The organism is Methylobacterium sp. J-030 (genome assembly GCF_022829545.1).
Lineage (GTDB): Bacteria > Pseudomonadota > Alphaproteobacteria > Rhizobiales > Beijerinckiaceae > Methylobacterium.
The window spans coordinates 111,523-158,977 of the sequence record NZ_JAKSYM010000369.1; the positions used below are offsets into that span (position 1 = coordinate 111,523).

The 47,455-nt window shown below is 71.4% G+C and carries 48 protein-coding genes, 1 tRNA gene and 2 pseudogenes (1 of these 51 cut by a window edge); 30 read left to right on the forward strand and 21 right to left on the reverse strand.

The genetic code is table 11. The features are described 5' to 3' along the window. On the reverse strand, positions 1-1,918 hold the 5' portion of the coding sequence (locus tag MKK75_RS29470; RefSeq protein ID WP_244046033.1) for a glycosyltransferase family 2 protein. 245 nt of this gene lie to the left of the window's left edge; 1,918 of the gene's 2,163 nt are visible here — the first part of the coding sequence; it begins with the start codon at positions 1,916-1,918; the stop codon falls past the left edge of the window. Positions 1,919-2,366: 448 nt separating this feature from the next. Between MKK75_RS29470 and MKK75_RS29475 the strand changes: the two genes are divergently transcribed. The 4 genes from MKK75_RS29475 to MKK75_RS29490 all read left to right on the forward strand — a co-directional run bounded on the left by MKK75_RS29475 (position 2,367) and on the right by MKK75_RS29490 (position 4,131). Further along, positions 2,367-2,441, forward strand: a tRNA-Val gene (locus tag MKK75_RS29475). 98 nt (positions 2,442-2,539) lie between these two features. Further along, entirely contained in the window at positions 2,540-2,809 is a 270-nt protein-coding gene (locus MKK75_RS29480) for a hypothetical protein (RefSeq protein WP_244046034.1), read from the forward strand. 354 nt (positions 2,810-3,163) lie between these two features. Beyond that, positions 3,164-3,673, forward strand: a complete 510-nt coding sequence (locus MKK75_RS29485) for a hypothetical protein (protein WP_244046035.1) — start codon at positions 3,164-3,166, stop codon at positions 3,671-3,673. After that, positions 3,670-4,131, forward strand: a complete 462-nt coding sequence (locus MKK75_RS29490) for a hypothetical protein (protein WP_244046036.1) — start codon at positions 3,670-3,672, stop codon at positions 4,129-4,131. Before MKK75_RS29485 ends, MKK75_RS29490 begins: the two co-directional genes overlap by 4 nt. A gap of 180 nt (positions 4,132-4,311) precedes the next feature. On the opposite strand, the gene MKK75_RS29495 is transcribed toward MKK75_RS29490, so the two are convergent. Continuing rightward, on the reverse strand, positions 4,312-4,566 hold the full coding sequence (locus tag MKK75_RS29495) for a hypothetical protein (RefSeq protein ID WP_244046037.1): 255 nt from the start codon (positions 4,564-4,566) through the stop codon (positions 4,312-4,314). Between the two features lie 220 nt (positions 4,567-4,786). Between MKK75_RS29495 and MKK75_RS29500 the strand changes: the two genes are divergently transcribed. From MKK75_RS29500 to MKK75_RS29530, 7 genes are all read left to right on the forward strand, one after another. Beyond that, positions 4,787-4,942 (forward strand): hypothetical protein, encoded by a 156-nt coding sequence (locus MKK75_RS29500; protein WP_244046038.1) that lies wholly within the window; start codon positions 4,787-4,789, stop codon positions 4,940-4,942. A 72-nt stretch (positions 4,943-5,014) separates the two neighbouring features. Beyond that, on the forward strand, positions 5,015-5,362 hold the full coding sequence (locus MKK75_RS29505) for a hypothetical protein (protein WP_244046039.1): 348 nt from the start codon (positions 5,015-5,017) through the stop codon (positions 5,360-5,362). Positions 5,363-5,449: 87 nt separating this feature from the next. After that, positions 5,450-6,229, forward strand: coding sequence for an SDR family oxidoreductase (locus tag MKK75_RS29510; protein ID WP_244046040.1), 780 nt, complete (start codon positions 5,450-5,452; stop codon positions 6,227-6,229). A gap of 174 nt (positions 6,230-6,403) precedes the next feature. Then, the gene (locus MKK75_RS29515; RefSeq protein WP_244046041.1) at positions 6,404-7,687 is read left to right on the forward strand and encodes an amidase; all 1,284 of its coding nucleotides are present in this window, start codon (positions 6,404-6,406) and stop codon (positions 7,685-7,687) included. A 1,080-nt stretch (positions 7,688-8,767) separates the two neighbouring features. Next, positions 8,768-9,307, forward strand: coding sequence for a hypothetical protein (locus MKK75_RS29520; RefSeq protein ID WP_244046042.1), 540 nt, complete (start codon positions 8,768-8,770; stop codon positions 9,305-9,307). After that, on the forward strand, positions 9,295-10,734 hold the full coding sequence (locus MKK75_RS29525) for an ImmA/IrrE family metallo-endopeptidase (RefSeq protein ID WP_244046043.1): 1,440 nt from the start codon (positions 9,295-9,297) through the stop codon (positions 10,732-10,734). The genes MKK75_RS29520 and MKK75_RS29525 overlap by 13 nt, the downstream gene beginning before the upstream one ends. A gap of 315 nt (positions 10,735-11,049) precedes the next feature. Next, positions 11,050-11,853, forward strand: coding sequence for a class II aldolase/adducin family protein (locus tag MKK75_RS29530; protein WP_244046044.1), 804 nt, complete (start codon positions 11,050-11,052; stop codon positions 11,851-11,853). Positions 11,854-11,974: 121 nt separating this feature from the next. Here MKK75_RS29530 and MKK75_RS29535 read toward each other — a convergent pair whose 3' ends face one another. Then, positions 11,975-12,265, reverse strand: a complete 291-nt coding sequence (locus MKK75_RS29535; protein ID WP_244046045.1) for a hypothetical protein — start codon at positions 12,263-12,265, stop codon at positions 11,975-11,977. Between the two features lie 202 nt (positions 12,266-12,467). Between MKK75_RS29535 and MKK75_RS29540 the strand changes: the two genes are divergently transcribed. Continuing rightward, entirely contained in the window at positions 12,468-12,731 is a 264-nt protein-coding gene (locus MKK75_RS29540) for a hypothetical protein (protein ID WP_244046046.1), read from the forward strand. A gap of 108 nt (positions 12,732-12,839) precedes the next feature. Here MKK75_RS29540 and MKK75_RS29545 read toward each other — a convergent pair whose 3' ends face one another. Then, positions 12,840-13,067 carry a hypothetical protein gene (locus tag MKK75_RS29545; protein WP_244046047.1) on the reverse strand — a complete coding sequence of 76 codons (228 nt, stop codon included), beginning with the start codon at positions 13,065-13,067 and terminating at the stop codon, positions 12,840-12,842. A gap of 257 nt (positions 13,068-13,324) precedes the next feature. Here MKK75_RS29545 and MKK75_RS29550 point away from each other — a divergent pair, with 257 nt between their 5' ends. Continuing rightward, a complete protein-coding gene (locus MKK75_RS29550; RefSeq protein ID WP_244046048.1) occupies positions 13,325-14,869 on the forward strand; it encodes a sensor domain-containing diguanylate cyclase in 1,545 nt (514 codons plus the stop codon). A 14-nt stretch (positions 14,870-14,883) separates the two neighbouring features. Here MKK75_RS29550 and MKK75_RS29555 read toward each other — a convergent pair whose 3' ends face one another. The 4 genes from MKK75_RS29555 to tauA all read right to left on the reverse strand — a co-directional run bounded on the left by MKK75_RS29555 (position 14,884) and on the right by tauA (position 18,250). Beyond that, the gene (locus MKK75_RS29555) at positions 14,884-15,129 is read right to left on the reverse strand and encodes a hypothetical protein (RefSeq protein WP_244046049.1); all 246 of its coding nucleotides are present in this window, start codon (positions 15,127-15,129) and stop codon (positions 14,884-14,886) included. Between the two features lie 404 nt (positions 15,130-15,533). Continuing rightward, positions 15,534-16,379 carry an ABC transporter permease subunit gene (locus MKK75_RS36220; protein ID WP_244046050.1) on the reverse strand — a complete coding sequence of 282 codons (846 nt, stop codon included), beginning with the start codon at positions 16,377-16,379 and terminating at the stop codon, positions 15,534-15,536. Then, on the reverse strand, positions 16,376-17,182 hold the full coding sequence (locus MKK75_RS29565; RefSeq protein ID WP_244046051.1) for a taurine ABC transporter ATP-binding protein: 807 nt from the start codon (positions 17,180-17,182) through the stop codon (positions 16,376-16,378). The genes MKK75_RS36220 and MKK75_RS29565 overlap by 4 nt, the downstream gene beginning before the upstream one ends. A 21-nt stretch (positions 17,183-17,203) precedes the next feature. Then, complete coding sequence (gene tauA / locus MKK75_RS29570) at positions 17,204-18,250, reverse strand: taurine ABC transporter substrate-binding protein (RefSeq protein ID WP_244046052.1); 1,047 nt, start codon at positions 18,248-18,250, stop codon at positions 17,204-17,206. 521 nt (positions 18,251-18,771) lie between these two features. Between tauA and chrA the strand changes: the two genes are divergently transcribed. The 5 genes from chrA (at position 18,772) to MKK75_RS29595 (ending at position 23,376) form a co-directional block, all read left to right on the forward strand. After that, positions 18,772-20,004, forward strand: a complete 1,233-nt coding sequence (gene chrA, locus MKK75_RS29575) for a chromate efflux transporter (RefSeq protein ID WP_244046053.1) — start codon at positions 18,772-18,774, stop codon at positions 20,002-20,004. 199 nt (positions 20,005-20,203) lie between these two features. Next, positions 20,204-20,446: a hypothetical protein gene (locus MKK75_RS29580; RefSeq protein ID WP_244046054.1), complete on the forward strand. Its 243-nt coding sequence runs from the start codon at positions 20,204-20,206 to the stop codon at positions 20,444-20,446. Beyond that, the gene (locus MKK75_RS29585; protein WP_244046055.1) at positions 20,443-20,583 is read left to right on the forward strand and encodes a hypothetical protein; all 141 of its coding nucleotides are present in this window, start codon (positions 20,443-20,445) and stop codon (positions 20,581-20,583) included. The genes MKK75_RS29580 and MKK75_RS29585 overlap by 4 nt, the downstream gene beginning before the upstream one ends. Positions 20,584-20,673: 90 nt before the next feature. Further along, positions 20,674-21,870, forward strand: coding sequence for an FAD-dependent monooxygenase (locus MKK75_RS29590; protein WP_244046056.1), 1,197 nt, complete (start codon positions 20,674-20,676; stop codon positions 21,868-21,870). Between the two features lie 126 nt (positions 21,871-21,996). Continuing rightward, the gene (locus MKK75_RS29595) at positions 21,997-23,376 is read left to right on the forward strand and encodes an MFS transporter (protein WP_244046057.1); all 1,380 of its coding nucleotides are present in this window, start codon (positions 21,997-21,999) and stop codon (positions 23,374-23,376) included. Positions 23,377-23,709: 333 nt separating this feature from the next. Here MKK75_RS29595 and MKK75_RS29600 read toward each other — a convergent pair. Continuing rightward, a pseudogene (locus tag MKK75_RS29600) lies at positions 23,710-23,937 on the reverse strand (FAD-dependent oxidoreductase); the annotation flags it as partial. Positions 23,938-24,246: 309 nt separating this feature from the next. On the opposite strand from MKK75_RS29600, the gene MKK75_RS29605 reads away from it, so the two are divergent. Continuing rightward, on the forward strand, positions 24,247-24,981 hold the full coding sequence (locus MKK75_RS29605) for an aspartate/glutamate racemase family protein (protein WP_244046058.1): 735 nt from the start codon (positions 24,247-24,249) through the stop codon (positions 24,979-24,981). Positions 24,982-25,042: 61 nt separating this feature from the next. On the opposite strand, the gene MKK75_RS29610 is transcribed toward MKK75_RS29605, so the two are convergent. From MKK75_RS29610 to MKK75_RS29630, 5 genes are read right to left on the reverse strand one after another with little or no spacing between them, the layout of a single operon-like run. Next, on the reverse strand, positions 25,043-25,801 hold the full coding sequence (locus MKK75_RS29610) for an aspartate/glutamate racemase family protein (RefSeq protein WP_244046059.1): 759 nt from the start codon (positions 25,799-25,801) through the stop codon (positions 25,043-25,045). Positions 25,802-25,805: 4 nt separating this feature from the next. Continuing rightward, positions 25,806-27,347 carry an amidohydrolase family protein gene (locus MKK75_RS29615; protein ID WP_244046060.1) on the reverse strand — a complete coding sequence of 514 codons (1,542 nt, stop codon included), beginning with the start codon at positions 27,345-27,347 and terminating at the stop codon, positions 25,806-25,808. Between the two features lie 25 nt (positions 27,348-27,372). Then, positions 27,373-28,179, reverse strand: a complete 807-nt coding sequence (locus MKK75_RS29620; protein WP_244046061.1) for an ABC transporter ATP-binding protein — start codon at positions 28,177-28,179, stop codon at positions 27,373-27,375. After that, positions 28,169-29,098: an ABC transporter permease gene (locus MKK75_RS29625; RefSeq protein ID WP_244046062.1), complete on the reverse strand. Its 930-nt coding sequence runs from the start codon at positions 29,096-29,098 to the stop codon at positions 28,169-28,171. Before MKK75_RS29625 ends, MKK75_RS29620 begins: the two co-directional genes overlap by 11 nt. A gap of 5 nt (positions 29,099-29,103) precedes the next feature. After that, entirely contained in the window at positions 29,104-30,168 is a 1,065-nt protein-coding gene (locus MKK75_RS29630; RefSeq protein WP_244046063.1) for an ABC transporter substrate-binding protein, read from the reverse strand. Positions 30,169-30,666: 498 nt separating this feature from the next. On the opposite strand from MKK75_RS29630, the gene MKK75_RS29635 reads away from it, so the two are divergent. From MKK75_RS29635 to MKK75_RS29660, 6 genes are read left to right on the forward strand one after another with little or no spacing between them, the layout of a single operon-like run. Continuing rightward, a complete protein-coding gene (locus tag MKK75_RS29635; RefSeq protein WP_244046064.1) occupies positions 30,667-31,893 on the forward strand; it encodes a transporter substrate-binding protein in 1,227 nt (408 codons plus the stop codon). Then, positions 31,886-33,505, forward strand: coding sequence for an urea ABC transporter permease subunit UrtB (gene urtB, locus MKK75_RS29640; protein WP_244046065.1), 1,620 nt, complete (start codon positions 31,886-31,888; stop codon positions 33,503-33,505). The genes MKK75_RS29635 and urtB overlap by 8 nt, the downstream gene beginning before the upstream one ends. Beyond that, the gene (urtC, locus tag MKK75_RS29645; RefSeq protein WP_244046066.1) at positions 33,502-34,602 is read left to right on the forward strand and encodes an urea ABC transporter permease subunit UrtC; all 1,101 of its coding nucleotides are present in this window, start codon (positions 33,502-33,504) and stop codon (positions 34,600-34,602) included. Before urtB ends, urtC begins: the two co-directional genes overlap by 4 nt. Continuing rightward, a complete protein-coding gene (locus MKK75_RS29650; protein WP_244046067.1) occupies positions 34,599-35,309 on the forward strand; it encodes an ATP-binding cassette domain-containing protein in 711 nt (236 codons plus the stop codon). The genes urtC and MKK75_RS29650 overlap by 4 nt, the downstream gene beginning before the upstream one ends. Continuing rightward, positions 35,306-36,013, forward strand: a complete 708-nt coding sequence (urtE, locus tag MKK75_RS29655) for an urea ABC transporter ATP-binding subunit UrtE (RefSeq protein WP_244046068.1) — start codon at positions 35,306-35,308, stop codon at positions 36,011-36,013. Before MKK75_RS29650 ends, urtE begins: the two co-directional genes overlap by 4 nt. 18 nt (positions 36,014-36,031) lie before the next feature. Then, positions 36,032-36,994, forward strand: coding sequence for an acetamidase/formamidase family protein (locus tag MKK75_RS29660; RefSeq protein WP_244046069.1), 963 nt, complete (start codon positions 36,032-36,034; stop codon positions 36,992-36,994). 49 nt (positions 36,995-37,043) lie between these two features. On the opposite strand, the gene MKK75_RS29665 is transcribed toward MKK75_RS29660, so the two are convergent. Together MKK75_RS29665 and MKK75_RS29675 are read right to left on the reverse strand one after the other, a co-directional pair. Further along, complete coding sequence (locus MKK75_RS29665) at positions 37,044-37,406, reverse strand: transposase (RefSeq protein ID WP_244046070.1); 363 nt, start codon at positions 37,404-37,406, stop codon at positions 37,044-37,046. Between the two features lie 517 nt (positions 37,407-37,923). Beyond that, the gene (locus tag MKK75_RS29675) at positions 37,924-38,595 is read right to left on the reverse strand and encodes a FadR/GntR family transcriptional regulator (RefSeq protein WP_244046071.1); all 672 of its coding nucleotides are present in this window, start codon (positions 38,593-38,595) and stop codon (positions 37,924-37,926) included. A 205-nt stretch (positions 38,596-38,800) separates the two neighbouring features. Here MKK75_RS29675 and MKK75_RS29680 point away from each other — a divergent pair, with 205 nt between their 5' ends. Then, positions 38,801-39,493: a fumarylacetoacetate hydrolase family protein gene (locus tag MKK75_RS29680; protein ID WP_244046072.1), complete on the forward strand. Its 693-nt coding sequence runs from the start codon at positions 38,801-38,803 to the stop codon at positions 39,491-39,493. Between the two features lie 68 nt (positions 39,494-39,561). Further along, a complete protein-coding gene (locus MKK75_RS29685) occupies positions 39,562-40,707 on the forward strand; it encodes an alpha/beta fold hydrolase (protein ID WP_244046073.1) in 1,146 nt (381 codons plus the stop codon). A 99-nt stretch (positions 40,708-40,806) separates the two neighbouring features. On the opposite strand, the gene MKK75_RS29690 is transcribed toward MKK75_RS29685, so the two are convergent. The 3 genes from MKK75_RS29690 to MKK75_RS29700 form a co-directional block, all read right to left on the reverse strand. Beyond that, positions 40,807-42,183 (reverse strand): cytochrome P450, encoded by a 1,377-nt coding sequence (locus MKK75_RS29690; RefSeq protein WP_244046074.1) that lies wholly within the window; start codon positions 42,181-42,183, stop codon positions 40,807-40,809. A gap of 67 nt (positions 42,184-42,250) precedes the next feature. Beyond that, entirely contained in the window at positions 42,251-43,648 is a 1,398-nt protein-coding gene (locus MKK75_RS29695; RefSeq protein WP_244046075.1) for an L-serine ammonia-lyase, read from the reverse strand. 370 nt (positions 43,649-44,018) lie between these two features. Beyond that, positions 44,019-44,216: a hypothetical protein gene (locus tag MKK75_RS29700; protein ID WP_244046076.1), complete on the reverse strand. Its 198-nt coding sequence runs from the start codon at positions 44,214-44,216 to the stop codon at positions 44,019-44,021. 387 nt (positions 44,217-44,603) lie between these two features. On the opposite strand from MKK75_RS29700, the gene MKK75_RS29705 reads away from it, so the two are divergent. Together MKK75_RS29705 and MKK75_RS29710 are read left to right on the forward strand one after the other, a co-directional pair. Then, positions 44,604-45,008 (forward strand): helix-turn-helix domain-containing protein, encoded by a 405-nt coding sequence (locus tag MKK75_RS29705; protein ID WP_244046077.1) that lies wholly within the window; start codon positions 44,604-44,606, stop codon positions 45,006-45,008. Between the two features lie 178 nt (positions 45,009-45,186). Continuing rightward, positions 45,187-45,414, forward strand: coding sequence for a hypothetical protein (locus MKK75_RS29710; protein ID WP_244046078.1), 228 nt, complete (start codon positions 45,187-45,189; stop codon positions 45,412-45,414). A gap of 327 nt (positions 45,415-45,741) precedes the next feature. Here the strand turns inward: MKK75_RS29710 and MKK75_RS29715 are convergent, their stop codons facing one another. Further along, positions 45,742-46,044 (reverse strand): hypothetical protein, encoded by a 303-nt coding sequence (locus MKK75_RS29715; protein WP_244046079.1) that lies wholly within the window; start codon positions 46,042-46,044, stop codon positions 45,742-45,744. Positions 46,045-46,170: 126 nt separating this feature from the next. Beyond that, positions 46,171-46,650, reverse strand: a complete 480-nt coding sequence (locus tag MKK75_RS29720; protein ID WP_244046080.1) for a hypothetical protein — start codon at positions 46,648-46,650, stop codon at positions 46,171-46,173. 617 nt (positions 46,651-47,267) lie between these two features. On the opposite strand from MKK75_RS29720, the pseudogene MKK75_RS29725 reads away from it, so the two are divergent. Further along, a pseudogene (locus MKK75_RS29725) lies at positions 47,268-47,455 on the forward strand (porin family protein); the annotation flags it as partial.

The window sequence follows — 47,455 nt, forward strand, 5'->3', positions numbered from 1 at the left end:
CCTTCAGGGCGGTCGCGTCGAAGCCGCCGACCTCGGCGAAGACGTCGGCCCGCATGGCGAGGCACGCACCCGTCACCGCCGAGACCTCGTGGGCGATCACCATGCGGCAGAAGTAACCCGGGTCTGCGTCCGGCACGCCGAGATGGCCGTGGCCGGCGACGCCGCCGATCCCCAGCACGATGCCGCCGTGCTGGATGGTCCGGTCCGGATAGAGGAGTTTGGCCCCGACGGCGCCGATCTCCGGCCGGACCGCGTGGCGGACCAACTCGGTGAGCCAGCCCGGCTCCAGCACCTCGATGTCGTTGTTGAGGAACAGGAGGATCGGCCCGGTGGCCGCCGCCGCCCCCCGGTTGGAGAGATCGGAGAAATTGAAGGCCCCCGGCACCGGCATGACGCGGACCCGCGGATCGTCCCGGTAGCGGGCGAACAGGGCGGCGGTCGCGGGCTCGCGGCTGTCGTTGTCGAGGATGACGACCTCGATGTCGGGGTAGTCGGTCGCGGTCAGCAACCCGTCGAGGGTCACCGACAGGATCTCGGCGCGGTCCCGGGTCGGGATGATCGCCGAGACCCGGGGCGGCGGCTCCGGCAGGGGCCGGATCAGGCGGTTGAAGCCGTTGGGGCCGGCCTCGGCCCGCCCGCCCCAGGGGGCGACGACCTCCTCCAGGGCGCGCAGGCGCGCGGCCTCCGCCCGGGCGAGCGCCCGGTCCGAGAAGGTGCCGGAGCCCTGCCCGGCGCGCCAGTGATAGAGCACCCGCGGGATGTGGCGGATGCGGGCGGGATCGAGGCCGGCGGTCAGCCGGAGCAGCAGATCGTGGTCCTGGCTGCCCTCGAAGCCCGGGCGCAGGCCGCCGAGGGCGCGTAAGGATTCGGTCCGCACCACCGTGAGATGGTTGATGTAGTTCTGCGCGTAGAGCAGCTCCCGGTCGAAGCCCGCCTTGAAATGCGGGTCGAAGCGGCGGCCGCGCCCATCGATCTTGTCCTCGTCGCTGTAGATCAGCACGAGGTCGGGGTCGCGGCGCAAAGCCCGGGCGACCTCGTAGAGCGCGTCCACGGTCAGCGCGTCGTCGTGGTCCATGAAGGCGCAGGCGACGCCCCGGGCGAGGCCCAGCGCGTCGTTGGTCGCCCGGGCGATGTGGCCGTTTTCGGGCCGGGTCAGCACGCGGATGCGCGGATCGGCCTTGGCCGCCTTCGCCAGGATCCGCGGGATCGCGGGCCGGGTGGAGGCGTCGTCGACGACGCAGAGTTCCCAATGGGGGTAGAGCTGCGCGCCGAGCGAGGCGAGGGCGGCCCTGAGCACCTTCGGGTCGGGGTCGTGAACCGGCATCAGCACGGAGATCAGGGGTGGGTCGGCCCAGGCGGCGATCTCGGCGGCGATCCCGTCCCGCTCGGGCCGGCGCAGGGTGTGGGTGCCGAGCCACGCCTCGTAGCCGCTCACCCGCCGATGGCGCAGGGCCCGGCCGAGGAAGCCCCGGGCCCGGACCTTCTTGCCGAGGACGCGCCAGTACAGGGCCTGCACGGTCAGGCCCGGCTCGCGCAGGAGGCCGCGCCCGGCCAGGACCGGCCGGGCGAGGGGGCGCAGGGCGATCCGGCGCAGCCGGGCCGGCGCCCGGCCGGACGGGTCGGCGACGCGGAGTTCGCTCGCGTCCTCAGGCAGGCGGCCGACCCACGCGAAGGCGCCGCCGCCCCGCGCCTCCTGCGGCAGGAGCGAGCCCGGGCGCCCGTCGGCCCCGACGAAGCTGATATCCGGGACGGTGTCGCGACCCTCGGCCGGATCGTTCGCCAGGACGATCTCGACCCAGCGGCCCGCGAGCCCCGGCAGGCCCACGCGCAAGCCGTCCGCCGCCGCCCGCGCCGGCAGGGGGCGCGGGCCGCGACCGAATCCGGTGACCTGCGCCGGCGGAAGATGTCGGTCGGACATCGCCGTCCCGGGAACGGACGCCATCAGCGCCGGCCCTCGCCGGCTGCGGGGGCGACGCTCCGCGTGCCCGCGGATCCGGGGTCGCGGGTCGAATCACCCGGATCGTGGTCGATGATGCAGCGCATGTCTCGAAGCATGGGGCGGCGGGCCGGCGCCCTGCGGCGCGGCCGGAGGCCGGGCGGCAGGCCCATAGCGCATTTTGCCGGGCCCGTGCACCTCGCCCGGACCGGCCGTGCGCGGGCCCCTCGGGAAACAGGTTCCGCTTGCGCCCCGGCCGGGCAGGGGCTATAGGCCCCGCCCACCGGAGCCCGCACGGCTCCGGCCCGGGCGCGTCGCTCAGCGGGGGAGCCCTGCCTTGACAGGGTCGGGGGCTCTCTTCATAGGTCGCCGAGGTGTCTGGGCTAGTTCGATGGCGTCCAGGTTCGGCGAACCTGATCGCGGTCGATGAGGAGACGTAGCACAGCGGTAGTGCATTCCCTTGACATGGGAAAGGTCACAGGTTCGATCCCTGTCGTCTCCACCACTCGCCGGACGGTCAAGCCGATTGCGGCGCGGTGGTCTCCGGTTCGTCGAACCTGATGCGGGTTCCGCGGACCGCAGCCGAAGGTTCGTAGCGCCGCCATGACCGCCGAACGCAGGCACTGGTTCTACGACAGCCGGATCCTGGTCTGCGCCTTCTGCCTGGTCCTGTTCGTCGCGATCTTCTGGCAGGTCAGCCGGTTCGAAGGCTTCCAGCCGATCTTCACCTGCGAATCCAAGAACGACATCGACCGCCTGTTGCTCACCTCCGGGATGGATGCCTGCATGGGCAACGCCCATTCGCAGGACGAGAAGGAGCGCTGCATGCGCACCGTCTATCTCCTGGCCTGCATGAAGGAGCGCTGGCGCTGACGGGCGTCGGGGCCGGCGGCAGAAAGGTCTGAGATCAGGGACCAGCCGGGACTGGAATGGCCCTACGGCCCCATCGAGAACGCACACGCGCCGCGGGCGCGCACGACCGCGCCGTGAGCGACGGGGCGTGCGGCGCGCTCAACGGCCTGATCGACACGGAGCGCGGAGATCGTGATCGACCTCCGGCCGTCGAGGAACAACATCTTCCGGAGACGAGCGCGCGGGGCCCGCGAAAGCCCGCGAGGATCGTGCACGCGCCCGCATTCCTGCAGGATCGGCGCTGTTTTAACCGTCCGTTAACCATTTTTACCAGTTTAGTTGGATCAGAGTCCGGCCGTAGGGAGCAGAAGGTCCGTGAGCGAGCTGCAGAGGCTTCTGAACGACCCGCGCTTCCGGCCCGCGGAGAGGATCAAGCAGGAACTCGGTGCCGTGCCCGAAGCCGGCATCGGCAACGTCCTCCGGGTCGTCTCCTCGATGCAGGAGCCGGCCGAACTCCCCGCGCCGAACGCGCCGCCGCAGGATTGGGACGCGCTGATCCACCGGGTCCAGACCGCCGCCCGTCAGGCGCGCGTGGTCGAGGCGCAGGCCCGGGAGCGGGAAGAGCGGATCGAGCACGTGCTGGAGCGGGTCCGGGAGGACATCAACGCCTCCAACGAGCGGGCCCGCATCGCGGAGATGCAGGCCCGGGACGTCCAGGCCCGCGCCGAGGCGCAGGTCATCGCCGCCGAGGAACGCGTCAAGGCCTCCGAGGCCCGCGCCCGCGCCGCCGAGGAGCGGGCGCGGCACGCCGAGGAATGGCTCGGGCGCGTTCAGGAGGCGATCCTCGCCGAATTCTCCGACATGACCGATCAGGCCGCGGCGTGAGCGGGTCCGCCGGCGCGGCGTTCGCGGCACGCGCGGATACCCCCGACCATCGGGGCGACCCGATCGACCGGGTCGTGGCGTTGTTCGCGGGTCCTGCGCCGGCCGCGGCTCCGGAGCCCGACGACTGGTCGGCCTCCCTGACCGCGGTGCGCGGCCTCGCGACCCGGGTGCGCACCCTTCAGACGCGGGCCCGGGATTCGATGCGGGAGGCCCAGCGCTCCGTGCGGGAGGCGGAATCGGCCGCGCGCGCCGCCGAGGATCGGGCGCTGCACGCCGAATCCCTGCTGCGCGAGGCGGTGGCCCGGGCGGAGCGCGCCGAGGATCAGGTCCGCGCGGCGGCCGAGCGGATCGAGCGGGCGGAGGCCCAGACCGCCGAGGCGCGGGCGTGGCTGCGGCGCATGCACGAATGCATGGTCAGCGAGTTCGGCGCCCTCACCCAGGAACCGGCCCTGGCCTGAACCCGCCGGGCCGAAACTCAAGCAGGTTTCGCAAAGGTGGCCGCCGGTTTTGCGAAGAAACCCTGCGACCGACCGAGGACCCGAGCGGACGACGCGTTGGCCTGCCAAGGCAAGGCTCTCAGCCTGTGTCGTGATGCGCGCTCTTGAGCCGAACCGGTGTCCGCTTCGGCGGAGGGCGCCCTAGGCCAGCGCCGGGGCGGCCACGACGTCGACGGCGTGCAGCGCCCAGGCGAACGGATCGCCGGGGCCGTAATACACCGCGATCTCGAGCTGAAGGATCCGGATGCAGGCCTCGGACAGGTCCGGCAGCAGGTCGCGGCCCTGGCGGTCGAGGACGGTGGTGAGCGCGGGCAATGGCCGCCCCTCCCGGTAGGTGACGAGCACCTGCGCCTCGGCACGGGGATCGAGCGGATCGATGCAGTAACGCGCCGTCATCCGAACCTCCTCCGCACCAGCCGCGGTGGCCGCCGGTAATCCGGCTCTGTAACAGTCCGATGAAGCCGACCGCCCGGGGCGGGGGACGGACGGTGCGAGCGGGCGTTTTCCCGCGCCGCGTGGCCCGGCCGACGCAATGCGAGCGACCGCCTTAAGCCGGTGCATACGCCCGTCGCGGCAGGGTTCCCGGATCCGTTCGACATCCTCCGGCAGGGTCGCCGTGACGCTCAGCATCGTCCTCAGCACGGCGCTTCCGCTCCTCACGGGGGTGGTGGCCCTGCTGTGGGCCGGATGGGTCGCGCCGGAGCAGGAAACGCGCCCCGACCCGCCGAGCCCGCGCGCCCCGCAGACGTGGTGGCGCGGGCGGAGCCGTTAAGAGAGTCTTCACCCTGCCGCGACCCCGCCGCGGAGGCGCGAAACCCTCCGGGGCCGCTGCCGGTTTCGAGGGATGACCCAGTTCACGCTCGTGGCTCCGGCTCAGCCGCTGCCCGCCGGAAGCGCGCGGAAGCGCGGCTCGGCACATCGGTCGGCCAACCTGCCGGGGAGCCGGAGCGCCATGCTCGAGCGGCTCGCCCGGGAACTCGATCTGCCGGTCGAGGCCTTCCTCACCGAGGCGGACCCGGACACGGACTCCCCGGGCGCGGCACCGGTCGCGGAGGCCGGCGACCTCCTGGCCCTGGAACTCGTGGCCCTGGTGCGCCACTGGCTGGCGATCGGCGACGGCCAGGCGCGCCGCCGCGTCCTGAGCCTCGCCCGCCAGGAGGCCGAACGGTCGGGGCTGCGCGTCTGCGCCTGAGCGCGGGACGGGTTCCGGCGGCGGCCCGCGCCGGGCTATGACGGTCCGGCAGCCCCCGTGGCGGGGGCCGGTTCTGGGAGGCCGTACATGGATCTCGGCTTGAGCGGGCGCCGGGCGCTCGTCTGCGCGGCGAGCAAGGGGCTGGGCCGCGGCTGCGCCCTGGCGCTCGCCCGGGAGGGCGTGGCGGTGACGATCACCGCCCGCAATGCGGAGACGCTGGAGCGGACCGCGGAGGAGATCCGCCGGGCGACCGGCGCCACCGTCACCACGGTCGCGGGCGACATCGCCACCGAGGCCGGCCGCGCCGCAGCGCTGGCCGCCTGCCCGGAGCCCGACATCCTGGTCACCAACGCGGGCGGCCCGCCCCCGGGCGACTTCCGCGCGTGGGACCGGGACGCCTGGATCCGGGCGCTCGACGCCAACATGCTGGCGCCGATCGCGCTCATCCAGGCGACCGTCGACGGGATGATCGACCGCACATTCGGCCGGATCGTCAACATCACCTCCGGGTCGGTGAAGGCGCCGATCCCGCATCTCGGCCTGTCGAACGGCGCCCGCGGGGGGCTGACCGGCTTCGTGGCGGGCCTCGCCCGGCAGACGGTGCGGCACGGGGTGACGATCAACAACCTGCTGCCCGGCCCGTTCGACACCGACCGGATCCGCGGCAATGCCGGGGCGCTCGCCGCCAAGGCCGGCCTCAGCGTGGACGCCTTCCTCGAAGCCCGCGCCCGGGAGAACCCCGCGGGCCGCTTCGGCACCCCCGACGAGTTCGGGGCGGCCTGCGCCTTCCTGTGCAGCCAGCACGCCGGCTTCATCACCGGCCAGAACCTGCTGATGGACGGCGGCGCCTATCCCGGCACGCTCTGAGCCGCCCCGGGATCCCGGGTTTCCCAGGGGCGAGCCCTTGGGCGGATGCTCAGGGCGGAGCCCTGAGATTCTCGGCCCTGAGGTAGTCTCCAGGGCTCCGCCCTGGACCCGCGAAAGGTCTCGGCCTTTCGAAACCAGAACGCGCGCCGTTCGGAGCAACACGCGGTGAGGACCATGAGCGTACGCGACACCGTCGAGGCGCGCCTGGCGCGGATCGGGGCGGGGGACCCGGCGGTGTTCACCCGCCTCTACCCGGAGGCGGCCCGGGCGGCGGCGGACGCCGCCGATGCCCGCCGCCGGGACGGGCTCTCCCTCGGGCCGCTCGACGGCGCGATCGTCTCGATCAAGGACCTGTTCGACGTGGCGGGCGAGACCACCACGGCCGGCTCGGTCCTGCTGGCGGGGGCGCCCCCGGCCGCGGCCGACGCCCCGGTGGTCGCCCGCCTGCGCCGGGCCGGGGCGGTGATCCTGGGCAAGACCAACATGTCGGAATTCGCCTTCTCCGGCCTCGGGCTCAACCCGCATTACGGCACCCCCGGCAACGCCGCCGATCCGGCCCGCATCCCCGGGGGCTCGTCCGCCGGGGCCGGGGTCTCGGTGGGGCAGGGGACGAGCGACGTCTCGATCGGCTCCGACACCGGCGGCTCGGTGCGGATCCCGGCCTCGCTCAACGGCGTGGTCGGGTTCAAGCCGACCGCCCGGCGGGTGCCCCTGGCCGGCGCCTTCCCGCTCTCCTACGCCCTCGATTCCCTCGGGCCGCTCGCCCGGAGCGTGGCGGACTGCGCCGCCGCCGACGCCGTGATGGCGGGCGAGGAGCCCGCGCCGCTCGACGCCCTCCCGGTCGCAGGCCTGCGGATCGGCGTGCCCCGGGGCCTGCTGTTCACCGAGACCGAGCCCCTGGTCGCCGAGGCGTTCGAGCGGGCGCTGGCGCGGCTCTCGGCGGCGGGGGCCCGGGTGATCGACCACCCGATCGACGATCTCCTGGCCGCCATGGACGCGGCCCTGCCGGACGGGTCGCTGGCGGCGATCGAGGCCGCCGCGATCCACGCCGACTGGCTCGACGCGCAGGCCGACCGCTACGACCCGCGGGTCCACCGCCGGATCCTGGCCGGCCGGGCGGCCCCGGCGACGCGCTACATCCGGACGCTGCGCCGCCGGACCGCGCTGGTCGCGGCCCTCGACGTTCGGCTCGCGCCCCTCAACCTGCTGGCGCTGCCGGCGACCGCCGCGACGGCGCCGCTCACCGCCCCGCTGGAGGCCGACGACGCGGCCTTCCTGGCGGCGAACCGGCTGATGCTGCGCAACACCGCCTTCGGCAACTTTTTCGACCTCACCGGCCTGTCGTTGCCGATGCCGGATCTCGCCCGGCCGGCGGGGCTGATGCTCCTCGCCCGCCACGGACAGGACCGCCGCCTGCTGGCGCTCGGCGCCGGCATCGAGGCGGCGCTGGCGGGGTAGGGGGCCGGGACCACGCCGGATTGGACCCCCCTCGCTGCCGGGCGCCAAAGGCTTAGGAAACCAGCACTTTTCCGCTCCCCCCTGCGGGGAGGGGTCAGGGGTGGTGCAGGAGGCACCGTGTCGCCCCATCCTGCACCACCCCCACCTCCAACGCCTCCCCGCACGCTTGAGCGATCCCGGTCAGGCCCGGGATCGCCAGGGGAGGAGAGAATGCCAAATCCGGGTACACCTTCGCGGCCCCGCGCGCTGCGCCGCCGGGGGCATGGCCAAACCCTCACGCCGCCGGGGTGACGCGGGACGCCGCGAAGCCCGAACACAACGTTGCGAATGCCGGCTTCCCGGCGTCCCGCGGACGCGTGGGCCGGTCTCGACCCCTGCGTCCGATCCTGCATCCGGTGTCCGTCACGCGGGGGGCCCGAACCTACGCTAAGTCCTCCGGGTTGCCCTGCGGCACCCCGATGTCTTCCGAGCGAGCCTTCGTCGCACGCCCTCTCGTCGTGGAGGGCGCCGTAGACCTCCGCACCGCCCAGGACAGGGTCGCCCATCTCTGGTGAACGACCGGGGCATTTCCTCCGCCGGCCGCCGCCCAGCCCGAGCCGGGGGGTGTCGAGCTCCCGCGCCCGGGGCTGCCGCAGCCGACGGCAGACGCGGGCACCGCCCCACCGCCGCCGGCCCGGCGGCTGACCGGACCGACGCCCCGAAGCGTCTCACGACGCGTCGCGGCGGGGTGAGAGACTTGGAGCATGGATTAGGAATTTTGTCAAGACGCGTCGAGAAATTTGGCGCCTCATCCGCTTGTGGTTTCGGACGCACAAGCCACCGGCTTCTTATAGAGCCTACAGCGCGGCCGGGGGCTGCTAAGTACCCGCATCTCCTCAGCGACGAAGCAGCCAGAGGCATAAGGCGTTACCGCAGACACCGCTGGTACTGGCACTGATACATCCAACCGCGTGTGCATCAACGAATGGCACTGTCGCCTCCAGACCCCACCTTGCGGCAAAAAACCGCTCCAAATTAATCAAAGTCTTTCCCTCGCGTGAAAACCTGATTAGTGAACCCTAGGTTTAGGTAGGAGGGATTGTGAGCGCCACAAAAATGGCCTTTGACGCTTTCCGTGCACAATTCGGCCCTGCCCGTCTGCCACCGGCCGAGGCGATAGCTAACGATGACGAGCTTCGGCCAATGTCATCAGCAGAGGGACTATGCGTCTGGTCAGACGGCAATCATGCCTGCAATTGCCAAACAGAACCTTCAGATTATCCGCAAGCGACTAAAGATTTTCTTGACGAAAGACGGCTTTGGGTCGTCGCCCAAGACGAGGTACTTCACGCGAAAGAACGATGTGCCTTTGGCTTATCTTTGGAAACCGGCGTAATAAAACATACTAATATAACCGGTGGGAAAGCTGCATTTTGCGGTGGAGAAATGATTGTTGTCAACGACAATACAATAATTCTCAACGGCCGATCACGTCGATATGGTCCACGCTCATCGACAGAGATGACAGCAGTGGCTAAATCATTTACTGGTTCGGGTTATTCAGTATGGGCGATGGGCTATGATGATGAGGCTGGCGTGGCGCTGCCTTTCCAAGGGACGCGGCCGACATGGGTAGCCTGAACAGTCACGGATACAGCGAAGACGACCTCCAAGCTGTTTTTGGGCCGGCATCGCAAGGCATGATTCCTGAAGACCGAGCAGCCACCTCGGATCGGGTCTTCGTGCGCAGTCAAGTCCAAATTACGTTCGACAACGAGCGCGCCAAGGGCCGCAAAATAGCAGCGCCTGAAGCATTGAGCACTTTTGGCTGGGAAATACTATTGAATATTGCGCGCGAGGGGGCGACAACACTGGTTCAAACCATTGATGAGCCAGCCATAACCATTCGTAAGCGTAGAACTGATTTGAATCTCGATCAACAGCAGGTTGCTCGTCATCTAAATTTACCACTTCAAGTAATTGCAAAAGCTGAAATCGCCGGGGAACTTTCCAAAATAAGAGACTTGGAAAAAATTTGTCAGTTACTTTCCATTGATGAGCGTTCTCTTGGAATGGTCCGAGGTGGGCATTCGGATAAAAATCTCGCTGTCCGCTTGAGAACGCTTAGTGATGACACAGAACATTTCAATTTTACCCCGACTTCTGTCATGAATTTCTCAGAAGCTGCATGGGTGATCTCACGGCAGGATGCCCTTGCCAAGAAACTGAATAGTTTTAGCAATGAACGAAACGTTCCAGTATTTCAAAAAGACAACAATTACAGCCATCCGGCCTGGAAACAAGGCTTTAGACTTGCAGCGATCACTCGCGAGAAACTTGGCATATCTGCTGACGAACCAATCGAAAAGCTTCGCCATATCGTAGATACAAAGCTCGACATTTCTCTAATCCAGCAGAAGTTTTCATCTCGCTTCGCCGGCGCCACGCTAGCGAACGGTGAATGTCGTGGCATTGTCATCAATGAGGAGGGTGCAAACAGTCACGTTTGGATTAGACGCATGACTTTGTGCCATGAGCTTGGACATTTACTCTGGGATCCAGATCAACGCTTAAATCAACTTAAGGTAGATCACTACAATAGGATTGATAGTTTCGATTTTCGTAGATTCAAAGATCCTGTTGAGGAGCGGGCAAATGCCTTCGCTGTCGCATTCCTTGCGCCACCTATCGCTGTCGAAAAGATAGTGGAAGACTCATCATCTATTTTGACTGCCATATCCAAACTCATGCGCGTTTATGGTATCAGTGCATCAGCAGCCAAGCGACATATCCAAAATGTTACTCGGCGGAAAACTGATCAAGTTTCAGCTTATGAACTCCCGTTTCCTTCAGACGACTGGATTGGTAGAGAAAATTTCACATTAGATTGGTTTCCTGCTAAGTCGACGCCATTATCACGCAGGGGCAAATTCGCGTGGATTGTTGCGCTCGCTTTACAGAGAAAGAAAATTTCTTCTGACTCAGCAGCAATGTTTCTCAATATCGCGCCCGAAGAAGCGATTAATAAATGCCATCAGGTTCTTGATGCATATACCGACACTGAATAATGCTGCTGGAAATGTATCTATATAACCTAAATGATAATTATGCCTGCGCTTAGGCTCGCTCACACAAGTTCCGGAGTTTTTGTACGGACTGATAATTCAGCGGCTCGTCAGAACGTTTGGATTGCTATCTTGCTGATGCAGCTAGGTTTGAGCCCAGCGCCGGCATAGAAATAAAGCTAAATATTGTATTTTGGCAGATCGGTTATTTGAGTCTGAACTACCGCATTGCCGACTGCCCCACCATGGTGCACCGTGCGGCTGTTCCGGGACCGCCCGCGTCGCCCCGCGATCCCAAGCGCCACAGGGAGCCGTCGCATGAACGCAGCCTCACCCGCCCTCGTCTCGAACGACCATGAAAACCCCGACCTCGCCGCCGAAACCCAAACCATGCGGGTCGATCTCGCGGCCGCCTACCGGCTGATCCACCGGCTGGGGCTCGACGACAGCATCTACACCCACATCTCGGCGCGGCTGCCGGGGGGCGGGCACCGGTTCCTCATCAACCCCTACGGGATGCGCTTCGAGGAGGTCACCCCCCAAAACCTCGTCACCGTCGATATCGACGGGCGGGTGATCGAGGATCCGATGGGGCTCGGCATCAACCCGGCCGGGTTCACGATCCACAGCGCCATCCACGCCGCCCGCCACGACGCGGTCTGCGTGCTCCACACCCACACGGTGGCGGGCGTCGCGGTCTCCTGCCAGGAGGAGGGGCTCCTGCCCCTGAACCAGTGGTCGATGCAGTTCACCGGCCGGCTCGCCTACCACGCCTATGAGGGCATCGCCCTCGACCTCGACGAGCGCCAGCGCCTCGTGGCCGATCTCGGCGACAAGCCCGTCATGGTCCTGCGCAACCACGGGCTGCTGACCTGCGGGCGCACCGTCGGCGAGGCGTTCCGGCTGATGCACAACATGGAGCGCTCGTGCCGGGCGCAGCTCGCCATCCAGGCCGCGGGCGCGCCGGTGATCCGGCCCTCTTCCGCCGTCGCCACCAAGACCGCCGGGCAATACGCCGCCGGCTACGACCGCGTCGTACTCCAGGGGGCGCCCGACAACGAATGGGCCGCGTTCAAGCGGATGCTGGCGCGCACCGATCCGGAGGTTTTCGCACAGGGCTGAGACCGAACCGCGGTGAGCCGGACGCATCGCGGTTCGCCCGCGCGAGGGCGCGGCGGCGGTCGTCCGCCGGGCGCGATGATCCCGACCCTCGGTCGAGGATCCTCGCAAGCTGGTCTCAGCGTCAGGCCGCCAGGGCGGCGCGCGCGTCGCGGCCGTGGGCCTGGTCCATGATCGCGCCGATCCGCTCGCCCACCGCGATCGCGATCGCCACCGAGGCCGGGCCCTCCAGCCCCTGCTGGCAGATCCGGCTGAGCACGTCGGTCACCCGCTGCTCCATCACGCCGAGGATCGCGGCGGCGGCCTGGGGCTGCGCGCCGCGGAGCACGGCCGCGAGGTCGCAATACGCGTCGTGGAGCAGCTGGAGCGTCAGCCGCTCGACCGCCTGCTCGTCCGCCTCCGTCAGAACACGCATCCCGAGCCACTCCCCGCGTCGCCGGCAGACTCCTCCGGGAGCCGTTAACAACGCGTAAAGAGGCCGGCCGCCCGGGAGGGATCGGTCAACCATGCCGCGCGCCGGAGGGATCCGGCGCGATGGGCCATCGCGTCGCCCCCCGGAACCCGGTGGCCCCGTGATCGGTCAGGCCCGGGGGAGACCCTTCACCGGAAGCACCACCATGCGCAGCCTCATCCTCGCCGGCCTCTTTCTGTCGGCATCCGTCGCCACCCCGGCCCTGGCCCAGGTCCAGCAGGACAATCCCAACGCCGCCAACCAGTCGATGGAATCGAGCAGCCAGATGCGCGGCCTGCGGCAGGAACAGACCACCCAGTCCGACATGCTCCGCATGGACGCCCAGCGGAACCAGGCCGCGACGCCGGCCCCGACCACCGGCCCGAACGCCATCGGCCCCCATGTCGGGACGGGCGTGATCGGGCGCTGACGGCGTGTTCCGCGCCGACGCAGAGGCCTGGTGAACCCCTCCGGCCCCGAGCACCCGCCCAAGGGCTGAAGCCCTTTGGAAACCCGGGATCCCGGGTCGAGCGGGCGCTCAGACGTCCGGCAGGCGCCGTCCCTTCACCACCACCCGCGGCCAGCGGTCGAGGCCGATCGGCATCAGGACGGCGATCTGCTGCGGCACCTCGGCCTCGCCCAGCAGGCTCCGGAGCGAGACCCGGCAGGCCTCCTCGAGCTCGGCCCGGCTGCGCGCCCCCGACGTCTTGATGTCGGCGATCAGCAGCGCCGCGATCTCCTGGGCGAAGGCATCCTCGTTCGACATGCCGATCTCGCGCTCCGGTTCAGAGCATCCTAGTCCATCGCAGCACGGCCAGGTATCCGCACAGAATTGCGCGCCCGCCGATCGCGTGTGGATACTTGCGGATCGGGCCGGCAGGACCGCAGGCCCGGCCCGCGAGCGTGATCGTTCCCCGCAGGGCGTCGTCTCCCGGACGGACCCGCGCAGAGGCGTGCGGGTAACGTTTCGGTCATAGATCGGGGTCTACTGGTATCAATTGGCGAGTTGGCGTGGATAGACCGATGGTTCGATTGCCCCGCCTCCATGCGTGGCTTCGGTCGTCCCGGACGTGGATCGCGCTGGGCGTCCTGGCCCCGGTCGGCATGGTCGCGGTGTCCGGCCTGATGCTGGCCGACCTGCGCCGGGATGCCTGGGACCGGGCCGAGCAGACCTCCAGGAACCTCCTGCAGGTCCTCGACCGCGACATCGCGCGCAATTTCGAGATCTACGACCTCTCGCTCCAGGCCGTCGTGGAGAACCTCGCGGCGCCCGGCCTCGCGCAGGCCGATCCCCGGATGCGCCAGCTCATCCTGTTCGACCGCGCCGCGACCGCCCGCGACATGGGCGTGATGCTGGTGATCGACGCGCACGGCGACGTCACCGACGACCTCGGCACGGTGCCGCCGCGGGGGGGCAACTACGCGGACCGCGAATACTTCAAGGTCCATCAGGCCCGCGACGGGCTGGGCCTCTATGTCGGCAACCCGATCGTCTCGCGGCTGACCGGGGAGCGGATGCTGCCGTTCAGCCGGCGCATCAACAAGCCCGACGGGAGCTTCGGCGGCGTGGCCCTGGGCAGCGTGAAGCTATCCTACTTCATGCACCTGTTCCACGAGATCGACCTCGGTCCCGGCGGCGCGATCAACCTGTACGGCGCGGACGGCACCCGCCTCATGCGCTCCCCCTACGTGGACGCCGATATCGGGGCGAACATCGCGCAGGCCCCGACCTTCCGCCGCTTCGTGCGCGAGCGGCAGGGCAGCTTCGTCAGCACCTCCGCGCGCGACGGGGCCAAGCGCTTCTACACCTTCACGCAGATCGGCAGCCTTCCGTTGATCCTGAACGTCGCCCTGTCGACCCGGGACGTGGAGGCGGCGTGGTTCGCCAAGGCCGTCACCATCGGCGGCATCACGCTGGTGCTGTGCGGCCTCACGGTCGCGCTCTCGCTCCTGTTCGGGCGGGAGCTGCGGCGCCGGGAGGCGGTGCAGGAGGCGCTGGCCGCCCTGTCGCGCACCGACGCCCTGACCGGCCTGCCCAACCGCCGCTGGTTCGAGGAGACCTTCGCCCAGGCGAGCGAGACCGCCCGGCGCGACGGACGGCCGCTGGCGCTGCTGATCGTCGATGCGGACCACTTCAAGCGCTACAACGACCGGTACGGGCACCCGGTGGGCGACGCGATCCTGAAGGCGCTCGCCCGCCGCCTCGCCGCGAGCGTGCACCGGCCGCAGGATCTCGTCAGCCGCATCGGCGGCGAGGAATTCGCGATCCTCTTGCCGGAGACCGACGTCGCCGGCGCCGGGCGCATCGCCGACCGGGTCCATGCCGAGATCGCCGGTCTGTCGGTTCCCGCCGCGGGGATCGGCGCGGGGGCCGTCACGGTCAGCATCGGGCTCGCCTGCACGGGGCCGGGCGGCGGCGCTGCTGCGGCGCCGGACCTGTATCGCCTCGCCGACGGCGCCCTCTACGCGGCCAAGGAGGGCGGCCGCAACCAGACCCGCATCGCCGCCGCCCCGGCGCCAGTCCCTGCGCCGCAGCGGGCCGGCCTGCAGCTCGTCGGCCGAGCCTGACCGCGACCGGCCCGTTACCGGCCGAACCGGGCCATCAGGCGGGGGCCGTACGCGTCCCACGCGATGTGGGCGACATAGGCGGATTGGAAGGTGACGATGACTTCCCAGTCGCGGTGCAGCACCTTCAGCAGGGTCCGATCGTGCAGCGCGCCTTCCACGCCCAGGGCGACGGCCAGGATCGTGCTGATGGCGAACACGCCGACCCAGGAGAACTGGCGGGCGCCGGCAACACCCAGGGCCGCGATCAAGATATAAAGCATGCGGCCCACCGGACTGCCGATACGGTCTGCTTACGTAGACCGATCCCTCGAAGCTTAGCAAGCAGAACCAATATTGCGCCGCACCATCACATCGGCATCAGGTCAACCAGGCTGTAGGCGACGGCCGTGATAATCATGGTCCAGACAAGCAGAAAACAGGCCTGAAAGGAGAAAGCGGTCGACACGGGCAAACGCTCGTACCAGTTCCGGGCCCGGCGGAACAATCTCGATATTGGACTGTGCCACGCTCTGTCGATCATTGGCGCTAACTCGAAGGCATCGCTGCTGTAACAAAGTGTTTCCAGCAACTCGGGCCTAGTTCAACACTATCGTCCTGACTGCCGGATGAATGCGACATTTCGCACACAGACCCGGATTTCCGGACGGCGGCGCGGCCGTCGGGCTCAGCCCTTGCCCTTCCAGGGCACCAGCGCGCGCTCGAGCCGGCGCAGGCCGAACTCGAACAGGGCGGCGAACAGGCCGATCAGCAGGATCCCCATCACCACCACGTCGGTGCGCAGGAAGTTGGAGGCGTTGAGGACGAGCTGGCCGAGCCCGGCCTGGGCCGCCACCATCTCGGCGGCGACCAGGGTGGTCCAGCCCACGCCCATGCCGATCCGCAGGCCGATCAGGATATCGGGCAGCGCCGCCGGGAACACGACGTAGCGCAGCACCTGCCAGCGGCTGGCGCCCAGGGCGCGGGCCGCGTTGATCTGGTCGGCGGAGGCCGCGCGCACGCCCGCGCGCGTCGCCAGCGCCACCGGGGCGAAGCAGGCGAGGACGATCAGCAGCACCTTCGACGCTTCGCCGATGCCGAACCAGATGATCATCAGCGGCAGGTAGGCGAGCGGCGGCAGCGGCCGGTAGAACTCGATCAGCGGGTCGAGGATGCCGCGGGCGATCCGGCTCGTCCCCATGGCCAGCCCGGCCGGGATGCCGAGCAGCGTCGCGAGGGCGAAGGCGCCGAGCACCCGCAGCAGGCTGTCGCGGACGTGGAGGGCGAGGGGCGCGCCGTCGATGGCGCCGTCCCAGGCCTGCCCGAGGGCCGCCAGGACCGCCTCCGGCGCGGGGAGGAACAGCGGCCTGATCCAGCCGCCATCGGTCGCCGCTGCCCAGAGGCCGAGGCAGGCCAGCACGGTGGCGGTGCTGACGACCGGCACCAGCGCCCCGTCGCGGCGGGCACGGCGCGGGGGGCGGGCGGGCGGCGGCGCCTCGGAGGCCGCCGCGGCGTCGAGGGGCCGGCCGCTCACCGGGGGCCTCCGAGGGCCGGATCCGTCCGGAGATGGTCGGTCCGGTCGCGGATGCGCCCGAGCACGCGCTCGCGCACGGCGATGAAGGCGGGATCCGACTTGACCGCCCGCGCCGCCCGCCCGGCCACGACCGCGCGCGAGAACGGCAGGTCGATCGACTCGACGATCCGGCCCGGGCGCGGGCTCATGATCAGGAGCGTGGTGGCGAGGAAGACCGCCTCCTCGACGTCGTGCGTGATGAAGAACGCCATCTTGCCGGTCCGGTGCCAGACCTGGAGGATCAGCTCCTGGATCTGCTCGCGGGTGAGGGCGTCGAGCGCCCCGAGCGGCTCGTCCATCAGCAGGGCGCGCGGGTCGCCGGCCAGCGCCCGGGCGAGGCCGACCCGCTGCTGCATGCCGCCGGACAGCTCGTAGATCTTCCGGTCGGCGAAGGCGGAAAGACCCACGAGGTCCAGCATCTCCAGGGCGATCCGGCGCCGCTCGGCGCGCGGGACGCCGCGCATCTTGGGGCCGAAGGCGACGTTCTCGGCCACGTCCAGCCAGGGCATCAGGGCGTGGCGCTGGAACACCACGCCCCGGTCGGCCCCCGGCCCCCGGATCGGCGCCCCATCGAGCAGGATGCGGCCCTCGGTCGGTTCGAGGAAGCCCGCGATCGCCGAGAGCAGGGTGGTCTTGCCGCAGCCCGAGGCGCCGAGCGCCACCACGAACTCCCCCGGGCGGATCGTGAGATTCACCTGCGCGAGGGCGGCGATGCCGGACTCGCCCGCTCCGTACCGGACGCTGAGGTTGCGGATCTCGATCATGCCTCTCTCCGGACCCCGCGCCTATTTCCGCGCCGCCGCCACGTAATCCCCGGTGACGAACCGGCCGTAATCCGGCGCCAGGGCCTGGACGCGCCCTTGCGCCTTCAGGAACGCCGCGGTCTCGGTCAGGGCCTTGGCGGCCCCGCCGCCGAGCCAGGCCGGGGAGGCCTGCGCGTCGAGGGTCGGGAAGCGGTAGGCCGCCAGGCTCGCCGGCACCTCCGCGGGGTCCGCGCCGGTGATCCTGGCCACCGCATTCACCTCGGGCGCGCCGGCGGACCAGGGCTCGGCCGCGTAGGCGGCGTCCCCGGCGGCGATCAGCTTCACCAGGGTGACCAGGAAATCCCGGTTCCGCGCCGCCCAGGCCCGGTCGACCACGAGGCCGTCGAAGGTCGCCTTGCCCTTGCGGGCGAGGTCGCCCGCCGAGAGCAGCACCGTCCCGGATTTCTTCACCCGGGCCAGCACCGGATCCCAGATGAAGGTCGCGTCGATGTCGCCGCGCTCCCAGGCGGCGGCGATCTCGGGCGGGCGCATGTTGAGGATGGTCACGTCCTTCTGGCTCAGCCCGGCTTCTTCGAGGGCCGCGATCAACTGGTAGTGGGAGGTCGAGACGTACGGCACCGCGACCGTCCGGCCGCGCAGGTCGGCGACGCTCCTGACGCCGCTGCCGTTGCGCGCGACGAGCTGCTCGGCATCGGCGATCTCGTCGAGGATCCAGAACAGTTCGATGTCGAGCCCCTGCGAGGCCGCCGCGGCGATCGGGCTCGATCCCGCCTCGCCGATCTGGACGTTGCCCGACGCCATGGCGCGGATCACGTCGCCGCCGCCGCCGAACTTGCGCCACGTCACCGTGTAGCCGGTGGCCTTCTCGATGGCCCCCGAGGCCATCAGGGCCCGGAACGGCACCACCATGTCCTGATGGGCGACGGTGACCGATCTTTCGGCGGCCCGGGCCGGGGCGGGCGCGAGAAGCCCGGGCGCCAGCGACGCCAGAAGAGCCGCCAGACGAGCGGCCAGGCGGGCCAGCCGCTCACCGGGGCGGCCCTTCGATCGCGATCCCGCACTGTCCATGCCCATGATCCCCTGCCGGCATCCGGACTCGGTGCCTCGGCGACAGGGTCGGACAAGGCAAGCTTCGTGCACAAGGGCCGGAGCGGACCGACGGTCAGATCGCAGCGAATCTCCTCTCCCGCACGGGCTCCCGGGTTCAAAATTCCCGGTCCGGGACCGAACCCTCCGGGAACGCGGCGCTCTGCCTCTCCCCTCAGGCGCGCCTGAGGGGCGGACGACAAGGGGGTTGCGGCACAGAGCTGATGACGGCGCGCGACGCCTCCCTCGCCCCGCGCGCCTGCCGGATTCACACATCGGGTTTGGGATCATCGTCAGGTCGACAGGTCTGGCGGCCCAGATCCCCCACGCGCCCTCCCTCCCCCCTCTGCGGGGGAGGGGGAGAAGCGGCGCCGTTCATCGCCTCTCCGCGGGAGATGTGTGAATCCGGCAGCCCCGCGCGCGGGGAGAGGGACCGTGGGGTTGCCTTCGGGGCCGGCCTCGCGCCCTTGTCGGATGCGCGCCACGACGGATCGAGACCACAGATGACCGATGCCCCCGCGACCGCCGAGGCGCGGCCTGCCGATGCGGCCCCGACCGGCTCCGCGGGGGAGGTGTTCCGCGCCTTCCTCAAGCTCGGCCTGACCGCGTTCGGCGGCCCGGTGGCGCATCTCGGCTATTTCCGCGACGAGCTGGTCGTCCGGCGCCGGTGGCTGGACGAGCGCGGCTATGCCGACCTCGTGGCGCTCTGCCAGTTCCTGCCCGGGCCGGCCTCCAGCCAGGTCGGGTTCTCGCTCGGCGTCCTGCGCGGCGGCGGCCTCCTCGGCGGGCTCGCCGCCTGGACGGCCTTCACGCTGCCCTCGGCCCTGCTGCTCCTGGCCTTCGCGTACGGCGCCGGCACCCTGACCGGCCCGGTGGCCGCGGGGGCGATCCACGGGCTCAAGCTGGTCGCCGTCGCGGTGGTGGCGCAGGCGGTCTGGGGCATGGCCCGCACGCTGGCGCCGGACCGGCCGCGCGCCGGCATCGCGGTGGCGGCGCTGTTCGTCACCGCGTTCGCCGCTGGGTCGGTCGGGCAGCTCGGAGCCATCGCCCTGGGCGCCGTCGCCGGCCTCCGGCTGTGCCGCGCGCCGGCGCAGCGGCCGGAGGTACCGCGCGCCGTCCCGGTCTCCCGGCGGGCCGGCGCGGCGGCCCTGGTCGCCGCCGCCCTGCTCCTCGTCGCCCCGCACCTGCTGGCCGGCCCGCACGCCCAGGCCCTAGCGCTGTTCGAGGCGTTCTACCGCGCCGGAGCCCTGGTGTTCGGCGGCGGCCACGTGGTGCTGCCGCTGCTGCAGGCCGAGGTGGTCGCCCCGGGCTGGGTCGGCCCCGGCGCCTTCCTGGCGGGCTACGGGGCCGCCCAGGCCGTGCCCGGCCCGCTGTTCACGGTCGCGGCCTATCTCGGGGCCGTCGCCGGGCCGCCCCCCCACGGGATCGCCGGCGCGGCCATCGCGCTGGTCGCGATCTTCCTGCCGGGGCTGCTGCTGGTCTACGGCATGCTGCCCTACTGGGACGCCGTCCGGACCCGTCCGCTGGCCCAGGCCGCCCTGCGGGGCACCAATGCGGCGGTGGTCGGCCTCCTCGGCGCCGCGCTCTACGACCCCGTCTGGACCGGGGCGGTCGGCAACCCGCGCGACCTCGCGGTGGCGGTGCTGGCCTTCGTGCTGCTCACCGTCGGCCGGGTGCCGCCGTGGTGCGTCGTCGCCCTGACCGCCCTCGGCGGCGTCGCCCTGGCGCTGGTCTGACCGGCTGGCCCGGCCCGTCGGCGCGGGACCGCGCCCCGCTCATCCGGATCGCCCGCGGCCGTCCTGCGTGGGGCTGTCCTGCGTGGGGCGCCGGGCTGCCAGGACACGCGCGACCGTCACCACCTGAGGTCATCCGCCCGTCATGCCATCCACCTAGGGCAGGCCCCTCGCCGGCGCGACCGGCCCGCCACAGGTTCCGATGTTCACGCATAGCTGCCTCGATCCGCACGACCCCTTCGCCGAGCGCGAGGTGCAGGTCGAATTCGCCATCGACGCGTCCGGCATCCGCCTCATCGCGGCCAGGAATGCCGAGGGCCACGACATCCTGCCCGACCTGATCGACGTCCAGCGCGACGACCTGCGGTGCGAACTCGCGGCGCGGGCCGGGGGCGCGGGCCTCATCAGGCCCCACCGGCCGGCCGGGGCGGGCGCCGGCCGATGATGGACGACGCGGTCCGGGACGATGACGGCGCGCCCTCGGACAGGCCGTCGCGGATGCGGCTCATCATCGGCGCCGGACTGATGGGGATGTGCCTGCTGGGGGTGCTCGGCGGGATGCTCCATATCCTGCCGGCCTGAGGCCCCCCCAGGCGGGGCGCCGCGCTGCGTCCGCGACGGAGGAAACCCCTTCCGCTGGCCGGTGTTGCGTCAGCCGAAGGGGAGTCCCGCATGGCCCGCCGCATCCTGATCACCGGCGCGAGCATCGCCGGCAACACCGCCGCGTGGTGGCTCGGCCGCCACGGCTTCGACGTCACCGTGGTCGAGCGGGCCCCCGCGTTCCGGGACGGCGGGCAGAACGTCGATGTCCGCGGCGTCGGGCGCGAGGCGCTGCGCCGCATGGGCCTGGAGCGGGCCGCCCTCGACGCCGGGACCGGGGAGGAGGGCACCGCCTGGGTCGATGACCGCGGCCGCGCCGTCGCGCGGTTCGGCCTCGACGGGTCCACGGGCGACGGGCCGACCGCCGAGATGGAGATCCTGCGCGGCGACCTCGCGGGCCTCCTCTACGCGCCGGCCCGGGAGCGGGCGCAGTATCGCTTCGGCGATCACGTGACGCGCATCGACGCGGCGGGGGAGGGCGTGCGCGTCGGCTTCGCCGGCGGCGGCACGGAGCGCTACGACGCGGTGATCGTCGCCGAGGGCGTGGGCTCGGCCACCCGCGAGCGGGTCTTCCCGGGGGAGAACGCGCCGCGCTGGATGGGCCTGACCATCGCCTACTTCACGATCCCCCGGACGCCCGACGACGACCGGGACTGGCGCTGGTTCAACGCGACGGGCGGGCGCGGCCTCTCGCTGCGGCCGGACCGGCACGGCACCACGCGCGCGATGCTGATGCTCCGTCAGCCGCCGGGCGGGGAGCAGGATTGGGACGCCGCCCGTCAGAAGGCGTATCTGCGCGCGCGGTTCGCGGATGCCGGATGGCAGGCCGGGCGCGTCCTCGCCGGCCTGGAGGCGACCGACGACTTCTACTTCGACGTCCTGCGGCAGGTGCGGATGAAGCGGTGGTCGACCGGGCGCGTCGTGCTGACCGGCGATGCCGCGTGGTGCGCGACGCCGCTCGCCGGCATCGGCACGACGCTGGCGATCACCGGCGCCACGGTGCTGGCCGGCGCGCTGGCGCGCACGGACGACGTGGCGGCCGCCTTCGCGGATTACGAGGGGGCCATGCGCCCGTTCGTCGAGGCGGGGCAGGGCGTCCCGACGATCGCGCCGAAGCTGATGAATCCGCGCACCCGGCTCGGCATCCGCCTCCTGCACGGCGCGCTGCGAATCGCGAGCCGGCCGGCGGTGCGCCGCCTCAGCGCGAAGCTGTTCACCGGGCGCGCCGCGGAGCCCGATCTCGCCCGCTACGTCGGATCATCGGGCTGAGGCCGTGCCGATCGCAGGCGGAGATCCCCCGGCGCCGCCGCCGTGCTGCAGCCGCGTCATTGCCAAGGCGCGGCCGAGGGCGCAGGGCAGGATCCTGACCCGCTCCCAGCGCCCGATCGCCTCTGCATGACCGTCCTGATCGCGGACCCGACCACGACGGCGCGCGACGGGGAACCGGAGGGCCGGCGCGGCCGGGCGATGGCCGCGGTGCTGACCGGAGTGGCCCTCGCCACGCTCGACACCGCCATCGCCAACACCGCCCTGCCCACCATCGCGGCGGATCTCGGGGTCGATCCCGGCGCCTCGGTCTGGATCGTGACCGCCTATCAGCTCGCGGTGGTGTCGACCCTGCTGCCGATGGCGGCGCTCGGCGAGATCGTCGGCCAGCGGCGGGTCTACGTCGCCGGCCTCCTGCTGTTCACCGGCGCCTCGCTGGTCTGCGCCCTGGCCTGGTCCCTGCCGACGCTGGTGGCCGCGCGCGTGCTCCAGGGGATCGGGGCGAGCGCGCTGATGGCGGTCAACATCGCGCTGATCCGCTTCATCTATCCCGCGCATCAGCTCGGCCGCGGCGTCGGGCTCAACGCCTTCGTGGTCGGCGTCGGCTTCGCGGTGGGGCCGACCGTGGCCTCGCTGATCCTGCTGGCCGCACCCTGGCCCTGGCTGTTCGCCGTCAACGTCCCGATCGGCCTCGGCGCCCTGGCGCTGGCCTGGACCGCGCTGCCGGAGACCGGACGGTCCGGGCACGCGTTCGACCGGCCGGGCGCCCTGCTCAACGCCGCCGCCTTCGCGCTCCTCGTGCTCGGGTTGGGCGAGGCCGCCCACGCGGGGCCGCTCGGGCGCATCCTGCCGGAACTCGGCGGGTCGCTCGCCTGCTTCGCCCTGCTCCTGCGCCGCCAGGCCGGCCACCCGGCGCCGATGCTGGCCGCCGATCTCCTGAAGCGGCCGCTCTTCGCGCTGTCGGCGCTGACCGCGGTCTGCGCCTTCGCGGCGCAGGGGCTGGCCTTCGTCTCGCTGCCCTTCCTGTTCCAGCACACGCTCGGCCGCTCGCAGGTCGAGACCGGCTTCCTGATGACGCCCTGGCCGGTGGTGGTCGCGCTGATGGCGCCGGTGGCCGGGCGCCTCTCGGACCGCTACGCCCCCGGCCTGCTCGGCGGGATCGGGCTCGCCGGTCTCGCCCTCGGCATGGGGCTGCTCGCAGGGCTGCCCGCGGATCCGGACGTGGCGGACATCGTCTGGCGGATGGCGGTCTGCGGGGCCGGGTTCGGCTTCTTCCAGGCCCCGAACATGCGCGCCATCATGACGAGCGCGCCGCCGGCCCGCTCGGGCGGGGCGAGCGGGATCGTCGCCACGGCGCGGCTTCTCGGCCAGACGCTCGGCGCCGCCCTGGTCGCGGCCTGCTTCGCCCTCGCGCAGACGCACGGGCCGGCGGTGGCGATGGGGCTCGGGGCGGTCTTCGCGGGTTTTGCGAGCGCGGCGAGCTTCTCGCGCCTCGCCGTGGCGCCCTGAGGGCGCGGGCGGGACGCGCGACGGCGCGGGGATCGAAGGGTTTCCAAGGAGCCCGCGCCCCAGCCCCTTCAAGGCGTTTGGCCGAGCGCGCGGCACAGGGTGATCCCGATACGCGCTTCGCGGCGTCGTGGGCTGGGTCCCGGGCGCATTCCGCGGGCGCGGCATGCGACGGAAAGGGTCGGTGCGAACCTGCGCGACGCCATGGTGTCGGAACGCTCAACGCCTCGAACCGGCTGACCATGCTCGGCAGCAGGGTGTGGCGGGCCCGCGGCAGGGCGGCCGACGGACCGGAAGGGTGGCGGCCTGCGGCGGTCAGCCCCTGGTCGGATCGGTTCACACGGCGAACGTGACGGCGAACCGCTCGGCACCCAGGCGCTTCCGGATGACCTGCACGCCGTGTTCGGCATCGCGGCCGACCGCACAGAAGCGGCCCGATCCCCAGGTGTTCAGCCACGGCAGGCCGACGACGTCGATGCCGTCCTCGTTCGTGACGCCGCGCGTGTGCTTGGGGCTGCCCGCGCCGTCGAACACGGAGGCATCCAGCCACCGGAAGTCCGGCGTGACGCGGCAGAACGCGTCCCTGCGCGGCGTGCCCACCTGCGCGCGGCGGCGTGCTTCTCGAACACCCCATGCGCGATCCCGCGCGGTCGCCCCGCGTGCCCGGGCAGCACGGCCGCTCGCGGATGCGCTCCGGGCTGCGACGGTCATGGCCACGACGGTCCTGGCCGCGACGGTCCTGGCCGCGCCGATCTCGACCTCGCCGATCTCGACCGCGCTGACGACGCGCTGGATCGTGGACGGCACGGCGGAACGATCCTTGCCACGGGTGGGAGCCGGGCTCGCGCCGAGCCCCAGCGAAGACGGATCGGGATGACGAAGACACCGCAGGCGGTCCGGCTCGGGATGCTGACGCCGTCCTCGAACAGCGTCCTCGAACCGATGACGGCGCGCCTGCTGGCCGGGCAGCCCGGGATCACCGCTCACTTCGCGCGCCTGCGGGTGACCCAGATCGGCTTGTCGACCGCCGCCCTCGGCCAGTTCGATGCGGCGCCGATGCTGGCCGCCGCCGAGCTGCTGGCCGACGCCCGCGTCGCCGCGATCCTGTGGAACGGCACCGCGGGCGCATGGCTCGGCTTCGCGAACGATGTGGCCCTGTCCGCGGCGATCACGCGGCAGACCGGGATCCCAGCCTCGACCTCGGCGCTGGCCTTCCGCGATCTGTTCCGGCGGCGGGGGATCGGGCGCGTCGGGCTGGTGACGCCCTATACGGGGGATGTCCAGGCGCGGATCCAGGCGAACTGGCAGGCCGACGGGTTCGACTGCTCGGCCGAGCGCCATCTCGGCCTGTCGGAGAATTTCGCCTTCGCGGAGGCCGGGGAAGCCGAGATCGCCGCGATGGTGCGCGCCGTCGCGGGCGAGGGCGCCGAAGCGGCAGCCATCGTCTGCACCAACCTCGCGGGTGCCGCCCTCGCGGCCGCCCTCGAGGCGGAACTCGGGATCCCGGTCTACGATTCCGTCGCGGTCAGCCTGTGGAAGGCGATGGATCTCGCCGGGCTGGACTGCGCGGCGATCACCGGCTGGGGCACCGTGTTCGCGCCGGCCTGAGCGTGCGGCCCATACCGACCCTCGTCGATCCGCGATGCGTCGGGCGCCTCGCGGTCCGGCATCAGGGCTCGTCCCCGTCACGCCACTCGATCCAGCGCCGCAGAGCCGGCGCGAGGCCGGTGGCGGGCTTGGCCGGGGGCCGGGCGAAGCGTCCCGCCCGTGGCGACCGTGCGCCGAGCCGGACCAGGGCCTGCGCCTGGCCGAGGGCAGCCGCCAGCGGATCGACCAGCGGCACCGGAACCGCATCGGCGATCCGGGCGGCGAGGCCGGTGAGCGGGGCCCCGGCCAGGATCACCGCGTCGGCCCCATCCTCGGTGACGGCCCGGTTGGCCAGGGCGACGATCTCGGCCTCCAGCTCGTGCTGCACCTCCGAGACCGAGCGGAAGGCGGCCTCGACCGCCCGGACGCAGGCGCAGCGGGCCGACAGGCCGGACAGCGCGACCGCATCCTCGTACCAGGGCAGCAGCGTGCCCGAGAAGGTCACGATACCGAAGTGCTGGCCGAGCAGGCAGGCGGTCAGCATCGCCGCCTCAGCCATGCCGACGACCGGCAGGTTGAAAAGCTCCCGTGCCGCGATCAGGCCGGGATCGCCGAAGGCCGCGATCACGGCGGCGTCGAAGCCGGCCTGATGCTCCGCCAGGGTCTCCAGCACCGCGGAACCCGCGAGCTGCGCCTCCGCGCGGCTCGCGATGTAGGGCAGGCCCCGCGCCGCCGTCAGCGCGGTGAGCGCCACGTCCGGGGCAAGCGTGGCGGCGGCCGCCCGCTCCATCCGGGCCGTCATGGCGGCCGAGGTGTTCGGATTGATGAGGAGGAGCCGCACGCCGTCAGACGCGCGAGCTCGGGCGGTAGAACGGCTCGTGCCGCGACGGGTCGATGTAGTCGGCGTAGAAGCGTTTCGCGTGCGGCAGCAGGGCCTTGGAGAGCTGGCGCCGCTCGACCTCGTCGTCGGAGAGCGCCCGCGACAGGTCGTCGTGGAGCGCCTTCAGGGCGGCGTCGCGGTCGACCCGGGTGAAGCGCCCGTCGGCGTACAGCACCTCGCCCTCGCACAGGACCGTGGTGACGCCGCCGGTCTTGGCCCGCTGGATCACCGCGTCGAGGAGCGGCGTCTCTGGGTCGAGATAGGGGTAGGCGATCTGGTCCCAGTCGATCAGGACCATGTCGGCGCCCTTGCCCACTTCGATCGTGCCGAGGCTGTCGCCGTAGGGGGTGGTGCGGGCGCCCCCGACGGTGGCCATCCGCAGCACCTGGGCCATGCTCGGCACGTCGGCCTCGTCCATGCCGGGCACCCGGTGGGCGCGCAGCACGAGGCGCATCTCCTGGAGCATGTCGCGGTCGTCGTTGATGCCGGCCTCGTCGAGGCCGATCGCCGTGTTGATGCCCTTGGCCTCGAAGCGGTTGAGCGCCGCCACGCCGGAGCGCAGCCGGAAGTTCGAGGAGCAGTTGTGGCAGATGCAGGTGCCGGTCGCGGCCACCCGGTCGATGTCGGATTCGTTGAGCCAGACCCCGTGGCCGAGCGTCAGGCGGGGCCCGAGCATGCCGAACCGGTCGAGATATTCGACGGCGGTGCCGCCGCCGCGCTTCTCCGCATAGGCCTTCTGGTAGGCGGTCTCGACGAGGTGCATGTGCATCGGCACGGCGTAGGATTCGGACAGACCTGCCAAGCCTTCGAGGGCCGCGTCTGAGCACCAGTGGAGGTTGGCGGGGGCGAGCTGGATCTTGGCCCGCGAGGCGCCCTCCTGGCCGGCATGCAGGCTGCGAAACAGCGAAAAATTATCCTCCAGGGACATCCGGAAGCGCTCGAACCAGCGCTTCATCGGGTCCTGCAGCGGCGCCGGCAGGCTCGCCACGAAGTCCCTGTCGGCCTGGTAGACGAGGCGGTTCTGGTCGCGGACCGCGAAGCAGTACGAGACCCGCATGCCGATGTCGCGATAGGCGCGCAGCACCTCGTTGGAGCGCGCCTCGACCTCCTCCAGGCTGCCGGGCATCCAGCCGTGGATGTGCTGGACCGTGGTGATCCCCGAGCCCACCATCTCGAAGGCCGAGTACAGGGTGTCGAGGTAGAGGTTCAGGTTGCGCGCCACCATGCGGGTGACGAACCACAGCTCCAGCGGCATGTCGGGGGAGCCGAGCTGCACCGGCGTCAGGCCGACATGGTGGTGACCGTTGACGAAGCCCGGCAGCAGGATCTCGCGGCCGGAGCCGATCACGGGGGCGTCGGGATAGCGCCCGTGCAGGTCCGCGTAGCTGCCGACCGCCGCGATGATCCCGTCCTTCTGCAGCACCGCCCCGTCGGCGATCTCCTCCCAGCGATCGTGGTCGAGGGTGCGGGTGATCATCCGCCGGCTGCGGATCAGCGATGTGGCCATGGTCGTGTCCGTGTTGGGGAAGGTGTCAGACGAGCGCTTCCTGCTCGGCGAAGGCCCGGTCGACCTCGTCGCGCAGGAGCTCGGTGAGATGCCGGCGCATCGCCTCGGCCTCGGGGGAGAACGGGTCGCGCGGGCGGGACAGATCGTTGCGGACGATCGTCTTGATCCGCCCGGGGCGGGCGGTGAACACCACCACCCGGTCGGCGAGCGCCACCGCCTCGTCGATGTGGTGGGTCACGAACAGCACCGAGGCGCCGCTGTCGCGCCAGACGTCGAGCAGGAAATCCTGCATCTTCTGGCGGGTCTGGACGTCGAGGGCCGCGAAGGGCTCGTCCATCAGGAGCACCTTCGGGCGCATGGCGAGCGCCCGGGCCACCGCCACCCGCTGGCGCATGCCGCCGGACAATTCGTCCGGCCGCTTGTCGAAGGCCTCGGCGAGGCCGACCCGCTGGAGCGCAGCCCGCGCGATGCTCCGGCGCTCGGCCTCCGGCACGCCCTTCAGCGACAGGCCGAAGCTGACGTTCTGCCAGACGCTGAGCCAGGGCAGCAGCGAGGTCTCCTGGAAGATCAGGCTGCGCTCCGGCGACGGCCCGGTGACGGCCGCGCCGAAGGCCAGGAGCTCGCCCCCGGAGACGGCCTCGAGCCCGGCGATCAGGTAGAGCAGCGTGCTCTTCCCGCAGCCCGAGGGGCCGAGGAACACCACGAACTCGCCGGGGCGCACGGTCAGGTCGATGTCGCGCAGGGCCTCGTGGGCGCGGGCGGTGCCGGCCGCCCAGACCTTGGCGACGCCGCGGCAGGAGACGGCGTCGTCGGAAGCGGGATCAAAGACCAAGGGACGACCCCGCGCCGCGCGGCAGCCAGTAGAGCATCCGCCGCTGGATCACCCGGAACAGCAGGTCGAAGGCGAAGCCCAGCAGGCCGATCAGCGTGATGGTGAAGAACACGAGCGACGGGTTGAAGGTGTTGCGCGCCAGCATGATCACCTGGCCGAGCCCGTAGCCGACGCCGGTTGCCTCCGCGACGAGCACCACCATCCAGGCGCCGAACAGGTTGAGGCGCAGAACCGCGAGCAGCCCCGGCAGGATCGCGGGCACGATCACCCGCGCGTAGATCTGGCGCTTCGACGCCCCCATGGTCCGGGCGACGTTGATGTAGTTCCGGTTGACCCCGTCGATCTGGTGGATGGTCGAGAGCACCATCGTGAAGAACAGGGCGATGAACACCATGAAGATCGCCGGGGCGTTGCCGATCCCGAACATGAAGATCGCCACCGGCAGCCACGCGATCGGCGAGACCGGGGCGAGCAGCGTGATGGTCGGCAGCGTCAGCCGCTCGAACAGCACGACGTAGCGGATCGCCACGCCGACCAGGATCGACAGGGTCGCGGCCAGGAACAGGCCCGCCAGCACCCGGCCGGTGGAGGCGAGCACCGTGATCAGCACCGCCATGGCGGGGCTCGGCCCGGCATTCATCCCGGTGCCGATCTGCCAGCGCTGGGCGGTGTTGAAGTAACGCGCCTGCTCGGCGAGGTTGCCGAGGAAGATGTGGGGCGGCGGCAGCAGCTTGGCGTCGGCGATGCCGAGCGCCCAGAGTAGCTCCCACAGGCCGGCGAAGCAGCCGACCGAGACCAGCATCCAGCCGATCCGCTGCAGGAGCGGGACGAACCCCTCGGGCAGCGCGATCCGCCGGCCGAGGGGGAGGCGCGCCGGTCCGTGCGGGACGGCGGGCGCGCGGGCGAGATCGACGGCCATGCCGCTCAGGCCGACTTGAACTTGAGCTTGCCGTAGAGATCCGGGTTCTCGGCGATGACCTGTTCGAGCAGGGTCCAGTCGATCGCGTCGCGGCCGGGCTTCTTCTTGATGTAGCCCATCTCGGCGACGGAATCGGTCCGGTCGAGGATGAACTGCGTCTGGTTGCGGGCGTCCACCACCGAGGGCTGCCGGCCCATGGCGAGCTGGGCGTTGTGCATCGAGGTCTTGTAGTAGGAGCCCACGAGCGTGTTCAGGGCGGCCTGGGGATCGCTCTCCGCCATCGCCTGGGCCTTCATCATGCCCTTGATCAGGGCCTTCACGGCGCCCGGGTTCTGGGCGATCAGCTCGTTGCGCACGGCCAGCACGCAGTCGGTGTAGCCCTTGCCGTAGATGTCGGTGCCGTCGGAGAGCTTCACCGCGCCCTTCACGTCCGTGAGCAGCGCCGTGCCGTAGGGCTCGATCGTCGAGATGATGTCGAGCGCCCCGGCGCGGAACGCCTCCACGGCCTCCGGGGTCGAGCCCATGTAGCGGACCGTGATGTCCTTGAAGGCGACGCCGTTCTTCTTCAGCCAGTCGTAGGGCAGCACCTCGAGCGTATCGAGCTGGAAGGTGCCGAGGGTCTTGCCCTTGAGCTTCTCCGGGCTGTCGAGGCCGGGCTGGGCCACGAGCACGCAGCCCTCGATGCCGCCGCCGGCCACGATCTTCACCGGGGCGCCAGCGTCGTAGAGCGCCATGAAGCTCGTGTAGGGCATCACGCCGGCATCGACCTGGCCCATGCCGAGGAAGGTGACCTGATCCGAGAAGGTCGGCGTGTTGACGAAGTCGATGGTCAGCCCGTCATCCTTGGCGAGTTGCATCGCCTCGGTCAGGAAGAAGTTCAGGTTGCAGAAGCCGGTGCCGTGGGTCGCCCGGATGCCGGTGGCCGCCGCGGCCCGGCCCATCATGCCGGGCCCCACCGCGAAGGTCAGCGCGGCGGCGGTGCCGCCGAGGAAGCGTCTGCGGCTGGGCTTGAACCGCGAGAAGTCGGGCGTGAAATCGGGAACGCGGTAATCGCCGTGACGGTCGCACATATCGGCTCTCCTCAGGAGGCGGATGTCGGGTCTTGCGGGCGGTGCGCGCCGGCTTCCGGCCGAGCGCGCGAAGATGTCTGGCTTGGGGCCGTGTCAGGGGGCCGTGTCAGGTCGGTCGATGAGATCCGGCCACCCGGCACCTCACGGTCTCGACGGCACGCCAACCTGAAGCGGCCGCCGGGGGCGACGCTGCGCTGCGGGCATCCAGACAAGAAACATGCCACCCGGGGCGCGACGTCCGGTTGAGCCGCGTCCGGCGACGGGGCCCCGCCGGCGCAGCACCGCCGTCCGCGCGTGAAGACAGTCGCGTTCAGGATCCGGCGGACGGACGCAGATTCGAATCGTCAATTTTGACGTTCTCGACTCGGAGCCGCCCCGCGCGCGCGCAGATGCCGCCAATATGCGCAAGGTCTTCGCCGACCTGCAGTCTCTTTGACCTTCCCGTCGCCCGGATGGCAGCCGACAATCGACCCGTCGTTCAAGGGAGCTTCGGGGTCGATGACGCATCTCACGCGGCGCAGCTTCGTCGGGACGGCGGCGCTGCTTGCGGCACCAGCCCTCATCCGCCCGGCCCTCGCGGCCGACACCGTCAAGCTCGGCTGCCTGTTCTCGTCATCCGGCACGATGGCCAATCTCGAGGGCCGGTTGAACTACGTGGTCCGGATGGCGGCCGACGAGATCAACGGCCGTGGCGGCGTCAACGGTCGCTCGATCGAGGTGATGACCTCCGACCCCGCCTCGGATTGGCCGCTCTACGCGCAGGTCGGACGGCAGATGCTCCAGCAGGAGAAGGTCGCGGCCCTGTTCGGCTGCTGGACCTCCGTCTCGCGCAAGTCGGTGCTGCCGGTCGTCGAGCAGAATGACGGGTTGCTGTTCTACCCGCTTCACTTCGAGGGCGACGAGAACTCCAAGAACGTCGTCTACGTGAACTCGCCGCCCGCGAGTTCCGTGCTGCCGGCGGTCGACTACCTGATGGGCCCGGACGGGGTCGGGGCGAAGCGCTTCTTCATGATCGGCTCGGACTACGTCTGGCCGCGCACGATCAACAAGCAGCTCAAGGGGTATTGGAAGAGCAAGGGCATCCCCGAGACCGCGTGGCACGAGGAATACGTGCCCTTCGGCTTCTCGAACTTCCAGACGCTGGTGAACCAGGTGCGCAGCTTCGCCAGCCAGCCCGGCGGCCAGGCGATCGTGGTGCTGACCGTGGTCGGATCCTCGATCCCCGACTTCCTGCGCGAGTTCGCCAACCAAGGCATCAGTGCCACCGACGTGCCGATCCTCGGCCTCGACATGGTGGAGGCCGATCTCGAAGGGCTCGATACCGCCAAGCTCGTCGGCCACCTGAATTGCTGGGCCTATCTGCAGGCTGCCAAGGGCGAGCGCAACCAGAAGTTCCTCGGCGACTGGGCCGCCTACGTGAAGGCCAAGAACGTCCCGTTCAGCGCCGACACGGTGATCGACCCGATGGTCTCGGCCTATGACAGCGTCCATCTCTGGGCCCTCGCCGCCGCCAAGGCCGGGTCCTTCGCGGTGCCGGAGGTGCGCAAGGCCTTCGCGGGTCTGAGTTTCGAAGGCCCGTCAGGCTACACGCTGACCATGACGGGGGAGAACAACTACGTCTCGCGGGGCGTGTTCATCGGCTCGGTCAACGAGAAGCGCGGCTTCGACGTGCTCTGGCAATCCCCGAACGCCCCGAAACCGGTCCCGTTCAGCCCCTATGGGTGAGCCGCTCCGCGCGCTCCTGGCCCTCTGCTGTCTGGCGCTGCTGGCGGTTCCGGCCTGCGCCGCGCCCCTCGACCGGGCGGCCTTCGCGACGGAGCTGTGCGGGGACGGCGCCGCGCAGGTGCGCGCGGCCGAGGGCCTCGTCCAGGCCGGCGGCGACCTGCCCGCGGACGATCTCACCTTCGCAGGCCGGCTCCTCGCCGCGCTGGCCGAGCGCCGCCTGTCCTGCCCGGCGGACGGCGCCCTGCTGCTCGACCGCCCCGGCGCACCCGAGGGGCACGACGCGCTGACCGGGGCGCTCCGGCCGGCCGCCGAGGCGCGCGCGCCGGTCCTGGGCCTGCGCCAGCGCGCCGCCGTCGAGACCGCGCGCGGCACCGTCGCCCTGCTGACCGGCCCGGATCCGGCCGCCCGCGCCGCCGGGCTGGCGGTCGTGGAGCGCCGCATCGCCACCGTCCCGGCGGCGCTGCTCGACCGGGCGCGGGACGCGGAGACGGATGCGGCCCTGCGGGGGACGATCGCCGGCCTCGCCCAGGCGGCCGCCCTGTCGTCGCCCGATCCGGCCCGGCGCCGGGCGGCCATCGCCGCCGTGGCGGCCGCTCCCTCGGGGACCGCGCAGGCGCGGCTCACGGCGCTGAAGAGCGATCCCGCCTACGCGGCCGATCCGGCCTTCCGGGCGGCCCTCGATGCGGGGCTCAGCCAGGTCAGGCGCGCGGTCGCGGTCGGCGACGGGCTCGCGGTGCTCTACAACGGGCTGAGCGTCGCCAGCATCCTGTTCATGGCGGCGGCCGGGCTCGCGATCATCTTCGGCCTGATGGGCGTCATCAACCTCGCCCAGGGCGAGTTCATCATGCTCGGCGCCTACGCCACCTACGGCGTGCAGGAGGCCTTCCGCCGCCTCGCCCCCGGCCTGCTCGACCTCTACCTCGTGGCGGCGATCCCGGTGGCCTTCGCGACGGTCGCCCTGGTGGGGATCGTGGTCGAGGCGCTGATCCTGCGCCACCTGTACCGGCGGCCCCTCATGAGCCTGCTCGCCACCTGGGCGGTGAGCCTGTTCCTCGTGAACCTCGTGCGCGTGACGGTCGGCACCCAGAACCTGCAATTCGTCATGCCGGCCTACGTCAGCGGCGGCGTGCCGCTCTACGCCGACTTCGTCGTCACCTGGAACCGCCTCTTCGCCATCGCCTTCGCGGCGGCGACCCTCGTCCTGACGCTCCTGATCCTGCGCCGCACGCCGCTCGGCCTCGACATCCGCGCCGTGACCCAGAACCGCGACATGGCCGCCTGCCTCGGCCTGCCGACCCGCCGGGTCGACCGCCTCGCCTTCGGGCTCGGCTCGGGCCTCGCAGGGCTCGCCGGGGTAGCGCTCTGCCCGATCTACAGCGTCAATCCCAGCATGGGATCGGGCTTCATCGTCGACAGCTTCATGGTGGTGGTGCTGGGCGGCGTCGGCAGCCTCCTCGGGACCCTGGTGGCGGCCCTCGGGGTCGGGGGCGCCAACGTGCTGATCGAGCCGATCTCCGGCGCGGTCGCCGCCAAGGTGATCGTGCTCGTCGGCATCATCCTGTTCCTTCAGCGCCGGCCCGAGGGGCTGTTCGCCGCGCGGCGGCGGCGATGAGCGGCGCCGTGCAGACCGACCGCGCTCCGACGTCCGGACCGGCCGGGCGCGGCGTGCGCGATCCCCTGGTCACCGGCCTCGTCGGGCTCTGCCTCGCCGCAGCGGCCGGGCTCGTCGTGGCGCCGCCCGCCCCGTATCTCGTCAACGCGCTGGGCCAGCTCGCCGCCTTCGCGATCCTCGCCGTGTCCCTCGATCTGGTCTGGGGCTATCTCGGGATCCTCAGCCTGGGGCACGGCCTGTTCTTCGCCATCGGCGGTTATGTCTGCGCCATGCACCTGCTGGCCCACGGCGTCGCCGTCACCGGCGTGCTGCCGGACTTCGTGCAGTTCATGGGCTGGACGAGCCTGCCGGCCTACTGGACCGGCCTCGACCACGCGCCGTACGCCCTGGTCCTGGCGCTGGCGCTCGCCGGCCTCGTCGCCTTCGTGTTCGGGCTCGCCTCGTTCCGCTCGCGGGTCAACGGCGTGTACTTCTCGATCATCAGCCAGGCCCTCGTCTACGTCGCGATGCTGCTGATGTACCGCAACGACACCGGGCTCGGCGGCAACAACGGCATGACCGGGTTCCCGCTGCTGTTCGGCTGGCCCATGGGCTCCCCCGGCGTGGTCACGGGCCTCGCGGTCGCCGCTCTCCTGACGCTCGCCGCAATCCTCGCCGGCACCCGGCGCCTCGTCGGCAGCGCCGTCGGGCGGCGGATGCTCGCCTGCCGCGACGACGAGACCCGCCTGCGCACGCTGGGCTACAGCACCACCCGTCTGAAGCTCGGGATCTGGTGCCTCTCGGCCATGATCGCCGCGCTCGCCGGCATCCTGTACGTTCCGCAGGTCGGCATCATCAACCCGCGGGTGCTGGCGCCGGACCTCTCCATCGAGATCGCCGTCTGGGTGGCGATCGGCGGGCTCGGGCGGCTCGGCGGGGCGGTGATCGGCGCGGTCCTCGTCAACGGCCTGAAGTTCTGGCTCAGCGCCGCGATGCCGGAGGCGTGGCCGTTCATCCTATCGGGGCTGGTGCTCCTCGTGGTGCTGGTCCTGCCGAACGGGCTCCTCGACCTCGTGGCCCTGCGCCCGCGCCCGACCTGGCTGCGGGGGGCCCGGTGAGCGCCCTCGTGGTCGACGCCCTGACGGTCGCCTTCGGCCGCTTCACGGCGCTGGACTCCGTCTCTCTGGCGGTCGACCCCGGCGAGGTGCGGGCCGTGATCGGCCCGAACGGCGCCGGCAAGACCACGCTCCTCGACGTGATCTCCGGCCTCACCAAGCCGGTCTCCGGCCGGGTGATGCTCGGCGACCGGATCGACCTGACCCAGTGCTCCGAGGCCGCGATCGCCAGGGCCGGCGTGCGGCGCAAGTTCCAGAAGCCCAGCGTCTTCCCGGCGCTCACCGTGCGGGAGAACCTGGAGATCGGCTGCGGCCCGGCCGTTCCCGGGCGGGCGCGTCCCGCCCGCATCGCCGCCATCCTCGGCGAGATCGGCCTCGGCCCGCGCGCCAGGGTGCCGGCCGGCAGCCTCGCCCACGGCGAGAAGCAGTGGCTGGAGATCGGCATGGTGCTCGCGGCGGAGCCCGCGCTCCTCCTCCTCGACGAGCCCGTGGCCGGGCTCTCCGACGCCGAGACCGCCCACACCGCCGCGCTGATCCGGGCCCTGCGCCGGCCCGACCGGGCGATCCTGGTGATCGAGCACGATATGGGCTTCGTCGAAGCCGTCGCCGACCGGGTGACGGTTCTGCACGAGGGCCGCACCCTCTACGAGGGCAGCATGGCGGGCGCGCGGGGCGATGCCCAGGTGATCGAGGTCTTTCTCGGCCGATGACGCGCGCGCCCGCATGCCTCGCCGTCGCGGGGCTCGATCAGCATTACGGCAGCGCACAGGTGCTGCGTGATGTCTCCGTCGCGGTCGAACCGGGGGCCTGCCTCGCCGTGCTCGGCCGCAACGGCGCCGGCAAGACCACGCTGCTGCGCTGCCTCACCGGCCTGATCCCGGAAAGCCGCGGCAGGATCGCGCTCGACGCGACAGACCTGACGCGCCTGTCGCCCGACCGGCGCGCCCGCTCGGGGCTCGCTTACGTGCCGCAGGGGCGCGAGATCTTTTCGGATCTCACCGTCGCCGAGAACCTGCGGGTGGCGGCCCGGGCCCACGGGCTGGAGCGGACCGGGGCGGTGGACGAGGCCGTCGCCCTGTTCCCGGCGCTCCGCGGGCTGTGGCACCGCCCGGGGGGCAACCTCTCGGGCGGCCAGCAGCAGCAGCTCGCCATCGCGCGGGCCTTGGCCACCCGGCCCCGCATCCTGCTCCTCGACGAGCCGACCGAGGGCATTCAGCCCTCGATCGTCGCCGCCATCGAGGCGGTGATCGCCGGTCTGAAAGGCCGGATCACCGTGCTGCTCGTGGAGCAGTACCTCGACTTCGCCCTCCGGGTCGCCGATGCCGTCGTGGTGTTGTCGCGCGGTCGCGTCGTCGAGCGTGGCGATCCCAGGGTGCTGAGCCACGAGGCCCTGACGCGTCACATCGCCGTCTGACGTCCGAAAGGAGACGCCATGTCCACCCACCACGAGATCCCCGCCACACCCGAGACCATGGTGCTCGGCTATTTTGACGCCGCCCTGCCGCCGGTCGCGACGGTGCAGTCGGGCGACACCGTCACCCTGCACTCCCACCCGGCGGGCGGGCGCGAGTCGCTCCACCCCGACCCGGCCCGGGTCCCGGCCGACCTGCTCCACGCCCTCGACACGCTGGAGCGCGGCCCCGGCCCGCATTTCGTCACCGGCCCGGTCCATGTGGACGGCGCCGAGCCCGGCGACATGCTGCAGGTCGACATCCTCGACCTGAGGTTCCGCCTCGATTGGGGCTTCGTGGCGATCCTGCCGCTGCTCGGCACCCTGCCGGACGAGTTCACCGACTACGAGACGATCCACGCCGACATCGACACCGCCCGCGGCGTCTGCCGGCTGCCCTGGGGCACGGAGCTGCCGCTCGACCCGTTCTTCGGCATCCTGGGCACCGCCCCACCCGCCGCCTGGGGTCGGGTCGGCACGCCGGTGCCCCGGGCCTTCGGCGGCAACATGGACAACAAGGAGATGCGCGTCGGCACGACCCTCTACCTGCCGGTGTTCAACCCCGGCGGCGGGTTCTACGCGGGCGACGGCCACGGCGTGCAGGGCGACGGAGAGGTCTGCATCACCGCCCTCGAGACCGGGCTGTCCGGCACGTTCCGCCTCACCGTGCGCAAAGACCTCTCGGGCATGTGGCCCTTCGCCGAGACGCCCACCGACCTGATGTCGATCGGCCTGCACGAGAGCCTCGACGAGGCCATGCGCCAAGCCGTGCGCGAGATGGTGCGCCTCGTCTGCGCGCGCACACGTCTCACCCGCAACCAAGCCTACATGCTGTGCTCGCTCGCCGGGAATCTGCGGATCACCCAGACGGTGGACGGCAACAAGGGCGTGCACATGCTCATGCCCAAATCGGCCCTTCAGGCGTCCGCGTCGGGGACGATCTGAGGCGGGACGCGTCCGGCCGCGGCGCGCCGAGCCTGGTGGCCCCGGCGCCTCAGTTCGCGCTTCGCCCGAAGGCGAACCGACCGACACAGGCCGCGGCGCCGCGATGGCGCGGCGCCTGGGGCAGGCCCGCGCGCTCCGTCGGGCTCGGCCGCTCCGGTTGCGGCCGTAACGGCTGCACCAGCAGGGCGGCGCGGAGCCGCTGCACTTCCGCCCGGAGGCTGGCGTTCTCACGCTCGACCCGATCGAGCCGGGTCACGCCGGCGGGCTGCAGCCCGCCGAGCCGTCGCCGCCAGCGATAGAAGGTGCCGAGCGCGACATGGGCGCTCGCGCAGATCTCGGCGATCGGTATGCCCCGGGCGGCCTCATTCAGCAGGAAGGCGATCTCTTCATCCGTGTGCAGGGATCGACGCATACGGGATCTCCCGGTTCGGCAGGCTTGCCTGCACGCTTCGGTTGCGGGGCGAGCAAGAAGCGGACCGGCCACGACGCGGCAATCTCGACGACCGAACCGCGCCGGTTTCCCCGGAGGCCGTCTGATTTGGCTCCGGCGACCGAGGCTTGCAGCTCGGTCGCAGCATGATAGCGCCCGTCGGCCTCGGCGGGCGGGCGCGTCCCGATCGGGTCGCGCAGGCGGCGGCTGTTGAGCCCGTCGAGCCATTCGAGGGTCGGCGCACCCGACGGCCCCGGATGAGCGCCCCGGGCCACGCCGATGGATCCCCTCGGCCTCGAACCGACCGTCGATCGCTCGGCCGAGGGGGTGTCGTCGCTTTCGCCGACGCCTGCCTCGGGATGAGGCGCGGGTGGGATCACCGGCACGCTGCCATCGCGCGGCGCCAAGCCTCCGTTGCGACGCGCTCGCGTGCGCCGAACCGGTGACCGCTTCGGCGCAGGGCGCTCCAGGCTCGGCCTCAGCGCCCGGGACCGCCGGGTCAGGCCAGCGCCATCGCGGCGTGGACCGCCGCGACGTGGCCGGCCATCTCGTGCCGGGCCGCGGCCGGATCCCGCGCGGTGATCGCGGCGACGATCCGGTCGTGCTCGGCAAAGGACGGGTGATCGGCCGGCGGCCCCTCCTCGGCGGAGCGCGGACGGTCCCAGGTCATGACGCGCCGGATGGCGGCGAGGTGATCGTACAGGAACAGGAGGAGCGGGTTCCCGCCGGCGAGGGCGACCGCCCGGTGGAGGCGCGCGTCCTGGAGTTCGTAGCCCCGCCAGGTCTGCCCCGGACGGCGGCTCGCGCGCAGCGCCTCGGAGAGCGCGGCGATATGGGCCGGGCCGGCATGCAGGGCGGCGAGGGCCGCCAGTTCGGGCTCGACCACCAGCCGGGCCCGGACGAGGTCGGAGGCCGTCGCACCCGTCGCCAGGGCCGCCACGTCATCGATCGCCGCCAGGGGCCGCGATCCCAGGAAGGTGCCCTTGCCGACATGGCGCCAGAGCTGGCCGTCGGCCTCCATCATTGCCAGCGCCTTCCGCAATTCGCCCCGCGATGTCCCGAGCGCCCCGGCCAGAACCCGCTCCGGCGGCAGCCGGCCGTCAGCCGGCAGCCGCGTCCTCGCGAGATAAGCCTGGAGAAGCGTCAGAACCGGGGCCGCGTCGGAATCCATGCGGATCAGTCTAGGCAGGTCTCGCAAAGGTGGCCGCCGGTTTTGCGACGAAAACCTGCGGCCGCACAAGGACCTAAGCGGATGACGCGTTGGCCCGCCGACACATGTCCGCCCGGCGGCCGGGGCCGCCCGCGGAGGCGGGGCGGCCTTGACGCCCCAGACGGCGCATTCTAACCAATATGCATGATTGGTTAGAAAGCCCGCGATGCGCTACGTGATCGACCCGCCCGCCGTCGTGGCCATCCCCGTCAGCGGCGAGGCCGCCGCCTTCCCGGTGCGGCGGGTCTGGTGCGTCGGCCGCAACTACGCCGCCCATGCCCGGGAGATGGGCCACGACCCCGACCGGGAACCGCCGTTCTTCTTCGCCAAGCCGGCCAACGCGGTCGTCGCCGGCGGCGGCGACCTGCCGTTCCCGGAGCAGACCGACGACCTCCACCACGAGATCGAGCTGGTGGCGGCGCTCGGCCGGGGCGGCGCGAATGTCAGCGCCGCGGAGGCCCTGGACCTCGTCTACGGCTACGCCGTCGGCCTCGACATGACGCTGCGCGACGTCCAGGCCGAGGCCAAGAGGCTCGGGCGTCCCTGGGACCTGTCGAAGGGTTTCGACCGGTCCTGCCCGATCAGCCCGATCGTCCCCGCCGCCCGCATCGGCCACCCGGCCACGGGCCGGATCGCAGTCGCCGTCAACGGCGATGTCCGGCAGAGCGGCGATCTCAACCAGATGATCTGGTCGGTCGCGGAGGCGCTGGCCTGCCTGTCGCGGGCCGTCGCGCTTCTGCCCGGCGACCTGCTGATGACCGGCACCCCCGCCGGGGTGAGCGCGGTGAAGCCCGGGGACGTCCTGCACGGCACGTGCGAAGGCGTCGGCGAGGTCCGGGTCTCGTACCGGGCGCGGTGATCCGCCCGGGGCGTTCGACACGACGGTCCAGGCGGTTCGTATCGCCGCAAGCGACGAGAGGTGAAGCCATGACGACGACAGCCTCGCACGGCCGGTCCGGCCTCCCGCGCGCGATCCTCGCCGCCGGGGCGATCGCGTTCGCGACCTGCGCGGCGAGCGAGCCGGCATCCTATCCGAACCGGCAGGAGGCCGACCTCGCCATCGCGGGCTTCAAGCTGGAGAGCGGCGCCGTCCTGCCGGAGGCGCGGCTGCACTACACGACGCTGGGCAGCCCCCACCGCGACGCGAACGGGGACATCGACAACGCCGTGCTGGTGCTCCACGGCACCACCGGCACCGGCAAGCAGTTCCTCGCCCCGACGATGGGCCCGGAGCTGTTCGCGCCCGGGGCGCCGCTCGATGCGGCGAAATATTTCGTCGTCCTGACCGACGGGCTCGGCCGCGGCGGCTCGTCGAAGCCCTCCGATGGGCTGCGCGGGCGCTTCCCCCGCTACGGGTACGGCGACGTGGTCGAGGGGCAGTACCGCGTCGTCACCGAGGGGCTCGGGATCAAACACCTGCGGGCGGTGATCGGCACCTCGATGGGCGGGATGCAGACCTGGATGTGGGGCGAGCGCCACCCTGACATGATGGACGGCCTCGTGGCGGTGGCCAGCCAGCCGATCCCGGTCAGCGGACGCAACGCGCTCTGGCGGCGCCTGCTGATCGAGGCCATCCGCTCGGACCCGGGCTTCAAGGACGGCGCGTACGACAGGGAGCCGACGCAGTTCACCCAGGTGCTGCCGATCTTCAACATCATGACCGAGGGCGTGCTCAGCCAGCAGCGGGAGGCGCCGACCAACGCCGAGGCGGCCACGCTCTACGACCGGCTCGCCGCCGGCTACGTGGGCACGGTCGACGCCAACGACTGGCTGTACGCGTTCGATTCGTCGTTCGACTACGACCCGTCGCCCCGGCTCGGAGAGATCAAGGCGAAGCTCCTGGCGATCAACTTCGCCGACGACGCGCTCAATCCGGTCGAGCTCGGGGTGATGGAGCCGGCGATCCGGCGGATCCCGGGGGCGCAGTTCGTGCTGATCCCGGCCTCCCCGGAGACGCACGGCCACCAGTCCCTGCGCTACGCCAAGCTGTGGCGGCCTTACCTCGCGGGGTTCATGGCGGCGCTCGGACCGTCGGGTCCGGCGGCGGAGCACGCGACCCCGGCCGGCCGGTGACACGACGCGCCCGACGGCCCTGAAGGCTGTCCGCCCCCCCGAGGCCGCGTTCGTGCGCGCCGGGCGTTGAGGACACGCCCGGTCGGCCGGGGCCGGCTCTCAGCCGCAGGGGCGCAGGCGGAAGGTCGGGGATCGGCTCGGCCGGGTGGCGAAGGCGCCGACCGGGAGCACCGGCCCGCCCGCGTCGAGGACGAGGTCGTTGTCCCGCAGCAGCCGCGCCAGGACCAGCACCGCCTCCGACGTGGCCAGTTGCGCCCCGATGCACACGCGGGGCCCGGTGCCGAACGGCAGGAAGCCCTGGTGATCCGGCCGCCCGGGGCCGAGGAAGCGCCCGGGGTCGAAGCGCTCGGGCGAGGCCCAGAGGCGCGGGTCGGTGTGCAGCAGGGTGAACGGCATCAGCACGATGGCCCCGCGCCGGACGGGGACGCCGCACAGGTCGTGGTCGACCACCGCCTGGCGCGCCGTCATGTAGGCCGGCGGGTAGAGCCGCAGGGCCTCGTCCACCACGGCGCGCGTGAGCGGCAGCGCGCCGACGGCGGCTCCGGCCCCGCCGGGGGACAGGTCCGCCCGCCGCGCCTCCCCCCGGACGGCGCGGCGCCAGTCGGGCGCGTTGGCCAGCAGGTAGCAGGCCCAGAACAGCGTCAGGCCGGTCGTCTCGTGCCCGGCGAAGATCATGGTCGAGACCTCGTCGGCGAGCAGGTCCTCCTCCCGATCGCCGTAGGCCTCGGACAGCAGATCGAAGAGATCGCGCGGCGCCCCCGGGGGCTGGGATGCCCGGCGCCGGGCGATGATCGCGTCGATGAGCGCCCGCCAGCGCCGGCGGAAGCGCGCCCGGCGGAGCGTGGTGAGCGTCGGCACCCAGCGCGGCAGGATGAAGTCGCTGGCGCGCGGGCGCCCGATGCCGGCGGCGTAGGACTGGAGCAGGCCGCGCAGCTGCGCCCCGAAGGCATCGGTCTCCAACGAGAACATGCTCGTGCAGGCGACGGCGAGGCTGAGGTCCTGCATCACGCCGAGCAGGTCCACGGGCGCCCCGCGGGACGCCTCCAGCGGGGCGAGGGCCGCCTCGGCGCAGGCGGCGATGTGCGGGGCGAGCAGGGTCACGGTGCGGGGCGTGAAGGCCGGGGCCAGGGTCCGGCGCTGCCGGCGCCAGGCCTGCCCCTCGCTGGCGGCGACGCCGCGCCCGATGAGGGCCCCGAAGATGCGGTCGCCGGCCGCGATGCGCCGGTAGAGGTCCGGGCGCGTGGCCAGCACGTCGCGCATCGCCTGCGGTCCGGCGGCGATGACGATGTCGCGGCCGGGCAGGGGCAGCACGACGACCGCCTGCGCGCGGCACCGGGCCGGGAAGGCGGAATAGGCGTTGCGGCGCAGGCCGGCCAGGACGCCGAGGGCGCCCACGCGGTCCGGCGCCAGCGGCGGCATCGGCGGTGCGAAGGCGGTCGGCCCGGGCGTATCGGGCGCCGCGGTGATGGTCTCCATCGGATCGTCCTCATCGAGTGCGGTGGCGGCCCCGGGCCGCCCGGAACCGGCCGTCGCGCGCTGTCCGTCAGCATTCCGGAAGGTTGACGGCGAGACCGCCGGTCGACGTTTCCTTGTACCGGACGCTCATATCGCGCCCGGTCTGCTTCATGGCCTCGATGCAGTTGTCGAGCGGCATGATGTGGCTGCCGTCGCCGCGCAAAGCCAGCGACGCGGCGGCCACGGCCTTGATCGCGCCGAGGCCGTTCCGCTCGATGCACGGCACCTGGACCAGTCCGCGGATCGGGTCGCAGGTGAGGCCGAGGTGATGCTCCAGGGCGATCTCCGCGGCGTTCTCGACCTGCTCGTTGGTGCCGCCGAGCGCGGCGCAGAGGCCGGCGGCCGCCATCGCGGCCGCCGACCCGACCTCGCCCTGGCACCCGACCTCGGCCCCGGAGATCGAGGCGTTGGTCTTGATCAGCCCGCCGATCGCCGCGGCCACCAGCAGGAAATCGTGGATGCCGGCTTGGGTCGCGCCGATGCAATGGTCGCGATAGTAGCGGATGACCGCGGGGACCACGCCGGCGGCCCCGTTGGTCGGCGCGGTGACGACACGCCCCCCGCCGGCGTTCTCCTCGTTGATCGCTATCGCGTAGACCGACAGCCAATCGTTGGTGACGTGCGGCTGGACGCGGTTGGAGCCGAGCTCCGCGAGCAGCGCCTGATGGATGCGGCGGGCGCGGCGGCGGACGTTCAGGCCGCCCGGCAGAGTCCCGTCGGCGGACAGACCGCGCTCGATGCAGGTGTCCATGACGGCCCAGATCCGATCGAGGCCGGCCTCGAGCTCCGCGTCGCTGCGGTCGACCGTCTCGTTCGCCCGCTTCATGGCCGCCACGCTGCGCCGCGACGCCGCGCCCATCGCGAGCATCTCGGCGGCGCTTCCGAAGGGATAGGGGCGGAGCACGGAGGCATCGACGGCCTTGATCTCGCCCCCGGACAATTCCTCCGCGGTCAGGACGAAGCCGCCGCCGACCGAATAATAGGTCTCGCTGAGGTACGGAGCCCCTTCGGCGTCGAAGGCCCGGAAGATCAGGCCGTTGGCGTGGCCCGGCAGGGGCGGCCCGTAGTCGAAGACGACGCCGGACCCGGCATCGAAGTCGATCCGGGGAAGGCCCGCGACGTCGATCCGACCGGTCTCGCGCAGTGCGGCCTCGCGGCGCACGGCCTCGTCCGGATCGAGCGTATCCGACCGGAAGCCGAGCAGGCCGAGAATCACCGCCCGATCCGTGGCGTGCCCCCGACCGGTAAAGGCGAGGCTTCCGTGCAGGACGGCCTCGATGCGGAGCGACGCGACCGTGCCGGTTGCGCGAGCCCGCGCCGCGCGCAGCGCCTCGAGGAAGCGCGCGGATGCCAGCATCGGCCCCATGGTGTGCGAGCTCGACGGTCCGACGCCGATCTTGAAGACGTCGAAGATGCTCAGGAACATCGGGCCCTCCGTTGAGCCATGGCCCGGCGCCGTGCCGGCCGATCGACGCCGATCCGCCCGGGACGCGGAGACAACCCCCGCCGCGTCACAGCCTTCGGAACCGGCGCGGCCGCCCCGGGCCGAACCGGGGGACCTGATCGTCCGCATAGAGCCAGGCCCGATCGCGTTGCAATCGGGCCTGGCTCCAGGCAGGGATCGGGCCGCGCCGGATCCGGCGGCGCGGCGGTCCAGCGGGCCACGGATCGCGGCCGGCGTGTCGATCGCCGCCAGATCCGCCGCGCGCCGAGCGCGGACAGGGTTGTTGGATCGAGGCGGATGGACGCGGACCGAGCGCGGTGGCAGGCGCCCGCGCGGGCCGGTCGGCGCGGCGTCAGATCAGCCCGCCCGTGGGCCCGGCGGTCAGGGAGCGGCCGGCGCGGCTGACCAGCCTCACGAAGGCCAGCGCGGCGGCCGAAGCCTGCATCTGCGAGGCGAAGGTCCGGTCCGATTCGAGGACCGGCATCCGGGTCTCGTCGAGGAGGACCCAGGTCCACAGGTGGCGACCGGTCGAGCGGATCTCGAAGTGCATGGCGGGCTCGTCTGTCTGGGCCTGCCCCATCTTGCGCAGCGGAAAGGCCCGCTGCGTTAACGGCTTGGCCGGCGCAACAACCTGTGTCGGCTAACAACGGGGTTGCCCCCGACATCCCCGCAGATCACAGCCGACGGGGGCCGTGGTCCGGCGCCGCAGGGCGTCACCGCGCGCTTCTCTCGAGACAGCCGGAGCATGGTCCGGCGGACGACGCGGATCGCGTCGGGCCTGCGTCGCCCCGGCCACGGACGAGGCCGACGGTTGACGCACGCCTGGATTGCACAAATGTGCGCAACTCAATTGTGCGTTATAGAGTTAGGGGACGATCGAGGCGTCGGCCGCCCCTGGCCGCCCCAATCCGAAAGTGCCGTTCGAATGACCCCACCCGTGATCGCTCACCCTGCGCCGAAGCTGGCGACCGACGCGGATCGCACCATCGGCAGTCGTATCGCCGCGCTGCGGGTGGCCCAGGGCTTGAGCCAAGCCGCCCTCGGAACCGCGCTCGGCGTCAGCTTCCAGCAGGTGCAGAAGTACGAGAAGGGCCGCAATCGCATCGGTGCCGGCCGGCTCCAGGCGATCGCCGACGTTCTGAAGGTGCCCGTCGAAACCTTCTTCACGCGTCCGCCGGCTTCGGGCAGGGCCGATCTCGGCGCCACGACCTTCCTGGAGGATCCGCAGGTGATGGAGCTCGTGTCGGCCTTCGTGAGCATCACCGACACCACGACCCGCGCCGGCGTCCTGGCGATCGTGAAGGCGACGGCCGGCCTGCGGCCGAAGCCCGAACGGGCTTGACGGTGCGGTCGCCGGGAGGAATCCGGTGGCCCTCCGGGATCGGCCGACCGTGAACGGCATTCGACCCGGACGCCGCCATCGCAGCCCGAGCCGCTGATGTCAAAGCCGCTCGCCGAAGCTGCCCGTCACGACACGGATCCATCCGCCGGCGGCTTTCGGGCATCGAAGCACCGCGCGGATGCGCGGCCGATCCCGCGAGAGCCGGTGCGCCGACAACGTCGGGGCGGCGGACATCCGCTCGGCCGACAGGCTCCGGCCGCGCAACCGGATCGGCACCGGCGCGTTGTTCCGGAAGCTGCGCCGTTCGGCGCCCGAGGCTCCCGACATGCTCCTGATCACGTCCCTGGTGGCGGGCACGTTCGTGCTCGCCGGCTCGTTCTCCCTCATCGCCGTGCTGGCCGACTAGGGCCGTGCCCGACCGCGTTGCCCGCTTTGCACGACCGTCACCGGCAGTCGGCGTCATCGGGTGATCCCACCCGACCCCCTCATCCTGCGGGGCCCGCATCGGCGGGCCTCGACGGAGGGCTCCGGCCTGCCGCGCGATCCCTGGAGGGCCCCTTCGAGGCCCGCGCTGCGCTCCGGCGCCTCAGGATGCGGTCGCGGGTTGGACAATCCGCTCCGGGGCATCCCGGTCTCGTGTCGTGGACCGATCGCCTTGCCGTCGCGCAGGGCCCGAACCCTGTGTCGTGACACGCTCGCCGCCGAACCGGTGTCCGCTTCGGCGGAGCGCGTCCTAGCGGCCGTCCAGCGACGGACCACCCGACGTGCCGCCGGTTCCCGGCGGGCCGCCGGTCGGCGTTCCGCCGATATTCACGTCCGGCGTCGTTCCGACCACAGGGGAATTGCTGCGGTTGGCCGCGTTGCCCCGGGTCGTCGGCGTGGGACCGAGATCGCGCGCGCCCGGGCCGACGCCCCCGGTGCCGGCCGGCGGGGTCACCCCCGTATTGCCGGCGCCGCCGGTGACGATCTGGGCCGCGGCGGGACCGGCCAGAACGATGCCGAGGATTCCGGCGCGCGCGATTGTCGTCAGGACCATGAGGTCTCCCTGCTGCACCTGTTGCGGCACGGGAACGGGCGGGGCGGCGCGCGGTTCAATCGCGCTCGCAGGCGATCGGGGCCGGCCGATCGCCACCGGCGGCCCGCGGGGGGCTCGAAGGCGGGCCTATCCCTTGAGCTGCTTGTTGCAGGCCGAATAGTAGCCGCCGCCCTTCTGGATCCATCTGGCGTCGCCCAGGGTGCCCGCGGCCTTGGCCGCATTGTAGCTGTCCAGGCAGGTATGCATCCGGGCCTTGCCCGGCGATTCCTGGGCGTATTTCGGATCGACCGCCCGCGGGTAAGCCGCGGACCCGGCGGTGGCCGCCGGTGCCGGGGCCGGAGCGGTTCTTGATGCTGTCGTGGTCGGCGCCGGCGCGGCGGTCGATGCGGACGGCGCGACCGGGTTCGGCACGGTGCTGCTCGACGCGTCGGCCGCCGCGCCGCACTCCGCCTTGCGGAAGTCGTTCCACTTCCGGCCGTTGAGCGTGCCGGCCTGCTTGGCGGCCTGATACTTCGCCGAGCAGTCCTTGGTGGACAGCGCGGCAGCGGGACTGGCGATCGCAGCACAGCCGGCCATCAGCACGGCAAAAGAGATCAGGCGGCTCATGATTACGAGTCTCCAGTGAATATGTCGTCTCAATGGAGAGATTAGCGCAGTCTCCGCGTATCGGAAGAGTGTTTGACGCCTTTGTGCAGGCAGCCCGCGCGGCGCGTGTCAGGCGGACCGAGCCGGGGCCGGTCGCCGGTTCGATTGCCGATCCGCCACCCGCAGGCGTCGGAAGCGGAACGAGGCCTGAACTGCGCCGCCCGCGCGGCCGTTCGATGCGGGCCGTCGGAGCGATGCTGGGCGCGCCTTGCAGACGCGGCTGCCGGTTCGGCGCAGGAGCCGCGCGTCACAACACGGGCCTGGCGCCACGCCCGATCGGGAAGAGGGCTACGGCCCCCCCGCGTGCCCCGGTCGGCGGCCGACCGGGCACGCCGTCGTGTGACCTCCGGGCGACAGGTGGGCGGTCACAGCGCGGCCGGCTGCAACCAAGATGCCGATGAGATGTTGATGCGCTCGGCCAGATGCATCCCGATGTATTCGGGCGATCAACCGCATGTTCACGAACGGTTTACTATAACATGGCCACGGATGATCGCCGGGTGTGTCCGTAAAACTACAGCCAATTTGCTCAGAGATCGGTAGCCTTGGCGTCAGATCGAAACACGGGATCAACGCCGATGACCAAGCTCCTCGCCTCGCTGACTGCCTTCACCGCCCTGACGGCGGCCGCCTCGGCCGCCGACCTGCCGCGCCGGGCCGCGCCGCCGCCGGTGTTCACCCCCGTGCCGGTGTTCACCTGGACCGGCGCCTACTTCGGCATCAACGCCGGCTACGCCTTCGACGCCTCCAGCCGCTCCACCGGCAA

Excerpts from the sequence above, each read along its gene's own strand:
- MKK75_RS29480 (WP_244046034.1), top strand. The coding sequence starts at position 2,540 with ATGACCGCCGAACGCAGGCACTGGTTCTACGACAGCCGGATCCTGGTC.
- MKK75_RS29495 (WP_244046037.1), bottom strand. The coding sequence starts at position 4,566 with ATGACGGCGCGTTACTGCATCGATCCGCTCGATCCCCGTGCCGAGGCG.
- MKK75_RS29505 (WP_244046039.1), top strand. The coding sequence starts at position 5,015 with ATGACCCAGTTCACGCTCGTGGCTCCGGCTCAGCCGCTGCCCGCCGGA.
- MKK75_RS29510 (WP_244046040.1), top strand. The coding sequence starts at position 5,450 with ATGGATCTCGGCTTGAGCGGGCGCCGGGCGCTCGTCTGCGCGGCGAGC.
- MKK75_RS29515 (WP_244046041.1), top strand. The coding sequence starts at position 6,404 with ATGAGCGTACGCGACACCGTCGAGGCGCGCCTGGCGCGGATCGGGGCG.
- MKK75_RS29525 (WP_244046043.1), top strand. The coding sequence starts at position 9,295 with ATGGGTAGCCTGAACAGTCACGGATACAGCGAAGACGACCTCCAAGCT.
- MKK75_RS29530 (WP_244046044.1), top strand. The coding sequence starts at position 11,050 with ATGAACGCAGCCTCACCCGCCCTCGTCTCGAACGACCATGAAAACCCC.
- MKK75_RS29535 (WP_244046045.1), bottom strand. The coding sequence starts at position 12,265 with ATGCGTGTTCTGACGGAGGCGGACGAGCAGGCGGTCGAGCGGCTGACG.
- MKK75_RS29540 (WP_244046046.1), top strand. The coding sequence starts at position 12,468 with ATGCGCAGCCTCATCCTCGCCGGCCTCTTTCTGTCGGCATCCGTCGCC.
- MKK75_RS29545 (WP_244046047.1), bottom strand. The coding sequence starts at position 13,067 with ATGTCGAACGAGGATGCCTTCGCCCAGGAGATCGCGGCGCTGCTGATC.
- MKK75_RS29550 (WP_244046048.1), top strand. The coding sequence starts at position 13,325 with ATGGTTCGATTGCCCCGCCTCCATGCGTGGCTTCGGTCGTCCCGGACG.
- MKK75_RS29555 (WP_244046049.1), bottom strand. The coding sequence starts at position 15,129 with ATGCTTTATATCTTGATCGCGGCCCTGGGTGTTGCCGGCGCCCGCCAG.
- MKK75_RS29565 (WP_244046051.1), bottom strand. The coding sequence starts at position 17,182 with ATGATCGAGATCCGCAACCTCAGCGTCCGGTACGGAGCGGGCGAGTCC.
- tauA (WP_244046052.1), bottom strand. The coding sequence starts at position 18,250 with ATGGACAGTGCGGGATCGCGATCGAAGGGCCGCCCCGGTGAGCGGCTG.
- chrA (WP_244046053.1), top strand. The coding sequence starts at position 18,772 with ATGACCGATGCCCCCGCGACCGCCGAGGCGCGGCCTGCCGATGCGGCC.
- MKK75_RS29580 (WP_244046054.1), top strand. The coding sequence starts at position 20,204 with ATGTTCACGCATAGCTGCCTCGATCCGCACGACCCCTTCGCCGAGCGC.
- MKK75_RS29585 (WP_244046055.1), top strand. The coding sequence starts at position 20,443 with ATGATGGACGACGCGGTCCGGGACGATGACGGCGCGCCCTCGGACAGG.
- MKK75_RS29590 (WP_244046056.1), top strand. The coding sequence starts at position 20,674 with ATGGCCCGCCGCATCCTGATCACCGGCGCGAGCATCGCCGGCAACACC.
- MKK75_RS29595 (WP_244046057.1), top strand. The coding sequence starts at position 21,997 with ATGACCGTCCTGATCGCGGACCCGACCACGACGGCGCGCGACGGGGAA.
- MKK75_RS29605 (WP_244046058.1), top strand. The coding sequence starts at position 24,247 with ATGACGAAGACACCGCAGGCGGTCCGGCTCGGGATGCTGACGCCGTCC.
- MKK75_RS29615 (WP_244046060.1), bottom strand. The coding sequence starts at position 27,347 with ATGGCCACATCGCTGATCCGCAGCCGGCGGATGATCACCCGCACCCTC.
- MKK75_RS29625 (WP_244046062.1), bottom strand. The coding sequence starts at position 29,098 with ATGGCCGTCGATCTCGCCCGCGCGCCCGCCGTCCCGCACGGACCGGCG.
- MKK75_RS29630 (WP_244046063.1), bottom strand. The coding sequence starts at position 30,168 with ATGTGCGACCGTCACGGCGATTACCGCGTTCCCGATTTCACGCCCGAC.
- MKK75_RS29635 (WP_244046064.1), top strand. The coding sequence starts at position 30,667 with ATGACGCATCTCACGCGGCGCAGCTTCGTCGGGACGGCGGCGCTGCTT.
- urtB (WP_244046065.1), top strand. The coding sequence starts at position 31,886 with ATGGGTGAGCCGCTCCGCGCGCTCCTGGCCCTCTGCTGTCTGGCGCTG.
- urtC (WP_244046066.1), top strand. The coding sequence starts at position 33,502 with ATGAGCGGCGCCGTGCAGACCGACCGCGCTCCGACGTCCGGACCGGCC.
- urtE (WP_244046068.1), top strand. The coding sequence starts at position 35,306 with ATGACGCGCGCGCCCGCATGCCTCGCCGTCGCGGGGCTCGATCAGCAT.
- MKK75_RS29660 (WP_244046069.1), top strand. The coding sequence starts at position 36,032 with ATGTCCACCCACCACGAGATCCCCGCCACACCCGAGACCATGGTGCTC.
- MKK75_RS29665 (WP_244046070.1), bottom strand. The coding sequence starts at position 37,406 with ATGCGTCGATCCCTGCACACGGATGAAGAGATCGCCTTCCTGCTGAAT.
- MKK75_RS29675 (WP_244046071.1), bottom strand. The coding sequence starts at position 38,595 with ATGGATTCCGACGCGGCCCCGGTTCTGACGCTTCTCCAGGCTTATCTC.
- MKK75_RS29680 (WP_244046072.1), top strand. The coding sequence starts at position 38,801 with ATGCGCTACGTGATCGACCCGCCCGCCGTCGTGGCCATCCCCGTCAGC.
- MKK75_RS29685 (WP_244046073.1), top strand. The coding sequence starts at position 39,562 with ATGACGACGACAGCCTCGCACGGCCGGTCCGGCCTCCCGCGCGCGATC.
- MKK75_RS29690 (WP_244046074.1), bottom strand. The coding sequence starts at position 42,183 with ATGGAGACCATCACCGCGGCGCCCGATACGCCCGGGCCGACCGCCTTC.
- MKK75_RS29695 (WP_244046075.1), bottom strand. The coding sequence starts at position 43,648 with ATGTTCCTGAGCATCTTCGACGTCTTCAAGATCGGCGTCGGACCGTCG.
- MKK75_RS29700 (WP_244046076.1), bottom strand. The coding sequence starts at position 44,216 with ATGCACTTCGAGATCCGCTCGACCGGTCGCCACCTGTGGACCTGGGTC.
- MKK75_RS29710 (WP_244046078.1), top strand. The coding sequence starts at position 45,187 with ATGCGCGGCCGATCCCGCGAGAGCCGGTGCGCCGACAACGTCGGGGCG.
- MKK75_RS29715 (WP_244046079.1), bottom strand. The coding sequence starts at position 46,044 with ATGGTCCTGACGACAATCGCGCGCGCCGGAATCCTCGGCATCGTTCTG.
- MKK75_RS29720 (WP_244046080.1), bottom strand. The coding sequence starts at position 46,650 with ATGAGCCGCCTGATCTCTTTTGCCGTGCTGATGGCCGGCTGTGCTGCG.